Genomic DNA, 57,671 nt, shown 5'->3' on the forward strand with positions numbered 1-57,671 from the left:
TTCGACTTTGGTAGTGAAATAAAAAAGCCCGAAGCAATGCTTCGGGCTTTGATTAAGACTTTACTTAGAACTGATTGGCGTTGCGCTTATGCGCTATGTGCTTTTATATACTTACCAACCATATACCCGTTGAGCTTGGGTATAGTAAGCAATTACTTGCTTAGGTCGTCTGCGTGCTCAGATAGGAACGCTGCAACACCCTTAGGAGATGCGTCCATACCTGCTTTACCTTCTTCCCACTGTGCTGGACACACTTCACCGTTCTTCTGGTGGAAGTTTAGTGCGTCAACCATGCGTAGCATTTCGTCGATGTTACGGCCTAGTGGTAGGTCGTTAACTACTTGGTGACGTACAAGACCGTCTTCATCGATTAGGAAAGAACCACGGAAAGCAACGCCTGCTTCTGGGTGCTCAACGTCGTAAGCTTTACAGATTTCGTGCTTAACGTCAGCAACTAGTGGGTACTTAACTTGACCGATACCGCCATCTTCGATAGCAGTGTTACGCCATGCGTTGTGAGAGAACTGAGAATCGATAGAAACACCGATTACTTCAACACCTTTAGCTTGGAAATCAGCCAGACGGTTGTCGAAAGCGATTAGCTCAGATGGGCAAACGAAAGTGAAATCTAGTGGGTAGAAGAAAACAACCGCTTTCTTACCTTTAGTGAACTCTGCAAAGTTGAAGTTATCAACGATTTCACCGTTACCTAGAACAGCTGCAGCAGTAAAATCTGGGGCTTGACGACCTACTAGTACCATTTTTTTGCTCCTAAAATATATGGTTAGTTCCAAACCAAGATAAGTGTTTTTGGTTTGGTCCGTGTTTGTACGGGACAAACTATAGTACACATTGTAGTATGTAAAAAAGCGAATTAAATAGATTAAGTTAATCGAAAAAAGCGATAAATTGGTTTTTATTAACTTGGTCAATATCCAGTCAAAAGTTATAGATAAATCTATGAATAAGTGGCCCAGCCTCAAACAGTTACACTACCTCATTACCTTACATGAAACTCGTCATTTCAGTGATGCCGCAGAGAAGTGTTTTGTCAGCCAATCGACTTTAAGTAAAGGTATCCAAAACCTTGAAGAGCTGATTGGCTGTCCTTTATATGAGAAGAAAGATAAGAAAAGTCCGCTAGTCTTTACCCTGGCGGGGGAGCAAGTGGTTCAGCAGGGCCGTGAGCTATTAGCCAAAGGGCAAGATCTGGTCGAACTTGGCCGTTTGTGTCAGGGGGACGAAATGGAAGGGCAGTTACGCGTAGGCTGTATCCCTACCATTGCTCCTTTTTTGCTTTGTGATTTAGTTCAGGAGGTTAACCGCCGTTTCCCGCAACTGAACTTACTATTAAGAGAAGACACGACAACCAATTTACTCGATGCACTTCGTCATGGTGAGCTGGATGTGTTGATCCTCGCTTTACCAGTGGACATTTTAGGCATGGATAGCCGAATTGTCGGCAATGACCCGTTCCGGATGATCATTAGTCAAAATCAGGCAGACGCGATTCAAACTCCGATCAAGTATGCTGATTTACCCAACGAATTCGTTTTTCTGTTAGAAAAAGAGCACTGTTTAACAGAACACGCGGTGTCTGCTTGTCAATTAACAGATAAAGAGAAGATTAACCCGTTTTCTGCCACCAGTTTACATACCTTAGTGCAGATGGTCGCGAATGGTATAGGAACGACCTTCATTCCCCAAATGGCGATCGATCATGGCTTGATTGATAATCAGAATCTGGTTGTTGTCGATGCTCCCGGACAACAGGCTCACCGTCATATAGGTCTGGTTTGGCGACCTAGTTCGTCGCGTGTAAACACTTTTAATCAATTAGCGGATGTAGTGTCAGAGCTACTTTAGCGATAAGTATTAGTCGAAGAAATCGATTTCGTCTTCAAAAGCACACTAGTTTTAGTGTGCTTTTTAGCATTTTATCCTGTCGGTAAACTTTATCTTGTAAAATTTTACAAGTAAATTTTGATGAAGCTTTCATTAAATTGTGAAATTTCACAGTGTGAATTTTACAACCCTACGATTTTCCATTGTTTGATAATCCGATTGCATATTACCTTCACCTCTAGTGATAAAAAGGATTTATCCCCACTGCATAGAATTAAACGCGTGTTTGAAACGATTTTACATCGTTAATTTTACTGTAATTAAATTACGTAACTGGTTACGTTTTTGTGAGTGCGAACACCACTTTTGTACGTGCGGAATAAAACTTCGAATTTAACGTTTTGTTTACTTTAGTACTTTTACTCTACTCATGTTTGGTATAGGTTAAATAAAGGCTCAGTAAGACTTATGTCTAGATTGAAATGAATGTTTTACTGATTCAATCTAACAGCCAACAGAACAAGAAACCTCTTCAGAGAATGATCAGTTAGGAAGTTTGATTGTTGTTTGATAGTTACAAATGTAATCGGGGCGTTCGAGAATCGAAATGACCCGATACAGAGGTGGGCTAGCAATGACAGTGACGAGCTCGGCAGAAGTGTTCGCAGTGTCAGATAAGTGCGGCTAACCAGTGACGGTTTCATATACAGCAGGATATTAAGGAAGAAATTATGCTTGCCAACACACCAGAAAGAGATAAAACAACAGTAGAAGCCCAAGAAACCCTACTAAAAGAAGGCATGCTTGATGTCGCTGGTACCCTTTCACCAGAGCATCAGGCGATTTTCCCTGTTGAAGCCCAAACCTTCTTATCTCTACTGTGTGAAAAGTTCGCTGGTCGAGTTGATGAACTGCTCGCTGCTCGTGAGGAGAAGCAGGCACGCATTGACGCTGGTGAACTGCCGGACTTCCTAACAGATACGCAAGATATCAGAGAAGGAAGCTGGAAAATCCAAGGGATCCCTAAAGATCTTCAAGACCGCCGCGTTGAAATCACAGGTCCTACAGACCGAAAAATGGTGATAAACGCTCTAAACGCTAACGTAAAAGTGTTTATGGCTGACTTTGAAGACTCATTAGCTCCAGCGTGGGACAAAGTGCTTGATGGCCAAGTCAACTTACGTGATGCGGTAAATGGTGATATTAGCTACACCAATCCAGTCAATGGCAAGATCTACCAGTTGGAAGACGATCCTGCGGTTCTTATCTGCCGTGTACGTGGACTACATCTCAAAGAAAAGCACGTTACTTTCAACGGTCAGATTATCCCTGGGGCCCTGTTTGACTTTGCGCTTTACTTTTACAACAACTATACCAGTCTGTTGAGAAAAGGCAGCGGCCCTTATTTTTACATTCCAAAGCTTCAGTCTCACACGGAAGCAAAATGGTGGAGTGAAGTGTTCCACTTTACGGAAGAATACTTCGGTCTCGACACTGGAACTATCAAGGCAACCGTACTGATCGAGACGTTACCCGCTGTGTTCGAGATGGATGAAATTCTATTTTCACTAAAAGAACATATCGTTGGTCTTAACTGTGGTCGCTGGGACTACATCTTCAGCTACATCAAAACACTGAAAAAACACCCTGACCGCGTTCTTCCTGACCGTCAGGTAGTGACAATGGACAAGCCGTTCCTAAACGCTTACTCCCGTTTACTTGTCCGTACTTGTCATAAACGTGGTGCTTTCGCTATGGGAGGTATGGCCGCCTTTATCCCAGCGAAAGACCCACAAACTAATCAGCAAGTGCTGGATAAGGTCTATAACGACAAATCACTGGAAGCCAACAATGGTCATGACGGTACTTGGGTTGCACACCCTGGATTAGCTGACACGGCATTGGCTGTATTTGACCAAGCATTGGGACCAAGAACAAATCAGCTCAATGTATCTCGTGAACAAGATGCACCAGTGACAGCGGCAGACCTTCTTGCACCGTGTGAAGGTGACATCACAGAACAAGGTATGCGCCATAACATTCGTGTTGCTTTGCAGTACATCGAAGCGTGGATCTCAGGTAACGGTTGTGTGCCTATCTACGGATTGATGGAAGATGCCGCGACCGCAGAAATCTCGCGTGCTTCGATTTGGCAATGGATTCAACATGGTAAATCGCTGGACAACGGGCAAACCGTCACCAACGAGCTGTTCAAACAGTATCTGAGTGAAGAGATTGACGTTGTTAAACAAGAAGTGGGTGAGGAGCGTTACCAAGCGGGTCGCTTCGAAGAAGCTGCGGACTTGATGACTGAGCTCACGACCAGTGACCAATTAACCAATTTCTTAACTATTCCAGGTTACGACTACCTGGATTAGAAATAAACTCCACAACAATAACGTGAATGTTCTAAGGCAGAGATGGATGTACTGCCAAGGAAAAAGGAAAACATAGCGCCCGTTAACTCAACATAAGAAGCGCTCATCAATAGAGGGATAGACCGATGACTAACTTAACTCGCCGCCAACAAATTGAAGCTCTAGAAAAAGATTGGGCAACCAATCCACGCTGGAAAAACGTAAAACGTCCTTACACTGCTGAAGAGGTTGTTGAACTACGTGGCTCAATGGTACCTGCAAATACCATCGCTCAGCGTGGTGCTGACAAACTATGGTCACTGGTGAACGGTGATGCTAAGAAGGGTTACGTAAACTGTCTGGGCGCACTGACTGGCGGTCAAGCCGTTCAGCAAGCGAAAGCAGGTATTGAAGCGATTTACCTTTCAGGCTGGCAGGTTGCTGCAGACAACAACACTGCATCAACAATGTACCCAGACCAATCGCTATACCCAGTAGACTCTGTACCATCAGTCGTTAAGCGTATTAACAACTCATTCCGTCGTGCGGACCAAATCCAATGGTCTAACGGTAAATCACCAGCCGATGAAGGTGCTGTTGATTACTTCCTACCAATCGTTGCTGACGCAGAAGCGGGCTTTGGTGGCGTATTAAACGCATACGAACTGATGAAGTCGATGATCGAAGCGGGCGCAGCGGGTGTTCACTTTGAAGACCAACTTGCTTCTGTTAAGAAATGTGGTCACATGGGCGGTAAAGTTCTTGTTCCTACTCAAGAAGCGGTTCAAAAACTGGTTGCGGCTCGTCTAGCGGCAGACGTTGCTGGTACAACAACACTCGTTATCGCTCGTACAGATGCGAACGCTGCTGACCTACTAACGTCTGACTGTGATTCATACGACAAAGACTTTATCGTTGGTGAGCGTACTCAGGAAGGTTTCTACCGTGTACGTGCAGGGATTGACCAAGCGATTTCTCGTGGTCTAGCTTACGCGCCATACGCAGACTTAATTTGGTGTGAAACAGCAACGCCATGTCTAGAAGAAGCGCGTAAGTTCGCAGAAGCGATTCATGCTGAGTACCCAGAGCAGCTACTTGCGTACAACTGTTCTCCATCGTTCAACTGGGAGAAGAACCTAGATGCAGAAACCATTGCGAAATTCCAGCAAGAGCTTTCTGATATGGGCTACAAGTACCAGTTCATTACGCTGGCAGGTATTCACAACATGTGGTTCAACATGTTCGAACTTGCTCACGACTACGCGAAAGGCGAAGGCATGCGTCACTACGTTGAGAAAGTACAGCGTCCAGAGTTCCAAGCTGCTGAGAAAGGCTACACATTCGTGGCTCACCAACAAGAAGTGGGTACAGGCTACTTCGATAAGATGACCAACACAATTCAAGGTGGTAATTCTTCTGTAACAGCATTGACAGGTTCAACAGAAGAAGACCAATTTTAATCCCTTAGCCATTAATACCCTGCCTAGTGAGTCAGAAATGCAGGCTTTGACTCACTAGCCTTTGGGTATAGATATTCTGTTTAGGCATAAACTTTGACATGCTTTTGAGCGGTGCAGACCGCTCTTTTTTTGCCTGTAATTTCTACATTCCTCGTTTCAAGTACCCTTTTTCGAACCCTGTATAGCGGTGCTGCACAAGTCAGTTTCAGTTTGTGAATGTGGTGTTTTTCAATGGCAGATAGATGTAGCCTGCTCTGAATTAGCGGTAAGCCAAAGAGGATGTAGCATCAGGTGCCTACTCTCAGAGAGTAAGCACCGGAAAGTGTTGAGCATAAAGGGCGATTATTCCATCTCTTCAGGTTCAACTTCTTCTTCTAATTCAAGTAAGTTAATTGCGATAGCGACAAAGTCACTGTCGGTGATAATTCCGACTAGTTGACCCTTTTCTACCACGGGTAAACAGCCCACTTTGTGTTTTTGCATGTAGATAGCGCTCTCTTTTAATCCCGCTTGTGGCGCAACGGTCATCACACCGGTTTTCATGACTTCGTAAAGTGGTGTGTTAAGAGTGAATGACTGATTTTCTGGAATCTGTTGCAAGCTGGATTCTTGAGCGGCGAGCACGTCACGTTGTGAGATGACTCCAAGTAGTTTTCTGTCTGCGTCTATGATGGGGATATGACGAATATCAAGTGCTTCCATCATGCTTTTAGCATCAGCAAGATTATGTGAGCGAAGAAGCGTATGGGGACTACGCGTCATCATGTCTTCTACTTTAATCATGGCTGCCTCCTGAAGTTGTTCTTTACCTTATAAATATAGTAATTTTCTCGCTGTGAGTATGAGAGCTAATCGCGTTTTATTGTCATAACCTTGCTTTTTTGTGGTAAATCAATTATTGAATAACTCAGCACTAAAATAACACTCTCAGAAGCTGTAATTACGTAAATGATTACAATAATTCACATCTCTTTTCTTGATATTGCTCTGATGCGGAATATACTATCTGGCTGCGAAAAACTCGTCGTCTGTTTGTGACAGAATCAGTTCGACTCACATAAAGAACCCACGACAAAAGATTAGTAACATGCAAGTATCAGATTTCCATTTTGACTTACCGGATGAGCTTATTGCTCGTTATCCTCAGCCAGAACGCACTGCGAGCCGTTTACTACAAATGGATGGTAATACGGGTGAGCTTGTTGATGGCACATTTACCGATGTACTGGAGCAAGTACAACCGGGTGATTTAGTGGTGTTCAACAACACTCGAGTGATTCCTGCGCGCATGTTTGGCCGCAAAGAATCAGGTGGCAAGCTTGAGGTGTTGGTTGAACGGGTTATCGATGAGAAAAGCATTCTGGCTCATGTGCGTTGTTCAAAGTCACCGAAGCCGGGAAGTACTATTTTTGTTGGTGAGAATGATGAGTTTTCAGCGCAGATGGTCGCGCGTCATGATGCGTTGTTTGAGTTGAAGTTCAATTCAGAGCAAAATGTTCTAGCGGTATTGGAAGAGACTGGTCATATGCCTCTTCCTCCTTATATCGATCGCCCAGATGAAGACTCTGACAAAGAGCGTTACCAGACGGTTTATAACCAAAAACCGGGGGCTGTAGCCGCGCCAACGGCGGGTCTGCATTTCGATCAACCATTGCTGGATAGAATCAAAGCGAAAGGTGCGGAGTTTGCTTACGTGACTCTCCATGTGGGCGCAGGTACATTCCAGCCAGTGAAAGTTGATGATATTCATGATCACCACATGCACGCTGAATACGTTGAAGTACCTCAGGAAGTCGTCGATGCAATTAATGCGACGAAAGCACGTGGTGGCCGAATTATCGCAGTGGGTACAACATCGGTACGTTCGCTAGAAAGCGCAGCGCAAGATGCGATTAAGAAGGGGACAGAGTTAGTTCCTTTCTTTGGTGATACCGAGATCTTCATCTACCCAGGTTACCAATATCAGTTAGTAGACTGTTTGATTACTAACTTCCACCTGCCAGAGTCGACACTGATTATGTTGGTCAGTGCGTTCGCAGGTTACGAGAATACAATGAACGCTTATAAGCACGCGGTGGAGAACAAGTATCGCTTCTTCTCTTACGGTGATTCGATGTTTATAAAAAAGAAACTAGCTACGAGTTCCTAGTCGCTAGAAACTGAAATCTAGAGACTAGAGACTAGAGACTAGAGACTAGAGACTAGAGACTAGAGACTAGAGACTTAAACAATTTACGAGTGCTAGCAGTAAGCTAGGAAGCAAAGCAGAAGGATGCTTTGTCTCTCGCATGGAAGGCGACCGCTCCTCATAGAGCTTAATGCTCTGAACTTAATGTCAGACTGTTTCTCTGACAACCGGAGGCTTCGTGAAGTTAAAATTCGATCTTAAAAAGAAAGACGGTGTTGCGCGTCGTGGTCAACTGACCTTTGAACGTGGCACAGTTCAAACACCTGCATTTATGCCAGTAGGTACTTACGGTACTGTTAAAGGTATGACGCCGGAAGAAGTAAAAGGCACTGGTGCTGAAATCCTGCTAGGTAACACTTTCCACCTATGGCTACGTCCTGGTCAGGAAGTGATGAAAATGCACGGTGATCTGCACGATTTTATGAACTGGCAAGGTCCTATTCTTACTGATTCAGGCGGTTTCCAAGTGTTCAGCTTAGGTAAGATGCGTACCATCACTGAGCAAGGTGTTCACTTCCGTAACCCGGTAAACGGTGACAAGATCTTCATGGACGCTGAAAAGTCGATGGAAATCCAAAAAGACCTAGGTTCAGACATTGTTATGATCTTCGACGAGTGTACGCCATACCCAGCAACACATGATGAAGCGAAGAAATCGATGGAAATGTCGCTACGTTGGGCGCAGCGTTCACGTGACCATTTCGACAAACTAGAGAACCCAAACAACCTATTTGGTATCGTTCAGGGTGGTGTTTACGAAGATCTACGTGATGTGTCGGTTAAAGGTCTAACTGAAATCGGTTTTGATGGTTATGCAGTAGGCGGTTTGGCAGTAGGTGAACCTAAAGAAGACATGCACCGCATCCTTGAGCACACATGTCCTCAGCTACCAGAAGACAAGCCTCGTTACCTGATGGGTGTAGGCAAACCTGAAGACTTAGTTGAAGGTGTGCGCCGTGGTATCGATATGTTTGACTGTGTAATGCCAACGCGTAATGCACGTAATGGTCACCTATTTGTGACTGGCGGTGTGATCAAGATCCGTAATGCGAAACACAAAACAGATACAACAGCGCTAGATCCGCACTGTGACTGTTACACTTGTCAGAACTACTCTAAGTCGTACCTTCACCACTTAGAGCGTTGTAACGAGATTCTGGGTGCCCGTCTAAACACGATCCACAACCTACGTTACTACCAACGCTTGATGGAAAGCATTCGTAACGCGATTGACGAAGATCGTTTTGATGAGTTCGTGAAAGAGTTCTATGAGCGTCGTGGCCGTGAAGTACCGCCACTAGCAAAAGAGCAGTAATCGACAGATTTAATGAATTAAAGCCTTTGGCATTACGCCAGAGGCTTTTGCTAATAAAGTAGGCAAACGCAAGCTATTTTTGAGAGAGTGATCGCTATTGGTCACTCTCAGACTTGAAACTAAATCGCAAATGCCCAACTTGGATATTAATAAATAATAATAGAGGATATTTTAATGTTTATTTCTCAAGCTCACGCAGCAGCTGAAGGTGCACCAGCAGGTGGCGGTTTCGAAATGCTAATCATGCTAGGTATGTTTGCGGTGATCTTCTACTTCATGATCTACCGTCCACAAGCTAAGCGTGTAAAAGAGCATAAAAGCCTAATGGCGTCGATGGGTAAAGGTGATGAAGTTCTAACCAGCGGTGGTCTAGTCGGTAAAATTACTAAGATCGCTGAAGACAACGACTACATCTCGATCGAGCTAAACACCAATAACGAAGTTGTTATCAAAAAAGACTTCGTTACAGCAGTGCTACCAAAAGGTACGCTGAAATCTCTATAAAACAGCTTAAGGATCCTCGCTGTGCTTAACCGCTACCCGTTGTGGAAGTACCTGATGGTGGTGTTTACCATCGCTATCGCAGCATTGTATGCACTTCCGAATATCTACGGTGAAGATCCGGCAATTCAAGTTACAGGGGCGCGTGGCGCCTCTGTAGATATGTCGACGCTGGATTCTGTCACTCAAGCTCTTGATAAACAGGGCTTATCTCATAAATCCATTGCTCTAGAGAATGGATCTATTCTTGTACGTTTTAACGACACTGATACGCAAATCAGTGCTCGTGATGTTATCAGCGAAGCGATGGGCAACGATATAATTGTTGCTCTTAACCTCGCTCCTGCAACGCCAGACTGGCTTGAATCCATTGGCGCTGCGCCGATGAAGCTAGGCCTTGACCTACGTGGTGGTGTTCACTTCTTGATGGAAGTGGATATGGACGCTGCGATGGAAAAGCTGATTGGTCAGCAGGAAGAAGCCTTCCGCAGTGAACTTCGCGAAGAAAAAGTACGCTATCGTTCGATTCGCCCTTCAGGCAAGAACGCGGTTGAAGTACTACTGCGCAATGAAGAACAACTAGCCGAAGCTCAGCGCATTCTTGAGAAAAACCACCCAGACATGCTCTTTACTGATTCCGTGTCTGAGGGTCGTTTTGCTCTCATTGCTACTTTTACTGAGCAACGTCTAACTGAAATTCGCAACTACGCTGTCGAGCAGAACATCACGATTCTGCGTAACCGTGTTAACGAACTGGGTGTTGCTGAGCCATTGGTTCAACGTCAAGGTGCAAGCCGCATCGTTGTTGAGCTTCCAGGTGTTCAAGATACAGCTCGAGCGAAAGAGATTCTTGGTGCGACGGCAACGTTAGAGTTCCGTGAAGTTGATGCTAAAGCTGATTTGGCTGCGGCGGCTAGTGGTCGCGCGCCAGCAGGCAGTGAAATCAAACAAGATCGTGACGGCCGTCCTGTGGTGCTTAAGAAACGCGTCATCTTAGGCGGTTCGAGCATCACGGATGCAAGCTCAAGTGTTGATGAGTACGGTCGCCCTCAGGTTAACATCTCGCTAGATAGCGAAGGTGGTAACAAGATGTCGGCTTTCTCTCGTCAGAACATTGGTAAGCTAATGGCGACCGTGTTTGCTGAGTACAAAGACAGTGGTCGTCGTACTCCTGAAGGCAAAGTGATTCTGACTAAGTATGAAGAAGTGATTAACCAAGCGACGATTCAATCTGCGCTAGGCCGTAACTTCCGTATTACTGGTATTGATTCTGCGGCTGAAGCACATAACCTAGCACTATTACTACGTGCGGGTGCCCTAATCGCGCCTATTTCTATTGTCGAAGAGCGTACTATTGGTCCTTCAATGGGTCAGCAGAACATCGACATGGGTATCCAAGCAATGGTTTGGGGTATGGTGGCAGTTATGCTCTTTACTCTGATGTACTACCGTAAGTTTGGTCTGATTGCTAACGTCGCTTTAATGGCAAACCTTGTGTTGATTATCGGCGTTATGTCGATGATCCCAGGTGCAACCATGACCTTACCAGGTATTGCCGGTATCGTTCTGACTGTCGGTATGGCCGTCGATGCGAACGTACTGATCTTTGAGCGTATTCGCGAAGAGTTACGTGATGGTCGCAGCCCGCAGCAAGCGATCCACCAAGGTTACGCTAACGCATTCAGTACGATTGCCGATGCGAACATCACGACCTTGATTACTGCGATTATTCTGTTTGCTGTCGGTACCGGCGCAATCAAAGGTTTCGCTGTGACTCTGTCTATCGGTATCTTAACTTCTATGTTTACAGCCATTGTTGGAACACGTTGTATCGTGAATCTGGCTTACGGTGGTAAACGTATCAACAAACTGTCGATCTAAGGCTGGGAATTAGTATGTTTCAGATTCTAAAAGCAGAGAAAACGATCGACTTTATGCGTTGGTCAAAATTCGCATTCTTGTTCTCTATTTTGATGATTGGTGCTTCAATCTTCACTCTATCAACCAAATGGTTGAACTGGGGTCTAGATTTTACGGGCGGTACTCTAATCGAAGTAGGTTTTGAACAGCCTGCGAACCTTGAAGATATCCGCAGTGCGCTGGAAGCAAAAGGCTTTGGCGATGCAACGGTTCAGAATTTTGGTAGTGCACGTGACGTTATGGTTCGTCTACGTCCTCGTGATGATATGGCAGGTGAGACTCTGGGCAACCAGATTATTTCTGCGATCAAACAGGGCACTGGCGAAGACGTTGAGATGCGTCGTATCGAATTCGTTGGTCCTAACGTAGGTGATGAACTCACGGAAGCTGGTGGTCTAGCGATTTTAGTTTCGCTTATCTGTATCCTGATTTACGTTTCAGTGCGTTTTGAATGGCGTCTCGCTGCTGGTGCGGTATTAGCACTAGCACACGACGTTATTATCACACTGGGCGTGTTCTCTATGATGCAAATCGAGGTTGATCTGACTATCGTTGCAGCCTTGCTGACGGTTGTCGGTTACTCGCTCAACGATACCATTGTTGTATTTGACCGTATCCGTGAAAACTTCCGCAAGATACGTAAGGGTGAACCATCAGAGATCATGAACAGCTCAATTACACAAACATTGAGCCGTACCTTGATTACCTCTGGTACTACACTCTTTGTAGTTATCGCTCTGTTTGTACAGGGTGGGGCTATGATCCACGGTTTCGCAACCGCTCTTCTACTAGGTATTACAGTCGGTACTTACTCTTCAATCTACGTTGCTTCGGCGCTGGCATTGAAACTGGGTATTACCAAAGAACACTTAATGCCACCTCAAGTAGAAAAAGAGGGTGCAGAGTTTGATGAGATGCCATAAGGTATTGAGTCAAAGATCTTAATCAAAGCCGCTGTTATTCAGCGGCTTTGTTGTTTTAACGGAGTTATGAATGCGATGGTTTACGGCTTTTATTGCCTTGGTTGTCCTTAATGTATCAGCAAATACTTTAACGCTATCCAGTCATCCCAATACCCTTGCACAAAACATTCGCGACTCATGGCAAGAGTGTGATGAGCAAACGTGGTGTGAGGATAAGCTCGCTTATTATCGAGGAAGTTACTTTGCCGAGGCGGTAGTGTCGCAGTCTGAGCTTGAGATTGAGCTATTTAGTGAATTCTCTACCCACCAGTTATCTCAGCTGCAACTCAACCTGCGTAGTGATGGCTTTTCTTTACTGAGCGTAGACATCATGGGCGAACGCTTTGATATCTCGCAACAGAGCTCTCAACATTCAGTTAGCGAGGTCAACGCAGCGTTAGTGCAATTTATCAATCGTTACCCTCAAACCGCACTGAGGAAACTGGTATGGCAATCTTCGCTGTGGAGTGCTGAGTTAATCAGTGATGGTGAGATCATTTCATTGCGCTTTATGTCTCGTGATTGAGCAGAGTAAATGTATTGGGTGAATATTGTGCGATCTTGTCGCACACTTAAAATAGAGGCTACAGACTTAGAGTAATAACTTGCTATGATGAATGAAAATAATCAATAGGAAGCAAATTATGCCACACTTACGTTTTCGAGCAGTAGAGCCGCAGACAGTACAAGCGCTATCTAAGCCGCTAATTGATGAGCTTCAGCCTTTGATGGACTGCCCTCGTGAAGATTTTACCTTTGAATATATCTATTCAACATTCTTCCACGAAGGGGAGGTGAGCAGTGCTTATCCGTTTGTTGAGGTGTTGTGGTTTGATCGTGGCCAAGAAGTTCAGGATGCCGTCGCTAAAGCGGTGACGTCGCAGATTCGTGGTGTGATTGGTGAAGATGTCGATGTCGCGGTGATTTTTACAGCGCTTGACGCCAAAGGCTATTACGACAATGGCGAGCATTACTAATTCGCTCAATTAATCACTTCAAGTAAGAGGAGAAAACAATGCAGGTTAGTCTAGACACATGGCGTAAACTGCTTTTGTTATGCTCTTCTTTACCCTTTGCTTCCTCGGTAGCCGCGACTCCGTGGGAGAATATAGACGCCCCTTCAAATGGTTCACCTCAAGCCATTGGCAGCTACGCCAATGGCTGTTTGTCCGGTGGCGCAGCTTTACCGCTACAAGGGGAGGGCTATCAAGTTATCCGTAGTCAACGTGAGCGTTACTATGGTCACCCTAATGCGATCGGTTTTATTGAGCGTTTAGCTGATCTGTCACGTAATGAGCTAAAAACTAATATCTTGATCGGTGATATCTCCTTGCCACAAGGTGGGCGCTTTTCATCAGGGCATTCTAGCCACCAAACTGGGTTAGATATCGATATTTGGCTTAAATTTGCGGATACGCCACTTTCTGAGCCACAGTTAGCGAAGCCGACGCCTCACAGCGTAGTCAACTTAGAGCAGTATCAACTACTCAAACACAACTGGGATGAACGTCATTTCGAATTAGTGAAGTTTGCTGCCAGTGATGAGCAGGTAGCGCGTATCTTTGTCCATCCAGTGATCAAAGAGAAATTATGCGCGACTGAACAAAGCAGCGAGCGAGAGTGGCTGCGAAAAGTTCGTCCATGGTGGGGGCATCATTACCATATGCACGTACGCTTGAACTGTCCTGAAGGGAGCCAGAACTGCAAACCTCAAGCTGAGCCGCCTAAAGGTGATGGTTGTGGTGCAGAGCTAATGAGTTGGAAGCCGCAGCCTAAACCCGCAGCCCCTAAAGTGAGCAGTAGCAAACCCAAAAAGAAGAAACCTAAGGTGCTTCCCAGTCAGTGTGTTGAGCTGTTGGAAAGTATAGGGAGCTGACATATTAATAACCCTATATTTCATCTAGTTTTTGTAATTTTATTTCACATATACCATAGTCAAAGTTAGGAATACTCGAAGAGTCCACTTTCACTCATCCCAATGGTTACATTTGCTTTCTTATTGATACCTTTAGCGGCTTTTTGTTGACTTTTGAGATAATTTACTCCACTCATTTCCTTCCTCAACTTGATATAAATCATTGTCAGAGATGGGCCATTTCACGGCTTTTCTCTTTGAATGAATCCAATTCGTCGATTTTTACGTAATTAAATTACAGCTTAATACTCTAAAATGTACGACGAGTCTTTGAGGACCCAAGATGTTAGATACCCTCATGCTGTCTCGAATCCAGTTCGCAGCAAATATCAGTTTTCATATTCTTTTTCCCACCATCACGATTGCTTTAGCTTGGATGCTGGTGTTTTTTAAGTGGCGCTATAACCGCACTCAGGCCCCCGTTTGGCTGGATGTCTATTACTTCTGGGTTAAGGTCTTTGCCTTGACGTTTGCATTAGGCGTTGTGTCAGGCATCACGATGAGCTTCCAGTTTGGTACCAACTGGCCTGGATTTATGGAGCGAGTTGGCAATGTTGCAGGGCCGCTGCTTGGCTATGAAGTGATGACAGCGTTCTTTATGGAGGCGACCTTCCTCGGTGTGATGTTGTTTGGTCGTGGTCGAGTCCCTGATTGGTTCCACACACTTGCAACGGTTTTAGTTGCGATAGGAACCAGCATGTCAGCATTTTGGATTCTTGTCCTGAACAGTTGGATGCACACGCCAAGTGGCTATGAAGTGATTGATGGCATTGTGCATGTCACCAGTTGGAAAGAAGTGATCCTCAATCCTTCATTGCCTTACCGTTTTGCGCATACTTTGCTTGCTTCAGCATTGACCGCCAGTTTCCTCATCGCAGGCATTTCCGCTTACCAAGTGCTAAAGCAGCCGAACCATCGAGCGGCCAAGTTGGGCTTGAAAGTGTCTCTGTTTGCAGCAGCAGGCTTCATCCCACTGCAAATATTGGTTGGCGATCTCCATGGGCTCAATACCCTAGAGCACCAACCTGCCAAGATAGCTGCGATGGAAGGTGTTTGGGAAACCGAAAAAGGCGCGCCTTTGCTGCTGTTTGCGATGCCAAATGAAGAGACGCGAAGCAATGATTTTGCTGTCGGGATTCCTAAGCTTGCCAGCCTGATATTGACCCACGATTTAGATGGGGAAATCTTCGGGCTCAATGAGTTTGCTCCTGATCATCCTCCCGTCCAACCATTGTTCTTTGGTTTTAGAATCATGGTTGGTGTCGGCGTTCTTATGTTGCTGGTTAGTTGGTTTGGAACGGTCAAACTGGTGCGAAAAAAAGCGCTGCCGAAACCTTATTTGTTTACCGTGCTAGCGATGACATTTTCCGGTTGGATTGCCACATTGGCAGGTTGGTACGTGACTGAGATTGGCAGACAGCCTTGGTTAGTGAGTGGTGTGTTGCGAACATCCGAAGCGGTCACGACGGTTGAAAGTAGTAGTGTCATGATCTCACTGGCAATGTACTTGGTGATCTATGCGTTATTGCTGGTCGCGTACATTCATACTCTGTTTTATCTGGCACGTAAAGATGTGGCAGCACACCAAGTATCACTCACGGCTAAAGAGGCTTAATCATGCTCGACTATTTACCGGAAATTTATCTTTTGTTGCTGGGTTTTTCAGTCTTTATGTATGCTGTATTAGATGGCTACGATTTAGGCGTTGGTATTCTTCTGCCGAGCGATAATGAAGCTCAACGCGATCGTATGATTGCATCAATAGGGCCATTTTGGGATGCCAATGAAACATGGTTGGTGCTAGCGGTCGGTATTTTGTTGATCGCGTTCCCTGCCGCTCACAGTTTGATTCTTACCGAGCTCTATTTGCCAACAGCGATCATGTTGATTGCTCTTATCATGCGTGGCGTTTCGTTTGACTTTAGAGCCAAAGCCAATGCTGACCACAAAAGTCGTTGGGATTGGTGTTTTAGGATTGGCTCATTGGTGACTTCGCTGACTCAAGGTTATATGGTCGGTCGTTACATTATGGGCTTTGAGCAAAGCACAGAAGCGTTGGGTTTTGCATGGTTAAGCGCATTATGTGTAACCGCAGCCTACGTGTACATTGGTGGAGCTTGGTTGGTACTTAAAACGGAAGGGGAGTTACAGATCCGATCGGCTCGTTGGTCGAGACGTGCGGGTTGGCTTGCTGCTCTAGGGATTTTAGTGGTGAGTGTTGTCAATCCAGTGGTGAGTGAACAAGTCGCTTTGCGATGGTTTAGCTTCCCTGAGGTGCTGCTGCTTGCTCCGATTCCACTTGTGGTATTAGCGACCATCTTTCTTGTCGACCGTTATTTGCGTCAAGTACCTATGGTAAATGACCTTGGTGTTCGCTGGCCCTTCTTTGGTGTTACGCTGATTTTCGCCCTTAGTTTCCTTGGTTTGGCGTACAGCTTTTTCCCTGAAGTGGTTCCAGGTGTCATGACCGCGAAGGAGGCGGCTTCGTCGCCCGCTACTTTGATGATTGTCGGGTATGGTGTGATGATCGTTATACCGATGATTTTACTCTACACCTTTGCGGTCTATCGGATCTTTAAAGGTAAAGCGACAGAGCTGAGCTATAAATAATCGACCAGAAATGAAAACGCCGCTCAGTGAGCGGCGTTTCTAATTAAGCTAAACCTTGAATAATCACGAATTTCTCTAGTAACTCTTCTTCGGTTTCAACGTGATTAGGGTCAGTAATGATACACTTTGTTATCGGGCATACTGACTGACACGTAGGCTTTTCGTAGTGGCCTTTACATTCAGTACATAAATCAGGATCGATTTCAAAGATAGAGTCACCCATAGAAATAGCACCATTTGGGCACTCAGGGTCACACATATCGCAGTTAATGCACTTGTCAGTAATGAGCAATGCCATGATTACTTACCCGTTGGGTTACGGGTATCCTGACCTGCATTTAGGTTACGCATTAACAGGCCGTATTCCAGATCCATATCTTGTGGTACTGGAATGAATACGAAATGGCCATTTCCTTTTGCGTCTTCGATTTGCTCTGATTTACGGTTTTCCATCGCTTCAAGCGTGAAGATAACGTTACCTTTTGGTGTCATTAGCTCTAAGCTGTCACCAACAACGAATTTGTTCTTCACTTCTACTTCTGCAAGGTCACCACGACGTTTACCTGTGAACTCTCCCACGAACTGCTGAGCGTCAGATACCGAGTAACCGTAGTCATAGTTTTGGTATGCATCATGAGTGTGACGACGTAGGAAACCTTCCGTGTAACCACGGTGTGCCAAGCTCTCTAGTGTACCCATTAGGCTCTCATCAAATGGTTTGCCAGCAACAGCGTCATCGATCGCTTTGCGGTAAACCTGAGCAGTACGTGCACAGTAGTAGAAAGACTTAGTACGACCTTCGATTTTAAGTGAGTGAACACCCATCTTCGTCAGACGCTCTACGTGTTGAACCGCACGTAGGTCTTTAGAGTTCATGATGTAAGTGCCGTGCTCATCTTCATACGCGGCCATCTTCTCTTCTGGACGGTGCGCTTCAGACAGTAACACAACTTCATCGGTTGGTTTTCCACGACCAATGGTCGTTTCTGGACGCTCGTCTTGGACTTCAACCGCTTGTGCTTGAGCAGGGTCGAACTTCTCAACGATATCGCCAGTGTCGTTCTCTTTGCCTTGCTCAACCTTGTATTCCCAACGACATGCGTTCGTACATGTACCTTGGTTAGGATCACGTTTGTTGATGTAGCCAGACAGTAGGCAGCGGCCAGAGTAAGCCATACATAGTGCACCGTGAACGAAAACTTCTAGTTCCGTTTCAGGACAGTGTTCGCGGATCTCTTCGATCTCTTCTAGAGAAAGCTCACGAGAAACAATCACACGCTCAACGCCGTTTGCCGCCCAGAACTTAACGGTTGCCCAGTTTACTGCGTTCGCCTGTACAGACAGGTGAATTGGCATTTCAGGGAAGGCTTCACGAACCATCATGATTAGACCTGGGTCAGACATGATTAGTGCGTCAGGGCCCATCTCTACAACCGGCTTAAGGTCGCGGATGAAAGTTTTTAGCTTAGAGTTGTGCGGTTGGATGTTGCATACCACGTAAAGCTTTTTGCCTTGGGCATGTGCTTCGTCGATACCAATTTGTAGGTTCTCGTGGTTGAACTCGTTGTTACGTACGCGAAGGCTGTAACGAGGCTGGCCTGCGTATACCGCGTCTGCGCCGTAGGCAAATGCGTAACGCATGTTTTTAAGGCTACCTGCAGGTGACAGTAGCTCTGGTACGAATGCTTTCTCAGTCATGTGTAATTCTCTTAATCTGATCTCAAGTCAGGCCGATTCCACCACATGGGATCGGGGGCGCAAATTTTACGTCAAAACGTGACTTGTGACTAGGAAAAGCTTTCAGAAAGGCAATTAAAAAACGCCCTGTGAGTCGGGCGTTTATAGAAAGTACGTTATGCGTTAGGGTGAGGTAAGCCACCTAAGCATTCATAGAGGTTGGGTAGGAAAGCGCTTAGCTCGCCGCACATCAGTGAAAAATCGGCATCGAAACGTGCCGCTTGATCTTCACGAGGAATATCGTCGTTTTGGTCTTTTAGCTCATCTGAGAACTTGAGGCGTTTGATGCTGCCATCTTCCGCTAAAATGAATTCAAGGCGCTCTTGCCACCATAAAGCCAGTTTGGTTACTACCTTACCAGCATCGATATGGCTGCGAATTTCATCCGCGGTCAGTTCTTGCTTCTTACAGCGAATGACACCGCCTTCTTCAAGCACAGATTTTAGCTCGGCCTCATCCAGCATCTGAATGCCAGCTGGAGTGTTACCTGTTTTTACCCACTCTGTTAACGTCGTTTCTACTGCGGTCTCAGGAATGGCTGGGACGACAGGTAAGCTGCCCATCGTTTTACGCAATAGAGCAAGGACATCTTCTGCTTTTTTGTAGCTACTAGCATCAACAAGAATAAAACCTTCATTAGGCAAAATAACGACATTGGTATAGTTGCTGCGACTGAAAGCGCGCGGTAGCAAATCTATGACGATGTCTTCCTTGAGGTTATCCTTTTCTTTCTTCTTGAGAGGGCGGCCTTCCTGAGCTTCCATTGCTTCAATTTTGGCATTCAGTGAATCTTTAATCACGGAAGCTGGCAGCATTTTCTCTTCTTTCTTTGCGCAGATAAGAATACGGTTTTCAGAGACATGCGTCATCATATCGCCATGTTTACCCATCGCAGTAACCCAACCAAATTTGGTTTTGTCCTGACTGCCACATGGAGTAAAGCGAAACTCTTGAAGTTGTTTCTCTAGTTGGTCAGCGTTGAATTCGATTTCACGATTAAATCGGTAAACTAGACAGTTCTTAAACCACATACTTTTTCTCTATACCTATGTTTGACGGCTCATCATAAAGACTTTTGCTTTGTTTGTCTTACAGCAAACACGCAATAGTGGAATGAAAGTTATATGAAAATTAGTTTTCAAAGGTCACAAAAGTGTCATAATTGCTAGTAATAATGCCTATGCATCAGAAGGCGGTTTCACTGCCTTACTTATTGAGAAAGCTCAACTAATATAAGGTTATACAGTTATGTCTAGAAGGATTCTAGTTGTCGAAGATGAAGCACCGATCCGTGAAATGCTCTGCTTTGTCCTTGAACAGAAAGGTTACCAAACAGTCGAAGCGCAAGATTACGAAACTGCGGTAACTAAACTAGCAGAACCCTTCCCAGATCTCGTCCTGCTTGACTGGATGCTTCCAGGCGGCAGCGGCATCAACTTCATCAAGCATATGAAGCGTGAAGAGTTAACGCGTAATATTCCTGTGGTGATGCTGACAGCGCGCGGTGAAGAAGAAGATAAGGTGCGTGGTCTAGAAGTTGGAGCCGATGATTACATCACTAAGCCATTCTCACCTAAAGAGTTGGTTGCCAGACTGAAAGCGGTAATTCGACGTGTTACGCCGACGGCGCTTGAAGATGTTATTGATGTCCAAGGTCTGAAATTGGATCCCGTATCCCACCGTGTTATGGCTAACGATCAAGCGCTTGATATGGGGCCTACCGAGTTTAAGATGCTGCACTTCTTTATGACCCATCAAGAGCGAGTTTACAGCCGTGAACAGCTACTTAATAACGTATGGGGTACCAATGTCTACGTTGAAGACCGTACCGTTGATGTTCATATCCGTAGACTGCGTAAAGCTTTGGAAAGTGCAGGGCATGACAAGTTGATTCAGACAGTACGTGGCGCTGGCTATCGATTCTCGACTAAGGCGTAAAATACAATACCGGTGGAGATGTAGGTGGTAGAACGGTTAACGTGGAAAAAATTAGCTTGGCAGTTGGTTTTCCTTTACACCCCTTGGGTGATTGTCGGCTGGATTTTCGGTTATATGCCGTGGTTGCTTTTTGCAGCCACGGTTTTGCAGCTTGTATGGCATTTAAACAATCAAATGCGTTTATCGGCATGGTTGTGGGATGAAAAACGTCTGACACCGCCCTCCGGTACAGGCAACTGGGAATCTTTGTTTAACGGCATCTATCGCTTACAACAGCGGCAGCGTAAAAAGCGTAAAGAGCTGACCAAATTAATCCGTCGTTTCCGTAATGGTGCTGAATCATTACCTGATGCGGTAGTTGTTTTTCGTAGTGAAGGCAACATTGTATGGTGCAACAAGCTTGCACAACATTTACTTGGTTTTCGTTGGCCTGATGATTCAGGACAACCCATTTCTAACTTAGTCCGAACACCAGACTTCATTCATTATCTTAACAAGCAAGATTATTCTGAACCATTAGAGATGCGCTCACCGCTTAATGTGGATCGTATGATCGAACTACGTATCGTGCCATATATGGAAGGGGAGCATCTGATGGTGGTGCGTGACATTACTCAGTTGCAGCAGTTAGAAGGTATGCGTCGCAACTTTTTTGCTAATGTTTCCCATGAGTTGCGTACCCCGATGACAGTGCTACAGGGCTATCTGGAAATGACAGAAGATCCGGATATTGTTGCCGGTCCTATGTGGAGCAAAGCCCATGGAGTTATGACTGAGCAGTTGAATCGGATGAATACTCTTGTTAATCAGTTACTGACTCTGTCAAAAATTGAAGCCTCTTCGACACTTGAACTTGAAGATGTGGTCAACGTTCCGGCGATGCTGGAAGTTCTAGAAAAAGAGGCCGCTAGTTTAAGCGGTGACCTCGGGCATAAGCTCTCTTTTGACGTTGATAGTGAATTACATGTGCTTGGTGACGATGATCAGCTACGTAGTGCCATCTCTAACTTGGTCTACAATGCCGTCAAGTATACCCCCGCGGGCGCGGATATTCATGTTCGTTGGTACAAGACATCTCAAGGAGCTCACCTTGAAGTTGAAGACAGTGGAGATGGTATCGAACCTCAACATTTACACCGATTGACTGAACGTTTCTATCGAGTAGATAAGGCGCGGTCACGTGATACTGGCGGTAGTGGTCTTGGCCTTGCGATTGTGAAGCATGCCTTGAGCCACCATGATTCGCATTTGGAAATCAGCAGTGAGGTTGGGGTTGGCAGTAAGTTTTCTTTCACTCTGCCATCGCGTTTAGTGGTTAAACGATGAGAAGCTTACTTGTCGTTGCATGGCTTTCATTGCTCAGTTCAGTACCTAGCTGGGCTGGGAGTACGGCTTTACCTAATTACAATAAGGTGGCTGGAATTACCGGTGAACTGACGACGGTTGGCTCTGACACTTTGGCCGGAATGACCACGTCATGGGTTGAAGAATTTAAATCGCTCTACCCCAGTGTCAATGGTCAGGTGCAGGCATCCGGCTCTTCAACTGCCCCTCCAGCATTGACAGAGCGCATTGCTCAGTTTGGCCCCATGAGTCGACCGATGTTAAAGCGGGAAATCGAGGCCTTCGAACGTGAAAATGGTTATAAGCCAACAGAACTGAGAGTCGCGATCGATGCCATCGGCATCTTTGTTCATCGTGACAACCCAATCAAAGGGCTGAACTTTTATCAGCTCGATAGTATTTTTTCTGCCACGCTGCGCTGTGGGGCGACTGAGTCGGTCTCAACTTGGGCTGACTTAGGACTGGATTACCAGTGGAGTAAGCGAGGGATGCAGATGTTTGGACGTAACTCTGTATCAGGGACTTATGGATATTTCAAAAAGAATGCTTTGTGTGGTGGCGATTTTAAAAATAGCGTCAACGAGCAACCCGGTTCGGCATCGGTAGTACAGTCTGTCGGCTCGGCAATCAATACCATTGGTTACTCGGGAGTGGGTTACAAAGTCTCGCGTGTGAAACTATTACCGATCGCTAAGTCGGGTGACAACTACATAGAGGCGAGCCAAGAAAACATTCTTTCTGGTAAGTACCCACTTTCGCGCTACCTCTATGTATATGTAAACAAGCACCCTTTCAAACCGTTGAGCCCCATTGAACGAGAATTTGTTCGTTTCATGTTCTCCAGTCAGGGGCAAGCTTTAGTTGAAAAAGAAGGCTATGTGCCTATTTCACCATTGATAGCCAAAAAAGAGCTTGCTAAAGTAGGTTTAGAAAACTAGTTCCCATCCTGCACTCGTCCAATAATCTTGTTCGGTCAGTAAATCCGCGTGTAGCAGTTTATTCTCTTCAAGCCATTGATCATTAGTGGAAGAAATTTTCCATTGCTCTCCATCAATCGTGATCGAAAGGTTCGGCAGGGGATCGTCGTTTCGTTGACCATTGAGCAAAATGGCGAGACGGAGGATACGAATCAGACCTACAATGTGCTTTTTCTTAAATAGAGTGAATTCTTCCATCTCATTTAGCTTGAGCGATTTACGCTGGAAACGTACCAGAGTGGCGAGAACACGCTGCTGTTCTTGGTTGAAACCAGGCATGTAAGTGTTGCGTAGAATGTATGCTGAGTGACGATGAAAAGCTTGCAGGCTGATGCTTAATCCCACTTCATGCAGTAGTGCGCTCCATTGGAGTAGGTCAAACAACTCGCTGCTTTTCTTTATGCCGAGCTGTTTGTGTACTTGCTGGAGAAATTCACTCGCGTGGCCTTTAATTTTAGCCGCGTGTTCGAGATCAACCAGATGTTTACTGGCGAGATTTTCCGTCGTGCGCATGCGAATATCTGAGCGTTTAAAACTATCTTCCATCTCAAAGAGCAAACCTTCACGTAGTGCACCCTCTGAGAAGTGCATTTCATTGATCTTCAGACTTTGGAAGACAGCGCTAAGTATTGCCACACCTGCGGCGAAAACGGGTTTTCTTTCAGGTGTTAACCCTGATAGTTCGATCTCATCAATGGTTTCCCACTGGCACAATGTTTCAGTCAGTTTTGATAGACGCTTGCTGGTAATGATGCCATCTTCATGACCAAGACCAATCAGAACCTCTTTGATCGCTTTGATGGTTCCTGAAGATCCGAACGCGACTTCCCAGCCTGTGCGGCGGTAACGATGAGCGATAGATTCAAGCTTTTGCTCAGCCAACAGCGTCGCTTTGGTGAAATTGCTACTGGATAACTTATCATCTGTGAAAAAACGTTTGGTATAGCTGACGCAGCCCATTTGTTTACTGTTGATCAGTTCGGGTTCAAACCCCTTACCAATAACCAACTCTGTACTGCCACCACCAATATCAACCACGAGTTTGGAGTCTGATTCTGGTTGAGTGTGAGCCACCCCCAGATAAATCAAACGCGCTTCTTCAACACCAGGAATGATCTCAATTGGGAAGGGCAGAACATCTCGAGCTCGTTGAAGAAAAATATGTGCGTTGTTGGCTTGGCGCAGAGTATGAGTGGCGGCAATCCGAACGTTATCAGGATCAAAGCCTTGGATACGTTCAGCGAACATTGCGAGGCATTCTAATCCGCGTTGCATTGAGGCGTTATCTAAGTTTTTAAGTGCGTCTAACCCAGCTGCAAGTCTAACTCTTTGCTTGTGGCGGCTGACTAATTGCAAATCCTGTTCAACTACTCTTGCCACGACCATATGAAAGCTGTTTGAGCCTAAGTCAATGGCAGCAACATCTCGTATTTCCGGATTCTGAGTCATTCTATTCCAACCTAAATAAGTCGCGTACACACTTGGCGCTTACCCCCTTCACTGCGTGTATAGAGTGATGGGGCCCTTACCAACATCAGCAAAGCTACTGCTCAAGTTGGGTATGTAACTGTGCTTTGCGTTTCTGATTCCTAGTTTGTCTTTCTACCTGTTTAAGATAGTCGTAAATGGCAATCTGCGAGCGTACTTTCTTGCGGTTTCCACGCGGCACATAGTGATTGCTCATCTCTTTATCGATCCATCTCGCTTTTACTGTATCGGTAAAATGGATGTTAATGATATCAATAATACGCTGTTTAAGTCGTTGGTCACGGACTGGCGCTGTGACCTCTATACGATAATCAATATTTCGCGTCATCCAGTCAGCGGATGAGATGTAGACCTGAGGATCACCAGCGTTATGGGTGATCAGCACTCGAGGGTGCTCAAGGAATCGATCAACGATACTGATGATTCTGATATTGTCGCTGGCTCCCTCGACACCAGGAACAAGTGAACACATTCCGCGGATGATCATTTTAATTTCAACGCCTGCTGAACTGGCTTCGTAGAGTCTATTGACTAAGTCTTTGTCTACCAGATTGTTGACTTTGAGCGTAATCGCAGCCTTTTTGCCCTCTTGAGCGTTGCTTATCTCGGTATCGATGAGGCGATAGAGTTGTTTACGGGAGTTCCTTGGCGAGACGATGAGGTGATTAAACCTAATAGGTCGGTACGGGTTCTCAATGTAGCCAAAGACTTTACTCACTTCGTTGGTGAGTTCTGGATCGGCGGTTAATAGCGAAAAATCGGTGTAGATTCGAGCGGTTTTCTCGTGAAAGTTACCCGTACCAATATGCGCATAACGCACAATGTCGTCCTCTTCTCGACGACTTATCAGTAGCAGCTTGGAGTGAATTTTCAGGCCTGGAACACCAAAGAGTACTTCTACGCCAGCATCCGTCAAAACGCGTGACCATTCGATATTCGCTTCTTCATCAAAACGCGCTTGAAGCTCGACGACTACCGTAACGCTTTTTCCATTGTGTACGGCATCGATAAGCGAGTTCATTAAACGCGAGTCTTTGGCGACGCGATAAATATTGATCTTTATACTTAGCACTTTCGGGTCGAACGATGCTTGACGTACCAATTCACTGATATGTTCAAAGGTATGGTAAGGGTAGTGGAGCAAAATATCTTGCGCCTTGATGGCGTCAAATTTGTTGGCGTACCCTTCAAAGTCCGCACACTCCATTGGCGGTAACGGCTTGTTTTCTAAGTAGTCTCGGCCGACGTTAGGAAAAGCAATGAAGTCTTTAAAGTTGTGATAACGACCACCGGGAATCAAACTGTCGTAGTTTGATATTTTGAGCTTTTCGCATAAGAAATCGAGCATTTCCTTAGGCATTTCTCTTTCGTAAACGAAGCGCACAGGCATCGCGGTTAAACGTTGGCTTACGCCTTCTGACATCTGTTCAAGTAGGCTGTATTCAACCTCATGACTCAAGTCGTACTCTGCATCGCGAGTCATTTTCATCGCGTAGCCATTGAGGCTCTGATATTCAAAAAATCCGCTAAAAAGCTCATCTAGACAATATCGGATGATGTTATCGAGCAAGATGATCGTTTTACGCCGTTTTCCTTTCTGCTCAGGCACCATCACAAAACGAGGCAGGTGATCGGTTGGGATTTCGATCAGTGCGTATTGGTTGAGCTCCTGTTGTGCGAGTTCAACGGCGATATAGGCATATTCATCTTTGAGAAACTGCAAAACGTCAATATCATCACGAAGCATCAAGGGCGTGATGTGGGGCAGAACCTGATGACGAAAATATTTTCGTACCCAGACTTGCTGCGCTTCACTGAGTTGAGTTTCGTTAACAAGAAATATGCGTCTTCGAGCCATATCACGAATCAAGTCCGCGTAGAGCTCATCAAAGCGCTCATTAAGGCGCAGCGCTTTGGTTTGCATTTTGGTCAATAGATGTTTGGAGTTGTCATTTCCGCCACGTTCTTGGTTGATCAAAATTCGGCGTTTGACATCGGCAAATCGTACTTTATAGAATTCATCTAAGTTATTGGAAAATATACCAAGAAATCGAATTCGTTCGACCAGGGGCACATGTTTGTCGGCCGCCTCTTGCAAGACCCGTTCGTTAAAAGAAAGCCAACTTAATTCCTTTTCAATATACAGCTTCTCTGTGCTCATGAACTTACCCTATTACCTACTTGACGGACTCGAGTGAAGCTCCTCCTCACTCACTTTGGATAGCAACTTAAGGGGTTTATATGACATTTTTATTGCATTGTTTTCAGTTGTTTATTGGGAACTGTAATATAATTGTCACCTTATAGAAATATTATACCCTAGGATAAAAATAGGTATGAGACAGGAATGACACAGGCAGAATTTTCTTTGCGAGAACGTGATCGAAAGCGATTGATAAAAGATCGATTGGTTCGTTTCACTGTATCTGCTGGTGGCGTTGGTGTTCTTGCCGCACTGGTGCTGATTTTTGTCTATCTTGCTATGATGGTTTTGCCACTGTTTAGTGACGCAAAATTCACACCTAATGTACGGTCGATAAAGATACAAGCAACGCAAGCTCTTGCGGCGGGTGTCGATGATTATGGTGAAAATGCTTTTGTCTTGTCGTCACAAGGTAAGCTCAATTTCTGGTCGTTAACCGATTCTGAACGGAAACCTGTACTCTCTGAACAACTTGGGCACTCGGGTGATCTGTTTGCTAAAACCATCCCTGTGCTTGGGTGGTTTGCTTATGCTTCCCAGCAAGGGGAAGTGACTCTGTTCAAGCCTAACTTAGATTTTGAGCTGCAAAAAGGTAACCGTAAATTCTCACCAAGCGTGACGGAGTTGTCTCTACCCTTCAATCTTTACCGCGAAGGGAATGATCTTAAAAAGTTTGCCTTCGCCAATAGTGACGACCTTACCTTGGCTGGTTGGTACGATGACCAAACGGTTATGGTCCGATGGCAAGATGGCAGCGAGGTTAAGTCGTTTACGTTTCTATCGCCTATATCCAGCCTTGAACAGTTGATACTAACTCCAGATGGTAAAACTCTTTACCTCCGTTCTGGCTCTGAATTGATTGTGGCGGTTCGTCAGTCACAAAATTTTGCCGTGCGTGAAGTGGTCGACTTGAGTCAGGGAAATCCTCAACATTCAGTGATGAATATTGACTTACTTTCTGGGGCATACTCGTTGCTGGTTACTTACCGCGATGGTTTGGTCTCTCAGTGGTTTGACGTGATTAAAGAGGGTAAGCGTTCACTTACCTTTATTCGCCAGTTCAATCTTGCCTCAGAATTACAATTTCTTTTGCCAGATAGTTATCGCAAAGGGTTTTATAGCTTCTATATAAACGGTACGGTGCAGAGCCACTACACGACCAGCGAAAAGCTGGTGATGTTTGAGCGTGCATATCAAAAAGCCCCGCAAATAGCCGCGATGTCAAACAATGAGACTTACCTCATTGCGCTAACGGACGGTTCATTAGATCTTACGGTAGTGGATAACCCATATCCAGAAATTTCGCTATCGTCACTTTGGCAGCAAGTCTGGTATGAAAGTTATGCGCAACCGGAGTTTGTGTGGCAAACCACGTCGGCGAGTGAAGAGTTTGAAGCGAAATTTAGTCTGGTTCCGATTGTATTTGGGACGTTGAAGGCTGCCGCTTTTGCGATGCTATTTGCTGTGCCGATTGCAGTATTGGGGGCCATCTATACTGCGTATTTCATGACATCTAGAATGCGTAGAATCGTTAAGCCGTCGATCGAATTGATGGAAGCACTGCCGACGGTTATTATCGGTTTCCTTGCCGGCTTGTGGTTTGCTCCTATTGTCGAAAGTCACTTAGCCGCAGTTGTTGCCTTGATGATTTTCTTACCTCTATCGACGGTAGTGATTGGTTTAGTTTGGCATGGTCTTCCTAAAGCGTTGACTGGACGATTCTCTAATGGATGGCATGCCGCAATTCTAATGCCCGCGATTGTTATCCTTACTGTGGTTATTCTGTCTCAAAGTGGTAGCATCGAGGCATTGCTGTTTTCAGGTGATGTTAGAGTTTATCTTGCCGAGCATGGTATCGATTTTGACCAGCGAAATGCACTCGTGGTGGGATTCGCGATGGGGTTTGCGGTTATACCAACGATATTTACCATTGCGGAGGATGCGATTTTCTCTGTACCTAAACATCTATCCGATGGTTCTTTGGCTCTGGGGGCGACATCATGGCAAACGCTGATACACGTTGTGTTATTGACCGCCAGCCCAGGTATTTTTTCTGCCATTATGATGGGGTTAGGGCGTGCGGTAGGTGAAACCATGATTGTGTTAATGGCGACAGGTAACACACCAATCATGGATTGGAATGTTTTAGAAGGGATGCGTACGTTATCAGCAACCATTGCCGTTGAGATGCCGGAGTCTGAAGTCGGCAGTTCGCACTATCGTTTGTTGTTTTTAGCGGCGCTGATATTGTTGGTATTTACCTTTGCGGTGAACTCTTTAGCAGAATATGTTCGTCAACGTTTACGTGAAAAGTATCGCTCACTATAACGATCAAAATTTAGGAAGTGTTCAACGTGATTAAGTGGTTTAAATCAGGCTCTCCATGGATATGGTTAACGGGTGGTGCAGTTAGCGTCAGCCTGCTTTCTGTGTTGGGCCTATTGCTGCTGATTGGTTGGAAAGGACTTTCCTATTTCTGGCCTGCGCCTTTGTATCAGTGGCAGACTCCGCAGGGGAATACTCTAGTTGGGCAAATCTATACGACTGAATATGTGTCAGTTAGTCACTTAACCGAGATGAACGTCGCACTGCCTCAGGAAACTATCGATAAGGGGGTGGTGAAGCGCTTAAATATTAAGGTGGCTAACCGCGATCTCTATGATGCGGATTTTGTTTCGTTGCTTTCTATAGATCTTGACGAACCAGTAACCCCCGCTAAGTGGGCCGTCATCGAGAGAGTTCGCGATGGTGATTTTTATGCGAATCCTATTGGTTATCTATACCCAGATGGAACAATATCAACGGATTTAACCAGTGAGATTCGCGACCGCTTGGATTTTGCCAATGAGTTACGCGAAGAGATTGAACGTCTAATTGAAGGCGATGTTCGAGTGATCAGTGCTCAAGCTGAGCGACTGAGACTAGAAAAGCGCAAACGCACTCTGAATGGAAATCTAGATGATGAGTTTGAAGCGCTTTACCGAACTCAGAGTGGTCGTTATGTTGAAGCTCTAGCAGCAGCAGAAAATAAACTCGATTACTTGCGTGGTCAGCTGGCAAATCAGGGGATGATTGTCGAAGATATGACCGGACAACAAGTGATGATTCCGCTGAACCAAGTCTTAGATATTTGGTATCCGAATCAGATGAGTACTTTGGAAAAGCTAGCTCGTTGGGCTAAGCAGGTATGGAAGTTCTTGTCAGAAGCCCCTCGTGATTCAAACTCGGAAGGCGGGGTTTTTCCTGCAATGTTCGGAACCGTGTTATTGGTACTGATCATGTCTGTTATCGTTATGCCGCTTGGTGTCATTGCAGCGATATATCTTCATGAGTATGCTAAGAACAATGCTTTCACTCGCTTGATTCGAGTCGCGGTGATTAATCTCGCTGGGGTACCATCCATTGTGTATGGTGTTTTTGGCCTTGGTTTCTTTGTTTATAGCTTAGGTGGTTCAATAGACGCACTCTTTTACCAAGAGCGTTTGCCAGCACCGACGTTTGGTACGCCTGGGCTACTATGGTCTGCACTGACCTTGGCCGTGTTAACGCTACCGGTTGTGATTGTTGCAACGGAAGAAGGTTTAACTCGAATTCCGAACTCAGTTCGTCATGGTTCATTGGCGTTAGGCGCAACGCAATTTGAAACCATGTGGCGAATTGTATTGCCGATGGCGAGTCCCGCAATCATCACTGGCCTGATTCTGGCGGTGGCGCGGGCGGCAGGAGAAGTCGCTCCTTTAATGTTAGTCGGGGTAGTGAAACTAGCTTCGAGTCTGCCGGTTGATAATCAGTTCCCATTTTTGCATTTAGAACGTAAATTCATGCACTTAGGTTTTCACATTTATGACGTTGGCTTTCAAACCACTAATATTGAAAGTGCAAGACCGCTGGTTTATGCGACCTCTTTTTTATTAGTGACAGTGATTGTAGGGCTGAATCTCACTGCGATTAGTATTCGTAATAATTTGCGCGAAAAATATCGAACATTAGGACAAGATTAAACATGTTTTCTGTCAATCAAACACTCGGCTACCACGCGCCGTTAGATGTGAACAATTTGAGCGATGAGCAAACGGCGATTGCGATCGAGGATTTAAACTTGTTCTACAAGAGTTCGCAGGCATTGAGTGGCGTCTCGATGCGAATCCCTAAGGGGAAAGTCACTGCATTCATAGGTCCGTCAGGATGTGGGAAATCCACGCTTTTGCGCTGTATAAACCGAATGAATGACTTGGTTGAAGGCTGCCAAGTGCAGGGACAAGTCAGACTTCATGGAAAAAACGTCTATGATCCAGATGTAGACGTTGCAACCTTACGTCGCCGTGTAGGGATGGTTTTCCAAAGACCCAACCCATTTCCTAAATCAATATACGAGAATGTGGTTTACGGTCTGCGTCTGCAAGGTGTTAAAAATAGTCGCTCACTTGATGATGCGGTAGAAAGAGCTCTTAGAGCATCAGCGCTTTGGGATGAAGTGAAAGATCGTTTACATGAGAATGCGTTTGGACTATCTGGTGGTCAGCAGCAGCGACTAGTGATTGCTCGCGCGATTGCGATTGAACCGGAAGTATTGCTACTTGATGAGCCGACATCGGCGCTCGATCCCATCTCTACATTGACGATAGAAGAGTTGATTAACGAGCTGAAAACTCAATATACCGTTGTAATCGTCACACATAACATGCAACAAGCCGCACGAGTGAGTGATCACACCGCATTTATTCATATGGGGAAATTGATTGAGTATTCTGATACGGATTCTATCTTCACTTCACCATTGAAAAAACAGACCGAAGACTACATTACTGGTCGATATGGTTAAGCAGTTTTAACGGAGATTCTATGAATTTTGGACGTCATATTTCAGGTCAGTTTAATGTCGAGTTAGAATCGATCCGAACTCATGTGTTAACCATGGGCGGCTTGGTTGAGCAGCAGCTCTCTTACGCGATGAAGGCTCTGTATAAGGATGACATCGAACTGGCTAAACAAGTGGTTCGAGATGATCACAAAGTGAATGCGATGGAAGTGTCGATTGATGAAGCTTGTACTCGCATCATTGCTAAGCGCCAGCCAACCGCGAAAGATTTGCGTCTTGTTATGGCGATCATCAAAACCATTACTGATCTCGAACGTATCGGTGACGTAGCGGCTAAAATTGCGCATGCAGCAATTAAATCGCCAACGACGAAAGAACGTCAGTTCCATGTCTCACTAGAACCTCTTTGCCGCCACGCAATTAGCATGTTGCACCAAGTGTTGGACGCTTTTGCTCGTATGGATGTTGATGCGGCAGCGGAAGTGTACAAGCTCGATGATAAACTTGATGCGGAATATGAAGCGGTTATTCGTCAACTGATGACCTATATGATGGAAGACCCGAAAAACATTCCTAATATTCTGCAGGTTATGTGGTCAGCTCGTGCGATTGAGCGTGTGGGGGACCGTTGTCAGAATATCTGTGAATACATCATCTACTTTGTTAAAGGCAAAGATGTTCGCCACTTGGGCGAACAAAGCATTGACGACGCATTGCGTTAAAAGTGTAAAACGACCCCGGTAGAAAAAGTGGCTGACCAGTGCGTCCCCAACAGTGTTTTGCTCTCTCAAACGCAGAAACAATGCACCAGAGAAAACGTATCGACCTAATTAAAGCACCTTTGCCAGCCCGTCAAGATGTGGAGTGATTGCGTTTGCCAACTGATGGCAGGCTGTGAGACAAACAGACGTTGCGAGGCCTTACGCATATTCAGTTCTTGCGACAGAACGAGAAATGTTCGTAACAGGTTTAAATCTAAGCTGTAAAACAGATCTTTTGCCATGCTATGCCTTAGTATTTCTCGGGAACGAAGGTTTGCTCTTCAAGTGGAGCTCGAATATAGCCTTCTTTGTTTAGTTCTGGTAGCTCGATCTTCGGGTAGGAAATTTCCTGATACTCAATTTGTTCAAGCAAGTGGCTGATACAATTAAGTCGCGCTCGCTTCTTGTCATCTGAAGGGACGACCCACCAAGGGCACGGCTTGGTATCAGTGTAAGCGAACATCTGATCCTTTGCTTCTGAATACTCTGCCCATCGGTTGCGAGACTCGAGATCCATTGGACTAAGTTTCCAGCGTTTGATTGGCGTATTTATACGTCCTAAAAAGCGTTTCTCTTGTTCTTCATCGGAAACTGAGAACCAGTATTTGAGTAGAATAATGCCCGAACGTTGCAGCATGCGTTCAAACTCAGGGCAAGATCTTAGAAACTCTTCATACTGGTCGGGAGTACAAAACCCCATCACCTTTTCAACCCCCGCTCGGTTGTACCAGCTTCGATCAAACAGAGTGATTTCGCCTGCTGCTGGTAGATGGGCAACGTAGCGTTGAAAATACCACTGAGTTTTTTCTTTTTCTGTAGGGGCCGGTAGGGCGACAACCCTACATACCCTAGGATTGAGTTTCTCAGTGATGCGTTTTATCACACCGCCTTTCCCTGCTGCATCTCGACCTTCAAAGATAACCACGACCTTGAGGCCTTCCTGCTTGACCCATTCTTGCAGTTTGACTAACTCGATTTGCAATCGTTGAAGTTCGTTCTCGTAGTATTTTTTAGTTAGTTTACCGTCGCCCATAGTGCACTCCTTTGTTATCAAAAGGTTAGCACTAGTTTTATCTGTATGAGAGTGATATGGCTAAGAACTGAGAGCTTTCACTACCTTTTCAATAGCTTCGCTACTTGTGACGGGAATAAGGTAATCATCGGTATCTTGATTGCCCATTTTGGTCTGATTGTTCTGGGTTTGCATTTTGCTAGGGCGAGTCGCTTTTCCGGATAGGTGGACTTCTCTAACTCGGGTTTGCATTGCGATGGATTGAGCATTTTCTGCGTTTAGCCCAGCGCCAGCCATGATGGAAATACGCCCATCAGCCAAGGTTACCATCTGTTTTAAAACGTCGATTCCAAGTTCGGCATTGGCTGCCAAACCTGAGGTGAGAATACGTTCACAGCCTAGTGAAACAATGTCTTCTATCGCTTGTTGCCAATCAACGCATTGGTCGATAGCACGATGGAAAGTGATTCCGAGTCCATAGATTTTAGCTTTGTCGGTTAATTGCTGAGCCGCGAGCATATCGATCTTGCCTTCAGGAGTTAGGACTCCAAGGACCACTCCTTGTAATCCTGCTTCTGCGGCGGCTTCGATATCCAGCAACATAGAGTCAATATCATCTTGCTCGTAAACAAAGTCTCCTTGTCGAGGGCGAATCATAGCGTAAACCGGAATCGAGGCTATTTGAGCCGCTTTATTCATCAGGCCGAAACTAGGCGTGAGACCACCCAAAGCGAGTGATGAGCAGAGTTCAATGCGGGTAGCACCGCCATTGATGGCGTAATGGAGGGATTCTAAATTATCAATGCAGACTTCGATATGGTATTTCATGGCTGTTGCTCATTTGGAAAGGTAAGGTCATTTTAGCAGTGCCATTGCAACATATTAGGGTAAACGTGGAAGTTTTTACTTCCCCTTAAAAAAACAAAACCCCAGCTTGAGGCTGAGGTTTCAAATCGGAATTGCTTGGTTACGCTGCGTCGTCTTGCGCTTCTTCGCTATCTTCAACAGCTTCAATCTTTTTTGATTGCTTTGGTGCTGGTTTACGCTTTGCACCAAGTGCATAGAGCACTTCTTCTTTGTTTTGTGCTAGGAACATGGCCAAGTCTTCTTGCTTGCCATCATCTTCTAGCAGTTCACTTTTACCCAATAGCTCAAAAAGCTCATCAGCCATATCGAGCATCTTGTCATATGCGTCAGCTTCCGCTTTAGAGGTAAAAGTCATTTTCTCTTCTCCGTTGCGTTCTACCACGTACTTGACGATTACAGCCATGGTTGGTCCTCTAACTCAAATTATTGAAAATATTTACTGTCTGTTTATACAGTTTTTAACCGATTAAGTCTAGGTTACTGACCAATTCTGAGATCCAAGTGGCTAGTCTTTGCGCCATTGATGACAATACTCAATAAAGGTTTTCAGCAGGGGACTTTGGTATTTTTCTTTGTGAACCAGTAGCCAGAAGCGGCGCTTCATATCGAGAGGTAACTGGAGTTCCACCACGCGACCATCTTTTAATGCTGGCTCTGCAGCCAGTTTGGAGAGGCAACCTAATCCCAATCCAGCAGAGACGCTATTGATCAAGGCTTCTGTGGTGTTGAGTTGGAATGATTCCTGCCAATGTTCAATTCTTGGGGCGATGACTCGTAGAAAAAACTCACGGGAACCGGATCCTGGCTCGCGTAGGATCCAATGGCTATTCTCTAGCTCACCAACGGTAATGACTCCTTGCTGTGCAAAAGGCATATTCGGTGCACAAATGACGCACATTTCATCGTCGCTGAACTGAGTTGAAATTAACTGAGGATGCAGTGTTTTCCCTTCAATCAGTGCCAGATCGAGTTCATAGTCGACCAGTTTTTCACAGATGAGTGCTGAGTTGGAGATAAATAGGCTTTGTGCAAGGTGATGGGTTTCGCGGCGAAAGTCGCTGAGTAGATACGGGGCAAGTTGGTTGCCTATGGTGTCACTGGCTCCAATTCTTAATTGGCCTGACAATGCCTGATTATTATCGAACAGCTGTTCAATATCTTGCGCACGCTCAATGATTTCATCCGCTAAAGGCAGTAGTTTCTGCCCCTCTTGATTGAGGATAAGTCGATTATTTACTCGATCAAATAGTGAATGACCGATCTGTTTTTCAAGTTCAGAGAGTGCCATGCTTACGGCCGCTTTAGACAAAAACAGCGCTTCAGATGCTGCCGTCAGGGTGTCATGCTGAGTGATGGCGATGAAGACCTTTAGTTGTTTCAGAGAGATGTTAGCGGCCATAAATTTGTGTTTAGTTTATCTGAACGTGTGTTCTAAATAATTAGATAGTTTCGAACATTTGGCAAGCGTAAACTGACCTCGAATTAAAGAGATTGTGAGGCAATAATGATTAAAGCAGCAAAAGCAAAAGTGATGGGTGCGCCTACTCCTATGGCGGGCTTAGCTCTAGGGATTGCCAGTTTAGGTTGGTGTTGGGAAAATGCCGCCCCTTTTAACGGTTACGCGCAGTGGTCTGGAGCCTTAATTGCCAGCGTATTGTTGTTGGTCCTCGCGGTAAAATTCTTGTTTCATCGCCACCTATTACGTGAAGATCTTGCTCACCCAGTTGTGGGCAGTGTGGTACCTACCTTCGCGATGGCGACTATGGTGGTATCGAACTCTTTGGGGCATTTTATTCCACTAGCGGGCGACATGTTATGGCTATTTGCAGTAGGGCTACATATCGTGTTTCTTACCAGCTTTGCTTACCATCGCATGCAGGATTTTGAGCTTCACCATATGGTACCAAGCTGGTTCGTTCCACCCGTGGGAATCATCGTTGCTGATGTCTCTTTTTCGGGCAATCCAGCATTGACTCAAATTGCTATGGGTGCGCTTATCTTTGGTATGTTGGCATATGCGATTATGCTACCTCTAATGATCTATCGTTTGATGTTCACGCATGAAATTCCTGATGCTGCGAAACCAACCATGGCGATTATGGCAGCACCTGCCAGCCTTTCACTTGCGGGTTACTTGACGGTCACGGCTGAGCCATCACCCGTTATCATTGGTCTTTTGTTTGGTATTGCAGTCTTGATGACAGCGATTATCTATCTGGCATTTATCAAACTACTTAGACTGCCATTTAGTCCAGGTTATGCCGCGTTCACCTTCCCAATGGTGATTGGTTCTACCGCTCTATTTAAACTCAGTGTGTGGATGGAGAGCGTCGGTATCACCAGTGAGTATGTTGCCCAAATTCACTGGCTTGCGGGTTTAGAGCTGGTGGTTGCAACCGTTGTCGTTGGCTATGTTGCACTAAGATACCTCGCTTTCTACAAACCAGTGAGTCACGCATTAGGTTTGGTCTCCCACTGATTAACGTACTCCTTGCTCTCTTAGCCGCTTATACAAAGTATTGCGGCTAATGTTCAAATCCTTAGCGGTCGCAGAGACATTGCGACCGTTTTGTTCATAAACCGCCATCCAATCTTCGCTGATTATGGTTTCTTGGCTGCGACTAGAAGGCAGACCGATGTGATGGTCTGGTGGAGAAAATACTTCGGGCTGAGACGGTTGCAAATCTTGTAAGAAATCATCAGGAAGATGTTCTACGCTAATGGTTTCATCGCCAGCCATCGCCAGCGCAATCTGAATGACACTAACCATCTGGCGAATATTTCCTGGCCAAGGGTGGGATTTGAACATCGACAACACTTCGAGACTGATGTTAGGTGCCTCACCATCTAGGGCGTATTTAGCCAGTAAAAACTTCACTAGGGCTTCTTTGTCTGTTCGCTCTCTTAGTGAAGGCAATGAGAGGTTCAATCCGGTGACTCGGTAGTAGAGATCTTGTCGGAAAGTGCCTCTTTCAACATCTTGTTTGAGGTTGCGGTTAGTGGCAGAGACCAGTTTGAAGTCGACAGGATAAGAGGTCGTAGAACCAAGAGGTGTTACCTTACGCTCTTGTAGAACACGCAACAGGCGCGCCTGAACATTCATAGGCATATCGCCCAACTCATCTAAAAACAGTGTCCCTTTATCAGCTTTGCGGATCAGGCCTATATAGCCCTTATTGTTCGCTCCCGTGAAGGCGCCTTTGTCATAGCCAAACAGTTCTGATTCGACTAACTCGGCAGGAATTGCGGCACAGTTGACTGCAATCATCGGAGCATGTTTACGTTCGCTGGATAAGTGAAGCGCATTGACGAATACTTCTTTGCCGACGCCCGTTTCGCCATGAATCAAGATAGGGATGTCGGTATTGAGAATACGGCTCGATTGAGCGATGGCTTTCGCCAGCCTTGGATCGCCCATGTTGAGTCGCTCTAAGTCTAGAGGTGCTTTGGCGTTTTTGAGATCGCTTTTGGCAGCCGATTTACGATAATCGAGTTGACGTCCTTTAGGCACTTTAGGCGGTGTAATAATGCCAAAAAAGCTAAAGCGAGAGTGGGTTGTGATTGCTGCTGGATTAAAAGGCGGGTGGGATAGTAACTGCTCCAGCCTTATATCAAAGATCTGATCTAAACGCTGAAGTGCCAGATCTTGCCCTAAGACCACTTCGGCTCGACGGTTGGCAGAAATGATCACACCTTGTTCATTGAACACCAAGAGGGAAGACCACTGGCTATCAATATTTTCCGCTGAAGTGTTAAACCACAAAAGATAGTGTTCTGCTTGAAACTTGGATGCAATTAGTTGATTTTCAATCGCCTGGGACATCAGCTTTACCATACCTAGAGTGTGCGCGGTTGGCATGTAGGCGTCACTGGATATCGAGAGCACTCCGGCCATTTTTCTGTCTGCATCAAATAATGGGGCAGCGGAGCCCGTCATAAAGCGGTTAGACGTTAAGAAGTGTTCATCGTGAAACACTTGAACAATGGAACCTGTCTCTAGTGCTGTACCAATTGCGTTGGTGCCAATCAGGTTTTCCTGCCAGTTAACGCCATTCTGAAAGACTTGAGGCTGCCGTTGCGAGAAGAAACGCTGTTCACCCCAACTGTTCAACACTTGTCCATTGGTGTTCGCTAATGTGATCAGGCAGTTGCTGTTGGCGAGTAAGCTGTCATAGAAGGGCAGGACCTTTTGCTGGGTAGTGGTTAATAGCCCTGAATGCTCTTCAAGGGTATGGCTAAAGGCCTGACCGGTCTCCATTTCAATTATTGGATGACTATTGTGAACGAGCCCCGCCTCCCGGCATCTTTGCCAGGATCGCTCAATCATAGATAGATGTGTTTTGTCCATAGTCTTGACCACTTGCAGCGTTAAATTGGCCTGAATTAAGTCATTATTCTAATTGTTCGTATGTGAACGTTAATGATCACAAACGCTCATCTAACATATCACTTCCATGAACACATTGAACATCAACTGAACACATTTTATTAACAAATGTTACAGGGGTCTCATATGCGAAATTGCTAATAAACCAAGTGCCTTACTGACTTGTTCATCAAAATATCTTTATGTTTAAAGGGCTGTAAGACGATATGTGAATTTTTTGTTGCTTATTTGTGTAAGTTGGCACGACTCTCGCTGTAGTGAGCAATATCGAAAAAGATTGTTGTTCGAATGGTAAGGAGTTTTTAGTGTCATTAACACTTGAGCAGGTAAGCAAATATGTTGACGGAGATATGCATATCTCTGATGTCAACCTCACTTTTGAGCCGGGCTCGTTTAACGTGTTGCTCGGACGTACGTTAGCGGGTAAGACCTCTTTAATGAGGCTCATTGCAGGGCTGGATCGTCCGACTTCTGGGAAGATTTTAGTCAATGGTATTGATGTGACGGGCGTGTCGGTACGCGACCGTAACATCTCAATGGTTTACCAACAGTTTATTAATTATCCCAACCTGACTGTGTTTGAGAACGTGGCTTCGCCTCTAAGACTTGCAGGGATGGCAGATAAAGAGATTCAGGAACGCGTTTATGCGACAGCAGAAATGTTGCGCATAACTGAACACTTAAACAAGTATCCACTAGAGCTATCAGGTGGTCAGCAACAGCGTACGGCTATGGCAAGAGCTTTGGTAAAAGATGCAGAGATCATTCTGTTCGATGAGCCATTAGTGAATCTTGACTACAAATTGCGTGAAGAGTTACGTCAGGAGATGCGCGAGCTATTTCAGACCAGACATACGATTGCTATCTACGCGACGACCGAACCGAACGAGGCACTTGCACTAGGAGGTACGACGACCATTCTTCATGAAGGAAAAGTGATTCAGTCTGGTCCAACCGCTTCTGTTTACCATCACCCAGACAATGTGGACTCCGCGACCCTATTTAGTGAACCGCCGATCAATCTTATTGCTGGGGAAATAACCTCGAACGAAGTGACGTTCGATCAAAGTGCACATTTCCCGTTAAATCAGTCACTAAGTAAATTGGAAATGGGTCATTACCAGTTTGGGATTCGGCCAAGTCATCTGAGCTTGCTGCCTAAAAATGATGATGATGTTGAGCTCACCGTTCAGGTTGAAGTGGCGGAAATCAGTGGCTCTGAAACCTTCCTTCACGTGCGCAACGCTCATCTCGATATGGTGCTGCATTTACCGGGCGTTCATAGCTACGACGTTGATGAGACGATCAAAATCTACATTCCAATCCACAAATTTTATGTCTTCGGTATGGATAACAATCTCATCCATGCCCCGATTCGTGATGTTAGGGGATAGCGTTCATGGTTCAAATTACACTTAATTCACTGGCTCACACCTATGATAAGAAGCCCACGTCGTCTTCGACTTATGCCATCAAAGAGATGAACCATGTTTGGAAACAAGGAGGAGCCTACGCGTTACTAGGGCCTTCTGGTTGTGGTAAATCCACTTTGCTCAACATCATTTCTGGCTTAATGAGCCCATCTCAAGGGGATGTGATGTTTGATGATGTGAGGGTGAACGAACTTCGTCCTCAAGATCGCAATATTGCTCAGGTTTTTCAGTTTCCGGTGATTTACGACACCATGACGGTGTACGACAACCTTGCATTCCCACTGCGCAATATGAAGGTTCATAAAGCCAAAATACATTCCAAGGTGACTGAAATCGCAGAGATTCTGGAGCTGACTAATGTGTTGTCTAAAAAAGCCCAGCATCTCACGGCGGATGAAAAACAGAAAGTCTCTATGGGGCGTGGTTTAGTTCGAGATGATGTTTCGGCGATTCTGTTTGATGAACCGTTAACGGTTATCGATCCACAACTGAAATGGAAGCTGCGCCGCAAGCTCAAACAGATTCATCAGCAGTTCAATATCACTATGGTCTACGTGACTCATGACCAACTTGAGGCGTCCACTTTCGCTGATGAAATTGCCGTGATGTACAACGGTCAGATTGTTCAGTTTGGAACACCGCGTGAGTTGTTTGAACGACCAAATCACACCTTCGTTGGTTACTTCATTGGTAGCCCGGGGATGAACTTAATGGAAGTCACTCCAACGGAAAATGGCGTTCGGTTTGATGATGTAGAAGTGCCACTATCTGAATCTTACCGCCACGCCATCTCTCAGGCAGGGAGCGATAACATCAAAATCGGCATTCGACCTGAGTTTGTCCACGTATGGGAGAAAGGTAATGAGTCGGCGTTGAGCTGTGAAGTGCTCCATGTCGAAGACCTTGGTACCTACAAAATCGTCACCTTGCAATTGGGTTCTAAGCAGATCAAAGCACGCTTACAAGAAGATCAGCCGGTGCCTGATAAACACGCTTATATCAGCTTCCCAGAGCAATGGACCATGCTGTATGTCGATGAATTTTTAGTCAATGTAGGGGAAGAGTAATGGATAAGGTTTCAAACAATAAAGCATGGTTTCTTGTCCTGCCAGTGTTTGCGCTGGTGGCTTTCAGTGCCATTGTTCCTCTTATGACCGTAGTGAACTACTCGCTACAAGATATCTTTGACGCCAATACGGCTTATTTCGTCGGCACGGAGTGGTATCGTGAGATTCTCAATGATGAAAGGTTGCACGGTGCACTTTTGCGCCAGTTTGGATTCACTTTTACCATTCTGCTCATCGAAGTACCGCTAGGTATCATCGTTGCTTTGACCATGCCAACCAAAGGTCGCTGGTCTGCTTTTTGCCTAATTGTACTGGCCATTCCTCTGCTGATTCCGCTTAACGTGGTAGGGACCATTTGGCAGATCTTTGGCCGTGCAGACATCGGTCTGTTTGGTTGGGCTCTCAATGGTATGGGGGTGGATTACAACTACGCAGGCAATCCAATTGATGCGTGGTTGACCGTGATTCTGATGGATGTCTGGCACTGGACTTCATTGATAGCACTCCTGTGTTATTCGGGGCTGCGCGCGATTCCGGATGCGTACTATCAAGCTGCGAATATCGACCGAGCATCGACATGGTCAATCATTCGTTACATTCAGCTACCTAAGTTAAAGAGCGTTCTTCTGATCGGCATTCTGATCCGATTTATGGACAGCTTCATGATTTACACCGAACCGTTTGTTTTAACTGGCGGTGGCCCTGGTAACTCAACCACATTCCTCAGTCAGACACTCACCAAAATGGCGATTGGTCAGTTTGATATTGGTCCGGCTGCGGCATTCTCGATCATCTACTTCCTGATCATCCTATTGGTGAGCTGGGTGTTCTACACCGCAATGACGCACGGTGAAAGCAAGTAAGGAAACAACAATGGCGATGACAAAATCAACATACACCCGATACACACAGATCGTCGGGCTAGCGTTCTACATCATCTGTTTGATGCTGCCAATTTACTGGCTGCTCAACATGTCTTTTAAAGAAAACCAAGAGATATTAGGAAGCCTGAGCTTCTTTCCTGAAAACTGGACGTTTAAGAACTATCAGACCATTTTCTCCGACTCTAGTTGGTATATGGGGTACGTCAACTCGATCATCTATGTAGTGATGAATATGGTTATTACCTTAACGGTTGCGTTGCCTGCTGCTTATGCGTTCTCTCGTTTTAAGTTCGTCGGTGATAAGCACCTGTTCTTCTGGCTGTTAACCAATCGTATGGCACCACCAGCCGTGTTCTTGTTGCCATTCTTCCAGCTTTACTCTTCGGTTGGTTTGTTTGACACCCATATCGCGGTCGCATTGGCGCACTGTCTGTTCAATGTGCCTCTTGCGGTATGGATTCTGGAAGGTTTTATGTCGAGTGTTCCCCGCGAAATCGATGAGACCGCTTACATTGATGGTTACAGCTTTCCTAAGTTCTTCATCAAAATCTTTTTGCCGATGATCCGTTCGGGGATTGGGGTCTCGGCTTTTTTCTGCTTCATGTTCAGTTGGGTCGAGCTGTTGCTTGCTCGTACGCTGACATCCGTAGAGGCCAAGCCAATTTCAGCTGTTATGACTCGAACCGTGAGCGCGTCGGGTATTGACTGGGGTGTGTTGGCTGCGGCTGGGGTACTGACCATCTTACCGGGTATTTTGGTTATCTGGTTCGTTAGAAATCATGTCGCGAAAGGCTTCGCGTTAGGTCGAGTATAAGGAGAAACATTATGGCTTGGATGGCATGGACTACACCTTCAGCACTGTTCTTCCTAGGAATAGCTCTGATCTTGCTTACGATGACGGTTCGAGAAATTCGTACACCATGTATTGAGCGCAAAGGATTCCTTCCGATCACAACCACTCGTGGTGATCGGCTGTTTATCGGTTTATTAAGCTCCGCTTTTATCCACTTGGGATTTATTGGGTTTACTGAACTGACAATTTGGGTGCCATTTACGATCTGCGTAGTTTGGCTGGGTACGGTTTTGAAATGGGGATAACAACAACTGACTGACATGTGCTCCTGACCAAGCTGACAGTAAGCCATAGTCATAGGGTCATGAGCGTAATCAATAACGTAAGAGACAGAATACTCATAACTGGAGTTACACAAGAATGAAAAAGGATATCAAAAAGTCTTACCTTGCACGTAGTTTGGCGCTGACATTTGCGCTTGCTGCAATCTCTCCTGCTGCATTGGCTGATATAGCAGCAGCGAAAAAGTGGATGAGTGAAGAGTTTACTCCTTCGACACTGTCGAAAGAGGAACAAACGCAAGAGATGCAGTGGTTCATTGATGCTGCTAAGCCTTTCCAAGGTATGGAAATTAATGTTGCCTCTGAAACCATCACAACGCACGAGTATGAAGCGAAAGTTTTGGCGAAAGCATTTTATGAAATTACCGGAATTAAGGTGAATCATGACCTAATTCAAGAAGGTGACGTCGTTGAGAAACTACAAACTCAGATGCAGACTGGCCGTAACATCTATGATGGCTACATTAACGATTCCGACTTAATTGGTACTCACGTTCGTTACGGAAAAGTTGTACCTATTTCAGACTTCATTGCTGGTGAAGGAAAAAGCGTTACTAACCCATATTTGGATTTGCCTGATTTTATTGGTTTGGATTTCACAACGGGGCCTGACGGTAAATTGTATCAACTTCCTGATCAGCAGTTTGCGAACTTATACTGGTTCCGTGCGGACTGGTTTGAGCGCGAAGATCTAAAAGCCAAGTTTAAAAAAGAGTACGGCTATGAACTCGGTGTTCCATTGAACTGGTCTGCGTATGAAGATATTGCAGAGTTCTTCACCGATAAAGTGAAGACTATCGATGGTGAGCCTGTGTACGGACACATGGATTACGGTAAGAAAGATCCTTCTCTAGGTTGGCGTTTCACTGACTCATGGTTCTCAATGGCTGGTGCTGGCGATAAGGGTATTCCAAATGGTCTACCGGTTGACGAGTGGGGCATTCGTATTGAAGGCTGTAAACCAGTCGGTTCAGATGTCGCTCGTGGCGGTGCAACCAATGGCCCAGCCGCAGTGTATGCGACAACTAAATACGTAGACTGGCTCAAGCAGTACGCACCACCAGAAGCTCAGGGCATGACGTTTGGTGAAGCAGGTCCAGTTCCGGCGCAAGGTTCCATTGCTCAGCAAATCTTCTGGTACACCGCTTTTACTGCTGACATGACCAAACCTGGACTACCGGTCGTGAATGAAGATGGTACGCCAAAATGGCGTATGGCACCTTCGCCACGTGGTCCTTACTGGGAAGAAGGCATGAAGCTGGGTTATCAGGATGCAGGTTCTTGGACATTCCTAAACAGCACACCACTTGACCGCCGTCAGGCAGCGTGGTTATACGCTCAGTTTGTGGTATCGAAATCAGTGAGTTTGAAGAAAACGCTGGTTGGTTTGACTCCAATTCGTGAATCAGACATCAACTCTGATGCTATGACAGAAGTTGCGCCGAAACTCGGCGGTTTGGTTGAGTTTTACCGCAGTGATGCACGTAAGCAGTGGACGCCAACGGGAACCAACGTTCCTGACTATCCGAAGCTAGCACAGCTATGGTGGCAATATGTTTCTGAAGCGGCAAGTGGCGAGAAAACGCCTCAGGAAGCATTGGATGGTCTAGCGCAAGCACAAGACCGTGTACTACAGCGTCTAGAGCGTAGTGGTGCACAAGGTGAGTGTGGTCCGAAACTGAATGAGAAGAAAGATCCACAGTACTGGTTGTCGCAACCTGGTGCGCCTAAAGCCAAGCTGGCTAATGAAAAGCCACAAGGCAAAACGATCGCTTACAAAGATCTCATCGCTCAATAATTAGCTCTCTAACAATGAGTTGATAATTTCTTCCTCCTACCCGCTCTTGTCTGTCTAAGGCTTGAGCGGGTATTTTGATTCGAGCCAAATCATACGCTTATAACACTCTCGAAATTTAGCTGCATGTGCTAGTCTCACCCTAGTTGCGGCATTAATAGTGTGAGTGTGTTTTGTTTACTGTCTACCATTCCAATCAAGTGGATATATTAAAATCCTTACTTGTCGAGCTTGTACGGCTTAACCCTTTGTCAAACCCATTTGAGCAAGAGCAGATCTTAGTTCAGAGCCCGGGGATGTCTCAGTGGCTAAAGATGGAGCTAGCCAAGGAGTTTGGAGTGGCAGCGAACATCGAGTTCCCTCTGCCAGCTACTTTTATTTGGAATATGTTTACTCAGGTTCTACCTGACGTACCCAAACGCAGTGCATTCAACAAAGAGTCAATGACTTGGAAATTGATGCTGATTTTGCCTGAGTTACTCGGGCGCGAGGAGTTTGAACCACTCAAACACTATTTAGAGCAAGATGATGACAAATCTAAGCTCTATCAGTTGTCTGAAAAAATAGCCGATATTTTTGATGGCTATCTCGTCTATCGTCCAGAATGGATAGCCGCTTGGGAGGCTGGGCAGACGGTGTTTGAACTCGAGGACGAACATCCGTGGCAGCCTATCCTATGGCAGGCACTTTATGATCATACGGTCGCTCTTGGTCAGTCGCCTTACCATCGTGCCAATCTTTATGAGCACTTTATTGATACCTTAGAAAGCAGCCAGGCGAGTTTTGATCATCTGCCAAAACGCTTATTTGTGTTTGGTATCACTTCTTTGCCTCCGCGCTATATGGATGCGTTAAAAGCTATTGGTGAGCATATCGACGTTCATCTGATGTTTACCAATCCTTGTCGTTACTACTGGGGAGAAGTGCGAGATAGAAAATTCCTTGCTCGTTTAGCGGCTAAGCATCGTAAGCATGTGGTATGGAATCAGGATCACTCCGAACAGCATGGCGAAAGCGAACAGTTAAAAGGCGGTCTAGAAGAGAACGTCATCGACGAACTGCATACCGACGCGGTTGGCAATAGCCTGTTGGCTTCTATGGGTAAGTTGGGGCGCGATAACATGTATTTGTTGTCACAGCTTGAATCGAACGAGATCGAAGCTTTTGTTGATATCGAACGAGATAGTCTACTTCACCATCTACAAGCGGATATTCTCAATCTGGAAGAGCACCAGAATGACCAGCAACTAGAGACCAGTACACACAAGCAAGTCATCGTTTGGGAAGATAAGTCGCTGACCTTGCATGCTTGTCATAGCCCGATGCGTGAGGTAGAAGTGCTTCATGACCAGCTATTAGCGATGTTCGATTCAGATCCGGCGCTCAAACCACGCGATATTATTGTTATGGTGTCGGACATTAATGCCTATAGCCCTGCGATACAGGCGGTATTTGGGAATGCTCCGGGCGAACGATTTATTCCTTACTCAATATCCGACCGAACCGCAGATCAAGAAAGTCCAATCCTTAATGCCTTTATGCAGTTGGTTAACTTACCGAATACTCGTTGTTTGGCGTCAGAGCTGTTGGAATTACTCGAAACTCCAGCAGTACTAGCACGATTTGAATTAAGCGAAGATGAGTTTATTTTAGCTAAGCAGTGGGTTGAGGAATCAGGTATTCGTTGGGGATTGAACGCCTCCACGAGTGAGGAATTTGAATTGCCGGCAACCGAACAAAATACATGGCAATTCGGCATTGAGCGTATGTTACTTGGTTACGCGATGCCAAATAGCGCTGGTTTGTTTGAATCTCAATCAGGAACGATCGCCCCTTATAATGAAGTTCAGGGCATGGGAGCCGAGCTAGCGGGTAAGCTGGCGCACTTTATTGAAACCATCAGCGATTATCGCCAACAACTGCAAACCACCCAGTCAATTGATCGCTGGCGTGAAGTCCTCACCTTGTTGCTCGATGATTTTTTCTTGGTCGAGTTGGAAGGTGAGGCAGCATTGAAATCGATTCGAGATACTTTGGCCAATCTTAAAGAGCAACTTACTGATGCCGCCTTTGAGCAAACCTTAGCGCCAGCGATCGTGGCTCAGTATCTACACAATAAACTCGCAGGAACGAGAGTCAGTCAGCGCTTCTTAGCTGGACAAGTCAATTTTTGTACCTTGATGCCGATGCGCTCAATTCCATTTAAGGTTGTCTGTTTGTTGGGGATGAATGATGGTGTTTATCCTCGTTCAATGCCCGCAGAAGGTTTCGATCTAATGAATGGTCGAACCAAACCAGGCGATCGTTCTCGTCGTGACGATGACCGCTATTTGTTCCTTGAAGCAATACTTTCAGCGCAGCAAACGCTTTACATTAGCTACGTTGGCCGTTCGATTCAGGACAATACTGAGCGCGTCCCGTCGGTATTGGTGTCTGAGTTAACAGAATATTGTCAGCAAAACTATTGTTTGGAGGGCGATGAGTCGTTGCCTAGTGATGCGTCTGGAGTTGGGTTACTTCGTCGGTTGATTCACCGCCATTCTATGGTGCCATTTAGTGCCAGTGCATTTGTCGGTCAACAGCCAAGCTATGCCAAAGAGTGGCTGCCCGCTGCAAATAGACAAGGTCAAAGCGGTAGTGAGTTTAACCGTCAGCTTGAGGATTATCTGCTCGATGCCACTTATCCGTTGGAATTGGATTTGGTTGAGTTGCAGCGTTTTTGGCGTTTACCTGTTCAGTATTTTTTCAATCGCCGTTTGAAAGTAATATTTGAACCGCCACTGCCTGTTATGGAAGATGACGAGCCTTTCGTACTGAATGGTCTGCAAAGCTATCAGATGCGTGATGGTCTGCTCGATAGTTTGCTGAAGCACCGACTGGCAGGTGAACAAGATTCACAAACCGTTATAAAACGCTTTGTTGAACAACAACGTGCTCAAGGCAAGCTGCCAGTAGGTGCGTTCGGTGATATTGAATTTGAAACCAATCGCGTTCAGGCTGAAGAATTGGTCGAGAAATTAACTTTCTTATGTGGTGCTGAACATGAGGATTTGGAAATTAAACTCAGCTTCGATGTGCTGGGAGAGGATAAACTCGTCAACCTTACTGGCTGGCTGACCCAACACTATCAATCTGGATTGATCCGCTACCGTAGCGGAAGCATTCGTGCTCAAGACTACCTCGCCGCGTGGATTGATCATCTCTCAATGTCAGCGATGGGTATAAATAAGCCCACTCACATGATTGGCTACGATCGTAAAGAGGGCGTGGTTCATCTGGTTTACCCAGCCGTCAATGATTCGACATATGCTAAGTCACTATTAGCTGAATTGATCCGTCTGTTCTATCAGGGTATGACGCAGCCGTTGTGCTATTTCCCTAAAACCGCCTTAGCGTGTGTTGAAGCGGGTTTTAGCCGTGGTAATTGGGTAGACGATGAAGAGAAGTCGCTGAAAAAAATGGCGGACACATTTAATGACAGCTTTATGGCTGCTGGTGAAGGTAATAATTCTTATATCGCGCGAGTTTGGCCGAACTGGAGTAACGAGCTGGCAGCACAAGTACGAATGATGAGTGCATTGGTGCTTCAGGCTCCGCGCTTAACCGCAAAAAATCGTGAAGATGTTGAGTGATTGATAGTATGAGGAAAGTAGGTGGCCGCCAGTAAATCATTATTGTGTAGGGCGTTCGCTGTACGGCCACAGGTCAGAGGGACCATGATTCGGTTGGTTGTTCACAAGTGCGGTTAAATCCAAAGTTAACGTCACTTGTTCAACACATGTCGCGGATACTAGCGGTTAGAACAATCTTCTGCCGTGAGAAAGATCCCATAAAGTCCTAACTATTTAGGCGTTTAACGTAATTACAATCATTTTTAAGTCTAGATCACACTTGGATCTTGGGTTTTGATTAGAAAGGTAGAATTTTTATGACAGCAACGTCGATGGTGACCCCGCTAAATGCCATGACTTTTCCTTTGCACGGTGCCCGGCTTATCGAGGCATCGGCGGGTACGGGTAAGACATTTACCATCGCTGGCTTATACCTCAGATTGCTTTTGGGTCATGGTGATCCAGAAACCAAGCACCAAGTCCCTTTAACTGTTGATCAGATTTTAGTGGTCACTTTTACGGAAGCGGCTACGGCAGAATTGCGCGATCGTATCCGTGCGAGGATTCATGATGCACGATTGGCGTTTGCTCGAGGGACAAGTCATGACCCTGTGATCCAACCTCTGCTTGAAGAGGTTCATGATCATAAGCAGGCGGCTGATATCTTGCTTCAAGCCGAGAGGCAAATGGATGAAGCCGCGGTCTATACCATTCACGGTTTCTGTCAGCGTATGCTGACCCAAAATGCGTTTGAGTCAGGCAGTCGATTTAATAATGAGTTTGTCACGGATGAAAGCCACCTTAAAGCACAAGTGGTTGCTGACTATTGGCGGCGAAATTTTTATCCACTGCCACTGAACTTGGCGGGTGAAGTTCGTCGACTATGGAACGCTCCTTCTGACCTGCTGCGCGATATCAGTAACTATTTAACGGGAGCACCGTTAAGCCTTTCGGTTAAAGCGATGAGTGGCACGCTGGCGGATCTGCATAAGCAAAATCTTGAACGTATTGATGAGTTGAAACAGTTGTGGCGAAGCCATCAGGATGACCTTTTTGCCATCATCAATGATTCTGATGTGAATAAACGCAGCTACACCAAAAAATCCCTGCCAGCGTGGCTGGAAGAGGTCAACCATTGGGCTGCGTCCGATACCACGGGCTACGACTCTCCAGACAAGCTGGAGCGTTTTTCTCAGCAGGTACTGTTTGATAAAACGCCAAAAGGGCGGGCGCCAGAGCATCTTGTATTTTCGGCGATCGAAGAATTTGTTGCCAATCCGATCACTCTTAAAGCGCCGATTCTTGCTCATGCAATAGAGCATTGCCGTTCTATGCTGGCAAAAGCGAAGCAGCAAAAACAGTGGTTATCGTTTGATGACCTGTTAACTAATCTCTCTGCTGCCATTGATAGCGATGAATCAGAATTGCTTGCGGAGCGTATTCGGACGCTATATCCGGTTGCGATGATTGATGAGTTTCAGGATACCGATCCTCTGCAATACAGTATTTTTAGCCGAATTTATTTGAACCATCCACAATGTGGGTTGTTCATGATCGGCGATCCTAAGCAGGCCATTTATGGTTTCCGTGGCGCTGATATTTTTACATACATCAAGGCTCGTAAGCAGGTTTCGTCTCACTTCACCCTCGGAACCAACTGGCGTTCAAGCGCAGATATGGTGGCGGCTGTAAACCAGATTTTTGAACTACCGACCAGTCCATTTATTTATGATGAGGACATTCCGTTCCTTGCGGTTAATCATAGTCCTAAAGCTCAAAATCGCACTTGGCTCATTGGTGACCAAAAGCAACCTGCGCTGACCTATTGGCTGCAAGACGCTGACGATAAACCGCTACCGAAAGGTGAGTATTTGCAAGCTATGGCCAAAGCCACGGCTGACCAGATACAGTCAGTACTAACGGCGGCGCAAGAGCAGAGGGCTTACTTCGTTGATGGCGATAAGCAGCATCTGATACAGGCCGGTGATATAGCGGTTCTAGTTCGCACAGGTAGCGAAGGTCGCATGGTTAAAGAAGCGCTAGCCAAGCAGGGCATAGCGAGCGTGTACCTTTCGAACCGTGACAGCGTTTTTACTTCTTTGATCGCACAAGATATTCAGCGTTTGCTGCAAGCTGTACTTACACCTGAAAATGACCGTGCCTTGCGTGCCAGTCTTGCTTCAGAAATTTTTGCTCTTGATGCCGGAACACTCGACAAGCTCAATAATGATGAGAATGAGTGGGAAAGTGCGATCAATGAATTCAAAGAGTATCGCAAGCTATGGAGTCAGCGTGGTGTGCTACCCATGCTGCGCAGTGTGATGAGTAAGCGTCATATTGCCGAACGTATGCTCGAAGAAGAGGTGGGTGAGCGCAATCTTACTGACTTAATGCATATTGGCGAGCTCTTACAACAGGCGAGCCAAGAGTTGGAAAGTGACCACGGTTTGTTGCGTTGGCTCGCTCAGGCAATCAGTGACGCGCAAAATGGTTTGGGAGGCAGCGAGGAGCAAATTCAGCGTTTGGAGTCAGAACGCAACTTGGTGCAAATCGTGACGATTCACAAGTCAAAAGGTCTTGAATATGATCTTGTTTTCTTGCCTTTTGCTATGAGTCATCGAGAAGCAAGTGAAGCCAAGTATTACGATGCTAAGCAAGATCAAACCATTTTAGATATCGCTAAGCAGGATTCGTCGCTTGCTCAGGCCGACAAAGAGCGTTTGGCAGAAGATCTGCGTTTGATATACGTCGCCTTAACTCGTGCGGTTTATGGTTGTTTTATTGGCACGTCTCCGTTGAGAAATGGGCGTTCAACCAAAGAGCCTACGGGGGTTCACAATAGTGCGATGGGGCATTTGCTTCAGGATGGTCAACAGGGCGGTATACAAGATTTAACCATAGCTATTCAAAAGCAAGTGGATGGATTGAATTGCGTTGTGCTTTCAGCGTTGCCCCAACAGCATTCACAACCGTTTAGCTTACTAAATGAGTCTCAACATTCACTGACAGCCAGTGAACTGAGCCATGAGATTGATCGTAACTGGCGGATTACCAGTTATTCAGGATTGGTAAAGCAGGGCTCTCATCATAGCGATGAAGCCTTCACTGATCTGATGCACCTCGATATTGATTCTTCCGATGAACAGGATCAAGACGAGATTGCCGACCCAGAAATGTCGATTTTTACTTTTCCGCGAGGAGCAAGACCTGGCACCTTCTTACATACCTTATTTGAAGAGGTTGAGTTCACTCTGCCTGCGACCAGCGTTGAAAACAGTGAAATTATTCTCCAGCTATTAGAAAGTGAGCAGTTAGACATCAATTGGCTGCCTGTCCTTCAGCAACTTATCGATACAGTGTTAGCGACACCTTTAGATGGTAAATCTTTGTTACTCAAACAAAAAGGCCCTAATCAACGACTGGTTGAGATGGAATTCTTATTACCGATTGAAGTGCTTTCGGCTCCAGCACTTAACCGAACGATTCAGCGCCATGATCCGCTGTCAGCCAAAGCGGGTGACCTCGGTTTTCACACCGTTCAAGGTATGTTGAAGGGTTTTATTGACTTGGTGTTTGAACACCAAGGTAAGTATTACGTTCTTGACTGGAAGTCGAATCACCTTGGCGATGAGGTGAGTTTCTATCACGGCGATGCATTAAGAACGGCAATGGCCGATCATCGCTACGATCTTCAATATCAGATTTATGCTTTAGCACTGCACCGTTTTTTGCGCAGCCGTATCGCCAACTATGATTATGAGCAGCATTTTGGTGGAGTTTACTACCTGTTTTTGAGAGGTATGGATGGCGCGAGTGACCATGGTGTATTTAGTGCCAAACCGAGCTTGGAGTTTTTGACCGATATGGACAAACTGATCGATGGTGAAGCGATTGATGTGAAGCAAAATAGCGCAGGCCAGATGGAGTTACTTTGATCATGATGAATCTAGTTCAAACCCTCAAGCAGTTAGCGCTGAAAGGCGGTATCCGACAACTTGATTATCAATTTGCTCGATTCATCGAGTCTCAATCTCATGACCCATATCTGGGGTTCATTGCCGGAGTGGTGAGTAGTGAGTTAGGAAAAGGTCATATTTGTCTTCCATTGAACGATGCTCAGGGACAGGTGGTTGATCTCAGTGCAAAGCTTGGTCTTTTTGGTGAGGCTGCCCATCAACTTAATCAAATCTTGGTCGGAGTGGATTGGCATCAGTGCCTTAGTTCGGCGCCATTAGTCGGAACAATGGGAGAATCGCTGCCACTAATATTTGATGGTAAACGGCTCTACCTTCATCGCTATTGGCACTACGAAGTCGCGCTAGCCGAACGCTTAAATAGCTTTGGGTCACCTATGATCCAAAAGCCTACTGAAGTACAAAAGCTCGCAGACCTGCTCGATCATCTTTTTGCCAGAAACTATCGCTATCTATTTGAAGATATTAAGAAAAGCTTTGAATCTGGAGAGCTAAATTCGGTGCTTCGTCAGCGTATGGTTTGCGATCACCTAGACGTCGTGTGTGAGGAAATCTTGGATTGGCCTACCATAGACCAAAAGCTTGTTGCGGCGAAAAGTGTCTCTGATTTGTTGGTGTTAGATGAGTTGGTCCCTATGGCTGCTTGTGTTAACTGGCAGAAGGTTGCGGCAGCGGTTGCGCTGAGCCGGCGTTTTGCGGTGATTTCAGGTGGACCGGGAACCGGTAAAACAACAACGGTAACCAAATTACTTGCAGCGCTTATCGAGCAAGCACAAAGCAATAATGAATACCCAACCATTAAACTAGTAGCGCCGACGGGGAAAGCAGCAGCCCGTTTGACGGAATCGATAGGTAAAGCGGTCGCTGGTTTGCCAGTATCGTTAGCGCTCAAGCAAGCGATTCCTACAGATGCAAGTACCCTTCATCGTCTATTGGGCGCGATACCAAACAGCGCAGAGTTCCGACACAACCAAGATAATCCACTTCACTTAGATATTCTTGTCGTCGATGAGGCCTCTATGGTTGATCTGCCGATGATGTACAAATTGATTGATGCGTTACCTAAGCATGCGCGTTTGATCTTACTTGGCGATAAAGACCAGCTTGCTTCGGTAGAGGCGGGAGCGGTGCTTGGGGATATTTGTTCGTTTAGCCATTTTGGCTTCAGTCAGTTACAAGCGACGCAAGTGGCGCGTTTAACGGGCTATACAACACTGGCTCAGACAAATAATGTTCAACCTTCGATAGCCGATAGCTTGTGTATGCTCAAAAAGAGCTACCGTTTTGATGCACGCTCAGGTATCGGTCAACTTTCTCAGGCGGTCAACGCAGGCTCGGCGCAGAAAGTCGATTGGGTGTGGCAAAAAGAGTTTGCTGATATCGCGAGATTTCCTATCGATAGTCAGCACTACAGTCAATTAATTCAATCCCTAGTCAACGAGTACAGCGACTACCTCAAACGTATGAATATTTCGCAACACGATGCTAGTACCGGTCAACTTGAAACCGCGGCTCATAAAGCGAAAGCCGTATTGGAACTATTTTCACGCTGTCGTTTGTTGTGTGCTATTCGTGAGGGAGACTTTGGGGTTAAAGGGCTAAATCTGCGTATTGAACGCGCCTTGGCTGCACGTAAACTTATTCAGGTTCAGGACGAAATTTGGTATCACGGTCGACCAGTAATGGTGACACGCAATGACCATTCGCTAGGGCTTTACAATGGTGACATTGGTATCTGTATGCTTGATCAGTCAGACAGTCAGCCAAGGTTGAAAGTCTTTTTTGAACTTCCGGATGGTAGCGTGAAATCGGTGCTGCCAAGTCGAGTTCCAGAGCATGAAACCGCCTACGCAATGACGATTCACAAGTCACAGGGCAGTGAGTTTGAGCATACTCTAATGATTCTTCCACCTGAGTTTACCCCTATTTTAACACGTGAGTTGATCTATACAGGGATCACGCGAGCCAAGAAGCGTTTGAGCTTGTATGTCGATGATAGAGTGATGAAAAGAGGCATTAAGGTTCGGACTGAGCGAGCAAGTGGATTGATAGAGCGGTTGCAAGCGAATGGATAACCTTCCGTGGTTATCGAATGCAAAAGTTAAAGTGCTTTAGTGAAAGAAATACTGCGAATGCGGTATTTTTTTTGATAGTTCAAAATGAATGCTTTTAAGCCTTCTGTAACGGGAAAGACGCAGTGAACGTCTAGATTTTCTAACAGTTCATTGTCTGCCATATCCCAAAAACTCTGGACTGAGTTACAGATAATTTTTTTCATCGACAGTTTGCTCTAAGTGACGTAGTGAGTTACCTCAAGCAATCCTTGCGACTTAACTTGCGAATAAGTTAAGCGGATAAGCGAATCCTATTTAGCTCCCATTAATTTGGGAGCTCGAATTTTAAACAATCTGACGAATGAAATAAAGTGAATAATGTAGGAAAATTCACCGCCTTAAGCGCAACTATGAGAATATCAACGTCTTACAGCTGTAAAGAGAGTATTTTCGATTTACGTTGATAGTTGTATAAGTTTTGCTTGTGTGATGGCAAAGAGTCGACACCCATTTCATGGAAACCCTGCTCTCTAAACCAGTGGAGACTATGAGTCGTCAGGACGAAAATTTGTTCGATACCCTGAGCTTTTGATTGCAATCTCATATGGTTAAGCAGCAACAGTCCTCGATTTCCATCGCGGTATTCTGGATGAATGGCCACACACGCCATTTCTGCCATTTTCTCATCAGAATAAGGATAAAGAGCTGCGCAACCAATGATTAGCCCATCTTTATCAATAATGGTGAATTGATGAATCTCTTGCTCAAGTTGCTCACGTGAACGTCTAACAAGAATGCCTTGCTCTTCTAATGGGCGAATCAAATCAAGAATGCCGCCAATATCGTCAATATCGGCAAGTCTGACTTGCTCTGCACTCGCCTCAACGACCTGAGTGCCGATACCATCGAGAGAGAAAAGCTCTTGAATCAGTGCGCCATCAACTTTGTAGCTGACCAAGTGGCTACGTGGAACACCCGCTCGACATGCTGCTGTTGCTGCTCTAAGGAAACGTAAAGTCCCCGAAGAAGAGTCATTGTCTCTGCCGCGTTCGTTTTCCAGACGAGACAAAATCCGTTCTGCGTCTTTGGGAAACAGCTCGGCGACCGCGTTGCCATTTTCATCAATGATGCCTTGTTCAGAACAGAAGCCAATCAACTTATCGGCATTTAATTTTATTGCGACTTGGGTCGCCACTTCTTCAGAGAGTAAGTTGAAAGATTCTCCGGTCACTGAACTGGCGATAGGGCCAAGTAAAACGATCGAACCTTGATCAAGCATACGGTTGATGCCTTGTGCATCGATACGTCTTATGCGCCCACTGTGACAATAGTCGATGCCATCGTCGACACCGAGCGGTTGAGCGATGACAAAGTTACCGCTGACAACGTTGAGTTGAGTACCGGCCATCGGCGTATTACTGAGGCTCATCGATAGCTGTGCGGTAATGCTCAACTGTAGTTGCCCTGCGGCTTGCATGACGTAGTTGAGAGATGTCTCATCGGTGATCCTGATACCTTTGTGGTAAGGCGTGTGATGATTATTTTGTTCAAGAAGATTGTTAATTTGTGGACGCGCTCCATGGACCAATACAATTTTCACGCCCAAGCTATGCAACAGTGCGAGATCGCTGATAATATTGGCAAAATTTCCATCTGCTACAGCTTCACCGCCGATCATGATAACCATGGTCTTGTCTCGGTGAGCATTGACATAGGGAGCGGATTGTCTGAACCCCTTAACCAGAGCTGTACTTCGAATCTTCACAATATCTTCCGTAATGAATTTATATACAGATATACTGCAATTTTATTCTTTTTTCGGCAAGCGTTTTTTAGCGTCTAGATCTATTGTTTTTAGGCTTGGGTATAAGTGTTTCTTCTAGCTGAACTTGTGAATAATGCGTCACTCTGAGCGGCGCTAGGAGATTTGGTTCGAAGTTGTCTATATTTTGAACGACACTTAGAGAGTGAATTCCATACTAGTGATGGGTAGGTAGTAAAGAAAGTGAGTAGTGTAAGTAAGGGTAAAAAGAAGCTCATAGAGCGAGCCATTTTGCTGTTAGCGATCGTCGCCGCTGTTGGTGCCGTTATGCTGGCCAATGTTCTTTATGACTTCTATCTAGAGAAAAAATACCCTAAGTCGGATCTTTATGGGACTTGGACTGAACAAGATGTAGCGACTTATGCTGCTGAAGCGTTTGTCGTGACACCTGCGGGAGTCGCTATCAATGGTGGTATTGTCGACACTCGCTATAGTTGGAATGGCACATACCTTGAATTTCAGGTCGGTAACAAGACGCGCCGCTTTAAAGTGCTCAATGAAGAGCTGACTGAGATACAGCTTATCTCTGAGCCGCACTACCAGCCTGTGTATCGATTGTCAGAAAACGATTAAAAATAACATTCCCTAACGACTGGCTAATTGCGTATTTCAGTCAAGTTTGTCATGCTCTTAGCATCGCTTGAAAGGAATAAAATTAGTGTTCAAAAAATATCTTCCTATCGCCGCAGTCAGCGTTTTGTTTGGCTGTGCGCAACCTACCGATCGTGCTCAGCAATATATCGATGATGAATTCAATTCGATTTTGAATAAATCCTCACTTGTTGAGTCTGACAAACCTCGTGACTTTACTGAGTTCCATCGTCAGACTGAATTGGTCGTCGATAACTCGCCTTCATTGGCGGCCACATACCAACCTTTGTATGAAAAACTCAATGAGTGGATTCTTCAAAGTGGTGAGCCGACAGAGTTTGCTAACTTCGGCATTCAGGCTGCACAGCTAGGTGGTGGAGATAAAAAAGGTAATGTCCTATTTACGGGATATTTTTCTCCAGTCATGGAGCTTCGTCATCAACCGAACGAGGTCTTCAAATATCCGGTTTATGGTAAACCCGCTTGTGAAAGTGATTGTCCTACTCGTGCACAAATTTATGATGGTGCGCTTAGCGGACAAGGATTAGAGCTCGGCTATGCTGCCAATATGATAGATCCATTTTTAATGGAGGTTCAGGGCAGTGGTTTTGTTCATTTTGAAGATGACGATACTTTGGAATACTTCGCTTACGGCGGCAAAAATAACAAAGCGTACGTGAGTATTGGACGCGTGTTGATT

46 protein-coding genes and 1 pseudogene (1 of these 47 only partly in view) are annotated in these 57,671 nt (G+C 45.6%); 32 read left to right on the forward strand and 15 right to left on the reverse strand.

Translation table 11 applies throughout. The features are described 5' to 3' along the window. Positions 1-152: 152 nt before the first annotated feature. Entirely contained in the window at positions 153-761 is a 609-nt protein-coding gene (locus DA100_RS01020) for a peroxiredoxin C (RefSeq protein WP_138970448.1), read from the reverse strand. Between the two features lie 199 nt (positions 762-960). Between DA100_RS01020 and DA100_RS01025 the strand changes: the two genes are divergently transcribed. From DA100_RS01025 to aceA, 3 genes are all read left to right on the forward strand, one after another. Next, on the forward strand, positions 961-1,866 hold the full coding sequence (locus DA100_RS01025; protein ID WP_138970449.1) for a hydrogen peroxide-inducible genes activator: 906 nt from the start codon (positions 961-963) through the stop codon (positions 1,864-1,866). A gap of 710 nt (positions 1,867-2,576) precedes the next feature. Further along, on the forward strand, positions 2,577-4,223 hold the full coding sequence (gene aceB, locus DA100_RS01030) for a malate synthase A (RefSeq protein WP_138970450.1): 1,647 nt from the start codon (positions 2,577-2,579) through the stop codon (positions 4,221-4,223). A gap of 125 nt (positions 4,224-4,348) precedes the next feature. Then, positions 4,349-5,662: an isocitrate lyase gene (aceA, locus tag DA100_RS01035; protein WP_138970451.1), complete on the forward strand. Its 1,314-nt coding sequence runs from the start codon at positions 4,349-4,351 to the stop codon at positions 5,660-5,662. Between the two features lie 342 nt (positions 5,663-6,004). On the opposite strand, the gene DA100_RS01040 is transcribed toward aceA, so the two are convergent. Further along, positions 6,005-6,445, reverse strand: a complete 441-nt coding sequence (locus DA100_RS01040) for a CBS domain-containing protein (RefSeq protein WP_138970452.1) — start codon at positions 6,443-6,445, stop codon at positions 6,005-6,007. Between the two features lie 304 nt (positions 6,446-6,749). Here DA100_RS01040 and queA point away from each other — a divergent pair, with 304 nt between their 5' ends. The 10 genes from queA (at position 6,750) to DA100_RS01090 (ending at position 17,073) form a co-directional block, all read left to right on the forward strand. Further along, on the forward strand, positions 6,750-7,811 hold the full coding sequence (gene queA / locus DA100_RS01045) for a tRNA preQ1(34) S-adenosylmethionine ribosyltransferase-isomerase QueA (protein ID WP_138970453.1): 1,062 nt from the start codon (positions 6,750-6,752) through the stop codon (positions 7,809-7,811). A gap of 217 nt (positions 7,812-8,028) precedes the next feature. Continuing rightward, positions 8,029-9,165 carry a tRNA guanosine(34) transglycosylase Tgt gene (gene tgt, locus DA100_RS01050; protein ID WP_006877883.1) on the forward strand — a complete coding sequence of 379 codons (1,137 nt, stop codon included), beginning with the start codon at positions 8,029-8,031 and terminating at the stop codon, positions 9,163-9,165. 174 nt (positions 9,166-9,339) lie between these two features. Then, positions 9,340-9,669 (forward strand): preprotein translocase subunit YajC, encoded by a 330-nt coding sequence (gene yajC / locus DA100_RS01055; RefSeq protein WP_138970454.1) that lies wholly within the window; start codon positions 9,340-9,342, stop codon positions 9,667-9,669. A 21-nt stretch (positions 9,670-9,690) separates the two neighbouring features. After that, positions 9,691-11,547, forward strand: coding sequence for a protein translocase subunit SecD (gene secD / locus DA100_RS01060; protein ID WP_138970455.1), 1,857 nt, complete (start codon positions 9,691-9,693; stop codon positions 11,545-11,547). 14 nt (positions 11,548-11,561) lie between these two features. Beyond that, positions 11,562-12,509 carry a protein translocase subunit SecF gene (gene secF / locus DA100_RS01065; protein ID WP_138970456.1) on the forward strand — a complete coding sequence of 316 codons (948 nt, stop codon included), beginning with the start codon at positions 11,562-11,564 and terminating at the stop codon, positions 12,507-12,509. A 70-nt stretch (positions 12,510-12,579) separates the two neighbouring features. Beyond that, positions 12,580-13,074 carry a hypothetical protein gene (locus DA100_RS01070; protein ID WP_138970457.1) on the forward strand — a complete coding sequence of 165 codons (495 nt, stop codon included), beginning with the start codon at positions 12,580-12,582 and terminating at the stop codon, positions 13,072-13,074. Positions 13,075-13,192: 118 nt separating this feature from the next. Next, positions 13,193-13,525 carry a DUF1904 domain-containing protein gene (locus tag DA100_RS01075; RefSeq protein ID WP_138970458.1) on the forward strand — a complete coding sequence of 111 codons (333 nt, stop codon included), beginning with the start codon at positions 13,193-13,195 and terminating at the stop codon, positions 13,523-13,525. Between the two features lie 38 nt (positions 13,526-13,563). Continuing rightward, positions 13,564-14,424: a penicillin-insensitive murein endopeptidase gene (mepA, locus tag DA100_RS01080; protein ID WP_138970459.1), complete on the forward strand. Its 861-nt coding sequence runs from the start codon at positions 13,564-13,566 to the stop codon at positions 14,422-14,424. Positions 14,425-14,746: 322 nt separating this feature from the next. Further along, positions 14,747-16,078 (forward strand): cytochrome ubiquinol oxidase subunit I, encoded by a 1,332-nt coding sequence (locus DA100_RS01085; RefSeq protein ID WP_138970460.1) that lies wholly within the window; start codon positions 14,747-14,749, stop codon positions 16,076-16,078. Between the two features lie 2 nt (positions 16,079-16,080). Further along, positions 16,081-17,073, forward strand: a complete 993-nt coding sequence (locus DA100_RS01090) for a cytochrome d ubiquinol oxidase subunit II (protein WP_138970461.1) — start codon at positions 16,081-16,083, stop codon at positions 17,071-17,073. A gap of 43 nt (positions 17,074-17,116) precedes the next feature. Here DA100_RS01090 and DA100_RS01095 read toward each other — a convergent pair whose 3' ends face one another. From DA100_RS01095 to rdgC, 3 genes are all read right to left on the reverse strand, one after another. Continuing rightward, positions 17,117-17,371: a YfhL family 4Fe-4S dicluster ferredoxin gene (locus DA100_RS01095; protein ID WP_045953980.1), complete on the reverse strand. Its 255-nt coding sequence runs from the start codon at positions 17,369-17,371 to the stop codon at positions 17,117-17,119. A gap of 2 nt (positions 17,372-17,373) precedes the next feature. Next, positions 17,374-18,771, reverse strand: a complete 1,398-nt coding sequence (gene yegQ, locus DA100_RS01100; RefSeq protein WP_138970462.1) for a tRNA 5-hydroxyuridine modification protein YegQ — start codon at positions 18,769-18,771, stop codon at positions 17,374-17,376. Between the two features lie 155 nt (positions 18,772-18,926). After that, the gene (rdgC, locus tag DA100_RS01105) at positions 18,927-19,841 is read right to left on the reverse strand and encodes a recombination-associated protein RdgC (RefSeq protein ID WP_138970463.1); all 915 of its coding nucleotides are present in this window, start codon (positions 19,839-19,841) and stop codon (positions 18,927-18,929) included. A gap of 217 nt (positions 19,842-20,058) precedes the next feature. Here rdgC and phoB point away from each other — a divergent pair, with 217 nt between their 5' ends. Genes phoB through DA100_RS01120 form a run of 3 tightly spaced genes read left to right on the forward strand, consistent with a single transcriptional unit; the run spans position 20,059 to position 23,030 of the window. Next, positions 20,059-20,748 (forward strand): phosphate regulon transcriptional regulator PhoB, encoded by a 690-nt coding sequence (gene phoB / locus DA100_RS01110; protein ID WP_138970464.1) that lies wholly within the window; start codon positions 20,059-20,061, stop codon positions 20,746-20,748. Positions 20,749-20,772: 24 nt separating this feature from the next. Then, positions 20,773-22,074, forward strand: a complete 1,302-nt coding sequence (gene phoR / locus DA100_RS01115) for a phosphate regulon sensor histidine kinase PhoR (RefSeq protein WP_138970465.1) — start codon at positions 20,773-20,775, stop codon at positions 22,072-22,074. Then, on the forward strand, positions 22,071-23,030 hold the full coding sequence (locus DA100_RS01120) for a phosphate ABC transporter substrate-binding protein (RefSeq protein WP_138970466.1): 960 nt from the start codon (positions 22,071-22,073) through the stop codon (positions 23,028-23,030). Before phoR ends, DA100_RS01120 begins: the two co-directional genes overlap by 4 nt. On the opposite strand, the gene ppx is transcribed toward DA100_RS01120, so the two are convergent. Together ppx and ppk1 are read right to left on the reverse strand one after the other, a co-directional pair. Further along, positions 23,019-24,518, reverse strand: a complete 1,500-nt coding sequence (ppx, locus tag DA100_RS01125; RefSeq protein WP_138970467.1) for an exopolyphosphatase — start codon at positions 24,516-24,518, stop codon at positions 23,019-23,021. The genes DA100_RS01120 and ppx overlap by 12 nt on opposite strands. A 94-nt stretch (positions 24,519-24,612) precedes the next feature. Continuing rightward, entirely contained in the window at positions 24,613-26,718 is a 2,106-nt protein-coding gene (gene ppk1, locus DA100_RS01130; protein ID WP_138970468.1) for a polyphosphate kinase 1, read from the reverse strand. Between the two features lie 186 nt (positions 26,719-26,904). Here ppk1 and DA100_RS01135 point away from each other — a divergent pair, with 186 nt between their 5' ends. From DA100_RS01135 to phoU, 4 genes are read left to right on the forward strand one after another with little or no spacing between them, the layout of a single operon-like run. Continuing rightward, positions 26,905-29,088: an ABC transporter permease subunit gene (locus DA100_RS01135; protein WP_138970469.1), complete on the forward strand. Its 2,184-nt coding sequence runs from the start codon at positions 26,905-26,907 to the stop codon at positions 29,086-29,088. A gap of 26 nt (positions 29,089-29,114) precedes the next feature. Beyond that, a complete protein-coding gene (gene pstA / locus DA100_RS01140; RefSeq protein ID WP_138970470.1) occupies positions 29,115-30,761 on the forward strand; it encodes a phosphate ABC transporter permease PstA in 1,647 nt (548 codons plus the stop codon). Positions 30,762-30,763: 2 nt separating this feature from the next. Further along, a complete protein-coding gene (gene pstB, locus DA100_RS01145; RefSeq protein ID WP_138970471.1) occupies positions 30,764-31,582 on the forward strand; it encodes a phosphate ABC transporter ATP-binding protein PstB in 819 nt (272 codons plus the stop codon). A gap of 20 nt (positions 31,583-31,602) precedes the next feature. Then, complete coding sequence (gene phoU, locus DA100_RS01150; protein ID WP_138970472.1) at positions 31,603-32,301, forward strand: phosphate signaling complex protein PhoU; 699 nt, start codon at positions 31,603-31,605, stop codon at positions 32,299-32,301. Positions 32,302-32,459: 158 nt separating this feature from the next. On the opposite strand, the pseudogene DA100_RS01155 reads toward phoU, so the two are convergent. From DA100_RS01155 to DA100_RS01175, 5 genes and pseudogenes are all read right to left on the reverse strand, one after another. Further along, positions 32,460-32,582 (reverse strand): annotated as a pseudogene (locus tag DA100_RS01155) (LysR family transcriptional regulator); the annotation flags it as partial. Positions 32,583-32,590: 8 nt separating this feature from the next. Next, on the reverse strand, positions 32,591-33,373 hold the full coding sequence (gene ppk2, locus DA100_RS01160) for a polyphosphate kinase 2 (RefSeq protein WP_138970473.1): 783 nt from the start codon (positions 33,371-33,373) through the stop codon (positions 32,591-32,593). Between the two features lie 60 nt (positions 33,374-33,433). Beyond that, on the reverse strand, positions 33,434-34,180 hold the full coding sequence (locus tag DA100_RS01165; protein ID WP_138970474.1) for a copper homeostasis protein CutC: 747 nt from the start codon (positions 34,178-34,180) through the stop codon (positions 33,434-33,436). 139 nt (positions 34,181-34,319) lie between these two features. Beyond that, positions 34,320-34,622: a YebG family protein gene (locus DA100_RS01170; protein ID WP_138970475.1), complete on the reverse strand. Its 303-nt coding sequence runs from the start codon at positions 34,620-34,622 to the stop codon at positions 34,320-34,322. A gap of 102 nt (positions 34,623-34,724) precedes the next feature. Next, positions 34,725-35,618, reverse strand: a complete 894-nt coding sequence (locus DA100_RS01175; protein WP_138970476.1) for a LysR substrate-binding domain-containing protein — start codon at positions 35,616-35,618, stop codon at positions 34,725-34,727. 105 nt (positions 35,619-35,723) lie between these two features. On the opposite strand from DA100_RS01175, the gene DA100_RS01180 reads away from it, so the two are divergent. Continuing rightward, positions 35,724-36,698, forward strand: coding sequence for a TDT family transporter (locus DA100_RS01180; protein ID WP_138970477.1), 975 nt, complete (start codon positions 35,724-35,726; stop codon positions 36,696-36,698). On the opposite strand, the gene DA100_RS01185 is transcribed toward DA100_RS01180, so the two are convergent. Then, a complete protein-coding gene (locus tag DA100_RS01185; protein ID WP_138970478.1) occupies positions 36,699-38,567 on the reverse strand; it encodes a sigma-54-dependent Fis family transcriptional regulator in 1,869 nt (622 codons plus the stop codon). Between the two features lie 344 nt (positions 38,568-38,911). Between DA100_RS01185 and DA100_RS01190 the strand changes: the two genes are divergently transcribed. The 9 genes from DA100_RS01190 to recD all read left to right on the forward strand — a co-directional run bounded on the left by DA100_RS01190 (position 38,912) and on the right by recD (position 54,579). Further along, entirely contained in the window at positions 38,912-40,000 is a 1,089-nt protein-coding gene (locus tag DA100_RS01190) for an ABC transporter ATP-binding protein (protein WP_138970479.1), read from the forward strand. Positions 40,001-40,005: 5 nt separating this feature from the next. Next, a complete protein-coding gene (locus DA100_RS01195) occupies positions 40,006-41,106 on the forward strand; it encodes an ABC transporter ATP-binding protein (RefSeq protein WP_138970480.1) in 1,101 nt (366 codons plus the stop codon). Then, entirely contained in the window at positions 41,106-41,969 is an 864-nt protein-coding gene (locus tag DA100_RS01200; RefSeq protein WP_138970481.1) for a sugar ABC transporter permease, read from the forward strand. The genes DA100_RS01195 and DA100_RS01200 overlap by 1 nt, the downstream gene beginning before the upstream one ends. Before the next feature lie 16 nt (positions 41,970-41,985). After that, positions 41,986-42,804 (forward strand): carbohydrate ABC transporter permease, encoded by an 819-nt coding sequence (locus DA100_RS01205; RefSeq protein ID WP_138970507.1) that lies wholly within the window; start codon positions 41,986-41,988, stop codon positions 42,802-42,804. Between the two features lie 11 nt (positions 42,805-42,815). Next, the gene (locus DA100_RS01210; RefSeq protein ID WP_138970482.1) at positions 42,816-43,088 is read left to right on the forward strand and encodes a DUF2160 domain-containing protein; all 273 of its coding nucleotides are present in this window, start codon (positions 42,816-42,818) and stop codon (positions 43,086-43,088) included. A 115-nt stretch (positions 43,089-43,203) separates the two neighbouring features. Then, positions 43,204-44,922 (forward strand): ABC transporter substrate-binding protein, encoded by a 1,719-nt coding sequence (locus tag DA100_RS01215; RefSeq protein WP_138970483.1) that lies wholly within the window; start codon positions 43,204-43,206, stop codon positions 44,920-44,922. 170 nt (positions 44,923-45,092) lie between these two features. Further along, entirely contained in the window at positions 45,093-48,551 is a 3,459-nt protein-coding gene (recC, locus tag DA100_RS01220; protein WP_138970484.1) for an exodeoxyribonuclease V subunit gamma, read from the forward strand. 296 nt (positions 48,552-48,847) lie between these two features. Beyond that, positions 48,848-52,465, forward strand: coding sequence for an exodeoxyribonuclease V subunit beta (gene recB / locus DA100_RS01225; RefSeq protein ID WP_138970485.1), 3,618 nt, complete (start codon positions 48,848-48,850; stop codon positions 52,463-52,465). Positions 52,466-52,467: 2 nt separating this feature from the next. After that, positions 52,468-54,579 carry an exodeoxyribonuclease V subunit alpha gene (gene recD, locus DA100_RS01230; RefSeq protein ID WP_138970486.1) on the forward strand — a complete coding sequence of 704 codons (2,112 nt, stop codon included), beginning with the start codon at positions 52,468-52,470 and terminating at the stop codon, positions 54,577-54,579. A 26-nt stretch (positions 54,580-54,605) separates the two neighbouring features. On the opposite strand, the gene DA100_RS20825 is transcribed toward recD, so the two are convergent. Further along, entirely contained in the window at positions 54,606-54,782 is a 177-nt protein-coding gene (locus DA100_RS20825) for a hypothetical protein (protein WP_171052109.1), read from the reverse strand. Between the two features lie 203 nt (positions 54,783-54,985). Beyond that, entirely contained in the window at positions 54,986-56,323 is a 1,338-nt protein-coding gene (gene argA / locus DA100_RS01235; RefSeq protein WP_138970487.1) for an amino-acid N-acetyltransferase, read from the reverse strand. Positions 56,324-56,563: 240 nt separating this feature from the next. Here argA and DA100_RS01240 point away from each other — a divergent pair, with 240 nt between their 5' ends. Both DA100_RS01240 and mltA read left to right on the forward strand, forming a co-directional pair. Next, on the forward strand, positions 56,564-56,953 hold the full coding sequence (locus tag DA100_RS01240; protein WP_138970488.1) for a DUF2850 domain-containing protein: 390 nt from the start codon (positions 56,564-56,566) through the stop codon (positions 56,951-56,953). 85 nt (positions 56,954-57,038) lie between these two features. After that, positions 57,039-57,671, forward strand: partial view of a murein transglycosylase A gene (gene mltA / locus DA100_RS01245; protein ID WP_138970489.1) — the 5' portion only. Its footprint extends 471 nt past the window's final position; the window shows 633 of its 1,104 coding nt (coding positions 1-633); it begins with the start codon at positions 57,039-57,041; the stop codon falls past the right edge of the window.

It is taken from the genome of Vibrio sp. Hep-1b-8 (genome assembly GCF_006124995.1).
Classification (GTDB): domain Bacteria; phylum Pseudomonadota; class Gammaproteobacteria; order Enterobacterales; family Vibrionaceae; genus Vibrio.

What these genes read in the sequence shown, in the direction of transcription:
- DA100_RS01175 (WP_138970476.1), bottom strand. Translation starts at nt 35,618, where the DNA reads ATGGCCGCTAACATCTCTCTGAAACAACTAAAGGTCTTCATCGCCATC.
- DA100_RS01085 (WP_138970460.1), top strand. Translation starts at nt 14,747, where the DNA reads ATGTTAGATACCCTCATGCTGTCTCGAATCCAGTTCGCAGCAAATATC.
- recB (WP_138970485.1), top strand. Translation starts at nt 48,848, where the DNA reads ATGACAGCAACGTCGATGGTGACCCCGCTAAATGCCATGACTTTTCCT.
- phoU (WP_138970472.1), top strand. Translation starts at nt 31,603, where the DNA reads ATGAATTTTGGACGTCATATTTCAGGTCAGTTTAATGTCGAGTTAGAA.
- recD (WP_138970486.1), top strand. Translation starts at nt 52,468, where the DNA reads ATGATGAATCTAGTTCAAACCCTCAAGCAGTTAGCGCTGAAAGGCGGT.
- DA100_RS01185 (WP_138970478.1), bottom strand. Translation starts at nt 38,567, where the DNA reads ATGGACAAAACACATCTATCTATGATTGAGCGATCCTGGCAAAGATGC.
- DA100_RS01075 (WP_138970458.1), top strand. Translation starts at nt 13,193, where the DNA reads ATGCCACACTTACGTTTTCGAGCAGTAGAGCCGCAGACAGTACAAGCG.
- DA100_RS01215 (WP_138970483.1), top strand. Translation starts at nt 43,204, where the DNA reads ATGAAAAAGGATATCAAAAAGTCTTACCTTGCACGTAGTTTGGCGCTG.
- DA100_RS01135 (WP_138970469.1), top strand. Translation starts at nt 26,905, where the DNA reads ATGACACAGGCAGAATTTTCTTTGCGAGAACGTGATCGAAAGCGATTG.
- DA100_RS01165 (WP_138970474.1), bottom strand. Translation starts at nt 34,180, where the DNA reads ATGAAATACCATATCGAAGTCTGCATTGATAATTTAGAATCCCTCCAT.
- DA100_RS01120 (WP_138970466.1), top strand. Translation starts at nt 22,071, where the DNA reads ATGAGAAGCTTACTTGTCGTTGCATGGCTTTCATTGCTCAGTTCAGTA.
- DA100_RS01070 (WP_138970457.1), top strand. Translation starts at nt 12,580, where the DNA reads ATGCGATGGTTTACGGCTTTTATTGCCTTGGTTGTCCTTAATGTATCA.
- mepA (WP_138970459.1), top strand. Translation starts at nt 13,564, where the DNA reads ATGCAGGTTAGTCTAGACACATGGCGTAAACTGCTTTTGTTATGCTCT.
- DA100_RS01020 (WP_138970448.1), bottom strand. Translation starts at nt 761, where the DNA reads ATGGTACTAGTAGGTCGTCAAGCCCCAGATTTTACTGCTGCAGCTGTT.
- yegQ (WP_138970462.1), bottom strand. Translation starts at nt 18,771, where the DNA reads ATGACTGAGAAAGCATTCGTACCAGAGCTACTGTCACCTGCAGGTAGC.
- yajC (WP_138970454.1), top strand. Translation starts at nt 9,340, where the DNA reads ATGTTTATTTCTCAAGCTCACGCAGCAGCTGAAGGTGCACCAGCAGGT.
- aceA (WP_138970451.1), top strand. Translation starts at nt 4,349, where the DNA reads ATGACTAACTTAACTCGCCGCCAACAAATTGAAGCTCTAGAAAAAGAT.
- DA100_RS01095 (WP_045953980.1), bottom strand. Translation starts at nt 17,371, where the DNA reads ATGGCATTGCTCATTACTGACAAGTGCATTAACTGCGATATGTGTGAC.
- DA100_RS01040 (WP_138970452.1), bottom strand. Translation starts at nt 6,445, where the DNA reads ATGATTAAAGTAGAAGACATGATGACGCGTAGTCCCCATACGCTTCTT.
- DA100_RS01170 (WP_138970475.1), bottom strand. Translation starts at nt 34,622, where the DNA reads ATGGCTGTAATCGTCAAGTACGTGGTAGAACGCAACGGAGAAGAGAAA.
- ppk1 (WP_138970468.1), bottom strand. Translation starts at nt 26,718, where the DNA reads ATGAGCACAGAGAAGCTGTATATTGAAAAGGAATTAAGTTGGCTTTCT.
- ppx (WP_138970467.1), bottom strand. Translation starts at nt 24,518, where the DNA reads ATGACTCAGAATCCGGAAATACGAGATGTTGCTGCCATTGACTTAGGC.
- secF (WP_138970456.1), top strand. Translation starts at nt 11,562, where the DNA reads ATGTTTCAGATTCTAAAAGCAGAGAAAACGATCGACTTTATGCGTTGG.
- queA (WP_138970453.1), top strand. Translation starts at nt 6,750, where the DNA reads ATGCAAGTATCAGATTTCCATTTTGACTTACCGGATGAGCTTATTGCT.
- DA100_RS01090 (WP_138970461.1), top strand. Translation starts at nt 16,081, where the DNA reads ATGCTCGACTATTTACCGGAAATTTATCTTTTGTTGCTGGGTTTTTCA.
- ppk2 (WP_138970473.1), bottom strand. Translation starts at nt 33,373, where the DNA reads ATGGGCGACGGTAAACTAACTAAAAAATACTACGAGAACGAACTTCAA.
- DA100_RS20825 (WP_171052109.1), bottom strand. Translation starts at nt 54,782, where the DNA reads ATGAAAAAAATTATCTGTAACTCAGTCCAGAGTTTTTGGGATATGGCA.
- DA100_RS01180 (WP_138970477.1), top strand. Translation starts at nt 35,724, where the DNA reads ATGATTAAAGCAGCAAAAGCAAAAGTGATGGGTGCGCCTACTCCTATG.
- pstB (WP_138970471.1), top strand. Translation starts at nt 30,764, where the DNA reads ATGTTTTCTGTCAATCAAACACTCGGCTACCACGCGCCGTTAGATGTG.
- DA100_RS01200 (WP_138970481.1), top strand. Translation starts at nt 41,106, where the DNA reads ATGGATAAGGTTTCAAACAATAAAGCATGGTTTCTTGTCCTGCCAGTG.
- aceB (WP_138970450.1), top strand. Translation starts at nt 2,577, where the DNA reads ATGCTTGCCAACACACCAGAAAGAGATAAAACAACAGTAGAAGCCCAA.
- DA100_RS01205 (WP_138970507.1), top strand. Translation starts at nt 41,986, where the DNA reads ATGACAAAATCAACATACACCCGATACACACAGATCGTCGGGCTAGCG.
- phoB (WP_138970464.1), top strand. Translation starts at nt 20,059, where the DNA reads ATGTCTAGAAGGATTCTAGTTGTCGAAGATGAAGCACCGATCCGTGAA.
- DA100_RS01195 (WP_138970480.1), top strand. Translation starts at nt 40,006, where the DNA reads ATGGTTCAAATTACACTTAATTCACTGGCTCACACCTATGATAAGAAG.
- rdgC (WP_138970463.1), bottom strand. Translation starts at nt 19,841, where the DNA reads ATGTGGTTTAAGAACTGTCTAGTTTACCGATTTAATCGTGAAATCGAA.
- DA100_RS01025 (WP_138970449.1), top strand. Translation starts at nt 961, where the DNA reads ATGAATAAGTGGCCCAGCCTCAAACAGTTACACTACCTCATTACCTTA.
- DA100_RS01210 (WP_138970482.1), top strand. Translation starts at nt 42,816, where the DNA reads ATGGCTTGGATGGCATGGACTACACCTTCAGCACTGTTCTTCCTAGGA.